Source organism: Acidocella sp. (assembly GCF_036489515.1).
GTDB lineage: Bacteria > Pseudomonadota > Alphaproteobacteria > Acetobacterales > Acetobacteraceae > Acidocella.
Genome location: NZ_DASXFO010000056.1, coordinates 1 through 55,368, shown reverse-complemented (window position 1 = coordinate 55,368; position 55,368 = coordinate 1). Strand labels below are relative to the sequence as shown.

Annotated in this window: 54 protein-coding genes and 1 tRNA gene (1 of these 55 only partly in view); 29 read left to right on the top strand and 26 right to left on the bottom strand. The window is 64.1% G+C overall.

Annotated elements, in window-relative coordinates; genetic code table 11:
• Nucleotides 1-185 carry the final stretch of a LysR family transcriptional regulator gene (locus VGG47_RS08785; protein ID WP_331537549.1) on the top strand. The gene continues 748 nt to the left of window position 1, outside the view, so the window shows 185 of its 933 coding nt (coding positions 749-933); its start codon lies off the left edge, out of view; it ends in the stop codon at nucleotides 183-185.
• Nucleotides 186-310: 125 nt separating this feature from the next.
• Here VGG47_RS08785 and VGG47_RS08780 read toward each other — a convergent pair whose 3' ends face one another.
• From VGG47_RS08780 to VGG47_RS08760, 5 genes are all read right to left on the bottom strand, one after another.
• On the bottom strand, nucleotides 311-634 hold the full coding sequence (locus VGG47_RS08780; protein ID WP_331537547.1) for a hypothetical protein: 324 nt from the start codon (nucleotides 632-634) through the stop codon (nucleotides 311-313).
• A gap of 37 nt (nucleotides 635-671) precedes the next feature.
• Nucleotides 672-1,214, bottom strand: a complete 543-nt coding sequence (locus VGG47_RS08775) for an NUDIX hydrolase (protein WP_331537545.1) — start codon at nucleotides 1,212-1,214, stop codon at nucleotides 672-674.
• Between the two features lie 36 nt (nucleotides 1,215-1,250).
• Nucleotides 1,251-2,672, bottom strand: a complete 1,422-nt coding sequence (locus VGG47_RS08770; RefSeq protein ID WP_331537543.1) for an exopolysaccharide biosynthesis polyprenyl glycosylphosphotransferase — start codon at nucleotides 2,670-2,672, stop codon at nucleotides 1,251-1,253.
• A gap of 378 nt (nucleotides 2,673-3,050) precedes the next feature.
• Nucleotides 3,051-3,596, bottom strand: coding sequence for a nucleoside 2-deoxyribosyltransferase (locus VGG47_RS08765; RefSeq protein ID WP_331537541.1), 546 nt, complete (start codon nucleotides 3,594-3,596; stop codon nucleotides 3,051-3,053).
• Between the two features lie 4 nt (nucleotides 3,597-3,600).
• The gene (locus VGG47_RS08760; protein ID WP_331537539.1) at nucleotides 3,601-4,518 is read right to left on the bottom strand and encodes a helix-turn-helix transcriptional regulator; all 918 of its coding nucleotides are present in this window, start codon (nucleotides 4,516-4,518) and stop codon (nucleotides 3,601-3,603) included.
• 163 nt (nucleotides 4,519-4,681) lie between these two features.
• Here VGG47_RS08760 and hslV point away from each other — a divergent pair, with 163 nt between their 5' ends.
• The 5 genes from hslV to VGG47_RS08735 all read left to right on the top strand — a co-directional run bounded on the left by hslV (nucleotide 4,682) and on the right by VGG47_RS08735 (nucleotide 9,211).
• The gene (gene hslV / locus VGG47_RS08755) at nucleotides 4,682-5,233 is read left to right on the top strand and encodes an ATP-dependent protease subunit HslV (protein ID WP_331537537.1); all 552 of its coding nucleotides are present in this window, start codon (nucleotides 4,682-4,684) and stop codon (nucleotides 5,231-5,233) included.
• The gene (gene hslU / locus VGG47_RS08750) at nucleotides 5,233-6,549 is read left to right on the top strand and encodes an ATP-dependent protease ATPase subunit HslU (RefSeq protein WP_331537536.1); all 1,317 of its coding nucleotides are present in this window, start codon (nucleotides 5,233-5,235) and stop codon (nucleotides 6,547-6,549) included. Before hslV ends, hslU begins: the two co-directional genes overlap by 1 nt.
• On the top strand, nucleotides 6,546-7,097 hold the full coding sequence (locus VGG47_RS08745) for a disulfide bond formation protein B (protein ID WP_331537534.1): 552 nt from the start codon (nucleotides 6,546-6,548) through the stop codon (nucleotides 7,095-7,097). Before hslU ends, VGG47_RS08745 begins: the two co-directional genes overlap by 4 nt.
• Nucleotides 7,097-7,606: a demethoxyubiquinone hydroxylase family protein gene (locus tag VGG47_RS08740; protein WP_331537532.1), complete on the top strand. Its 510-nt coding sequence runs from the start codon at nucleotides 7,097-7,099 to the stop codon at nucleotides 7,604-7,606. Before VGG47_RS08745 ends, VGG47_RS08740 begins: the two co-directional genes overlap by 1 nt.
• A gap of 222 nt (nucleotides 7,607-7,828) precedes the next feature.
• Nucleotides 7,829-9,211 (top strand): MFS transporter, encoded by a 1,383-nt coding sequence (locus VGG47_RS08735; RefSeq protein ID WP_408841767.1) that lies wholly within the window; start codon nucleotides 7,829-7,831, stop codon nucleotides 9,209-9,211.
• A 136-nt stretch (nucleotides 9,212-9,347) separates the two neighbouring features.
• Here the strand turns inward: VGG47_RS08735 and VGG47_RS08730 are convergent, their stop codons facing one another.
• From VGG47_RS08730 to fabI, 3 genes are all read right to left on the bottom strand, one after another.
• Nucleotides 9,348-10,511, bottom strand: a complete 1,164-nt coding sequence (locus tag VGG47_RS08730) for a hypothetical protein (protein ID WP_331537528.1) — start codon at nucleotides 10,509-10,511, stop codon at nucleotides 9,348-9,350.
• Between the two features lie 20 nt (nucleotides 10,512-10,531).
• Nucleotides 10,532-11,623: a chorismate synthase gene (aroC, locus tag VGG47_RS08725; protein WP_331537526.1), complete on the bottom strand. Its 1,092-nt coding sequence runs from the start codon at nucleotides 11,621-11,623 to the stop codon at nucleotides 10,532-10,534.
• Between the two features lie 181 nt (nucleotides 11,624-11,804).
• Nucleotides 11,805-12,647 (bottom strand): enoyl-ACP reductase FabI, encoded by an 843-nt coding sequence (gene fabI, locus VGG47_RS08720; protein ID WP_331537524.1) that lies wholly within the window; start codon nucleotides 12,645-12,647, stop codon nucleotides 11,805-11,807.
• Between fabI and pdxH the strand changes: the two genes are divergently transcribed.
• Nucleotides 12,541-13,320 carry a pyridoxamine 5'-phosphate oxidase gene (gene pdxH, locus VGG47_RS08715; protein ID WP_331537522.1) on the top strand — a complete coding sequence of 260 codons (780 nt, stop codon included), beginning with the start codon at nucleotides 12,541-12,543 and terminating at the stop codon, nucleotides 13,318-13,320. The genes fabI and pdxH overlap by 107 nt on opposite strands.
• A gap of 146 nt (nucleotides 13,321-13,466) precedes the next feature.
• Here the strand turns inward: pdxH and rsmI are convergent, their stop codons facing one another.
• Nucleotides 13,467-14,372, bottom strand: coding sequence for a 16S rRNA (cytidine(1402)-2'-O)-methyltransferase (gene rsmI, locus VGG47_RS08710; protein WP_408841765.1), 906 nt, complete (start codon nucleotides 14,370-14,372; stop codon nucleotides 13,467-13,469).
• On the opposite strand from rsmI, the gene VGG47_RS08705 reads away from it, so the two are divergent.
• Nucleotides 14,345-15,649: a penicillin-binding protein activator gene (locus VGG47_RS08705; protein ID WP_331537520.1), complete on the top strand. Its 1,305-nt coding sequence runs from the start codon at nucleotides 14,345-14,347 to the stop codon at nucleotides 15,647-15,649. The two genes, rsmI and VGG47_RS08705, sit on opposite strands and share 28 nt — an antisense overlap.
• On the top strand, nucleotides 15,649-17,037 hold the full coding sequence (locus VGG47_RS08700) for an ATP-binding protein (protein ID WP_331537518.1): 1,389 nt from the start codon (nucleotides 15,649-15,651) through the stop codon (nucleotides 17,035-17,037). Before VGG47_RS08705 ends, VGG47_RS08700 begins: the two co-directional genes overlap by 1 nt.
• Nucleotides 17,038-17,191: 154 nt before the next feature.
• Here the strand turns inward: VGG47_RS08700 and VGG47_RS08695 are convergent, their stop codons facing one another.
• From VGG47_RS08695 to VGG47_RS08685, 3 genes are all read right to left on the bottom strand, one after another.
• Nucleotides 17,192-18,223, bottom strand: a complete 1,032-nt coding sequence (locus VGG47_RS08695; RefSeq protein ID WP_331537516.1) for an aldo/keto reductase — start codon at nucleotides 18,221-18,223, stop codon at nucleotides 17,192-17,194.
• Between the two features lie 252 nt (nucleotides 18,224-18,475).
• The gene (locus VGG47_RS08690; protein WP_331537514.1) at nucleotides 18,476-19,774 is read right to left on the bottom strand and encodes a c-type cytochrome; all 1,299 of its coding nucleotides are present in this window, start codon (nucleotides 19,772-19,774) and stop codon (nucleotides 18,476-18,478) included.
• Between the two features lie 13 nt (nucleotides 19,775-19,787).
• Entirely contained in the window at nucleotides 19,788-21,467 is a 1,680-nt protein-coding gene (locus tag VGG47_RS08685; RefSeq protein WP_331537512.1) for a pyrroloquinoline quinone-dependent dehydrogenase, read from the bottom strand.
• A gap of 448 nt (nucleotides 21,468-21,915) precedes the next feature.
• On the opposite strand from VGG47_RS08685, the gene VGG47_RS08680 reads away from it, so the two are divergent.
• Together VGG47_RS08680 and VGG47_RS08675 are read left to right on the top strand one after the other, a co-directional pair.
• A complete protein-coding gene (locus tag VGG47_RS08680; RefSeq protein ID WP_331537510.1) occupies nucleotides 21,916-23,544 on the top strand; it encodes an acyl-CoA dehydrogenase family protein in 1,629 nt (542 codons plus the stop codon).
• Between the two features lie 234 nt (nucleotides 23,545-23,778).
• Nucleotides 23,779-24,852 (top strand): tartrate dehydrogenase, encoded by a 1,074-nt coding sequence (locus VGG47_RS08675; protein WP_331537508.1) that lies wholly within the window; start codon nucleotides 23,779-23,781, stop codon nucleotides 24,850-24,852.
• Between the two features lie 144 nt (nucleotides 24,853-24,996).
• Here the strand turns inward: VGG47_RS08675 and VGG47_RS08670 are convergent, their stop codons facing one another.
• The gene (locus VGG47_RS08670) at nucleotides 24,997-25,743 is read right to left on the bottom strand and encodes an SDR family oxidoreductase (protein ID WP_331537507.1); all 747 of its coding nucleotides are present in this window, start codon (nucleotides 25,741-25,743) and stop codon (nucleotides 24,997-24,999) included.
• Nucleotides 25,744-25,978: 235 nt separating this feature from the next.
• On the opposite strand from VGG47_RS08670, the gene VGG47_RS08665 reads away from it, so the two are divergent.
• Nucleotides 25,979-26,476: a DUF2147 domain-containing protein gene (locus VGG47_RS08665; protein WP_331537505.1), complete on the top strand. Its 498-nt coding sequence runs from the start codon at nucleotides 25,979-25,981 to the stop codon at nucleotides 26,474-26,476.
• Between the two features lie 66 nt (nucleotides 26,477-26,542).
• On the opposite strand, the gene VGG47_RS08660 is transcribed toward VGG47_RS08665, so the two are convergent.
• Nucleotides 26,543-26,806 (bottom strand): hypothetical protein, encoded by a 264-nt coding sequence (locus VGG47_RS08660; protein WP_331537503.1) that lies wholly within the window; start codon nucleotides 26,804-26,806, stop codon nucleotides 26,543-26,545.
• Here VGG47_RS08660 and VGG47_RS08655 point away from each other — a divergent pair.
• The gene (locus tag VGG47_RS08655) at nucleotides 26,790-27,974 is read left to right on the top strand and encodes a fumarylacetoacetate hydrolase family protein (protein WP_331537501.1); all 1,185 of its coding nucleotides are present in this window, start codon (nucleotides 26,790-26,792) and stop codon (nucleotides 27,972-27,974) included. The two genes, VGG47_RS08660 and VGG47_RS08655, sit on opposite strands and share 17 nt — an antisense overlap.
• 48 nt (nucleotides 27,975-28,022) lie before the next feature.
• Nucleotides 28,023-28,841, top strand: coding sequence for an aldolase/citrate lyase family protein (locus VGG47_RS08650; protein ID WP_331537499.1), 819 nt, complete (start codon nucleotides 28,023-28,025; stop codon nucleotides 28,839-28,841).
• Between the two features lie 143 nt (nucleotides 28,842-28,984).
• On the opposite strand, the gene VGG47_RS08645 is transcribed toward VGG47_RS08650, so the two are convergent.
• Nucleotides 28,985-29,920, bottom strand: a complete 936-nt coding sequence (locus tag VGG47_RS08645; protein ID WP_331537498.1) for an SMP-30/gluconolactonase/LRE family protein — start codon at nucleotides 29,918-29,920, stop codon at nucleotides 28,985-28,987.
• A gap of 281 nt (nucleotides 29,921-30,201) precedes the next feature.
• Between VGG47_RS08645 and araD the strand changes: the two genes are divergently transcribed.
• The 3 genes from araD (at nucleotide 30,202) to VGG47_RS08630 (ending at nucleotide 34,667) form a co-directional block, all read left to right on the top strand.
• Nucleotides 30,202-31,950, top strand: coding sequence for an L-arabinonate dehydratase (gene araD, locus VGG47_RS08640; protein WP_331537497.1), 1,749 nt, complete (start codon nucleotides 30,202-30,204; stop codon nucleotides 31,948-31,950).
• 156 nt (nucleotides 31,951-32,106) lie between these two features.
• Nucleotides 32,107-32,823, top strand: coding sequence for a ribonuclease activity regulator RraA (locus VGG47_RS08635; protein WP_331537495.1), 717 nt, complete (start codon nucleotides 32,107-32,109; stop codon nucleotides 32,821-32,823).
• A gap of 161 nt (nucleotides 32,824-32,984) precedes the next feature.
• The gene (locus VGG47_RS08630) at nucleotides 32,985-34,667 is read left to right on the top strand and encodes a thiamine pyrophosphate-binding protein (RefSeq protein WP_331537493.1); all 1,683 of its coding nucleotides are present in this window, start codon (nucleotides 32,985-32,987) and stop codon (nucleotides 34,665-34,667) included.
• A 198-nt stretch (nucleotides 34,668-34,865) separates the two neighbouring features.
• On the opposite strand, the gene VGG47_RS08625 is transcribed toward VGG47_RS08630, so the two are convergent.
• Nucleotides 34,866-34,940 (bottom strand) — tRNA-Gly (locus VGG47_RS08625).
• 120 nt (nucleotides 34,941-35,060) lie between these two features.
• On the opposite strand from VGG47_RS08625, the gene VGG47_RS08620 reads away from it, so the two are divergent.
• The 5 genes from VGG47_RS08620 to VGG47_RS08600 are packed head-to-tail and all read left to right on the top strand — an operon-like array spanning nucleotide 35,061 to nucleotide 38,690.
• On the top strand, nucleotides 35,061-35,999 hold the full coding sequence (locus VGG47_RS08620; protein ID WP_331537491.1) for a co-chaperone YbbN: 939 nt from the start codon (nucleotides 35,061-35,063) through the stop codon (nucleotides 35,997-35,999).
• A gap of 4 nt (nucleotides 36,000-36,003) precedes the next feature.
• Complete coding sequence (locus VGG47_RS08615; RefSeq protein WP_331537489.1) at nucleotides 36,004-36,678, top strand: LON peptidase substrate-binding domain-containing protein; 675 nt, start codon at nucleotides 36,004-36,006, stop codon at nucleotides 36,676-36,678.
• Nucleotide 36,679: 1 nt separating this feature from the next.
• Nucleotides 36,680-36,886, top strand: a complete 207-nt coding sequence (locus VGG47_RS08610) for a Trm112 family protein (RefSeq protein ID WP_331537487.1) — start codon at nucleotides 36,680-36,682, stop codon at nucleotides 36,884-36,886.
• The gene (locus VGG47_RS08605) at nucleotides 36,883-37,233 is read left to right on the top strand and encodes a DUF971 domain-containing protein (protein ID WP_331537485.1); all 351 of its coding nucleotides are present in this window, start codon (nucleotides 36,883-36,885) and stop codon (nucleotides 37,231-37,233) included. Before VGG47_RS08610 ends, VGG47_RS08605 begins: the two co-directional genes overlap by 4 nt.
• 2 nt (nucleotides 37,234-37,235) lie before the next feature.
• Nucleotides 37,236-38,690: a DHA2 family efflux MFS transporter permease subunit gene (locus VGG47_RS08600; RefSeq protein ID WP_331537483.1), complete on the top strand. Its 1,455-nt coding sequence runs from the start codon at nucleotides 37,236-37,238 to the stop codon at nucleotides 38,688-38,690.
• Between the two features lie 42 nt (nucleotides 38,691-38,732).
• Here VGG47_RS08600 and VGG47_RS08595 read toward each other — a convergent pair whose 3' ends face one another.
• The 7 genes from VGG47_RS08595 to VGG47_RS08565 form a co-directional block, all read right to left on the bottom strand.
• On the bottom strand, nucleotides 38,733-40,397 hold the full coding sequence (locus VGG47_RS08595; RefSeq protein ID WP_331537481.1) for an NADPH-dependent assimilatory sulfite reductase hemoprotein subunit: 1,665 nt from the start codon (nucleotides 40,395-40,397) through the stop codon (nucleotides 38,733-38,735).
• Between the two features lie 24 nt (nucleotides 40,398-40,421).
• Nucleotides 40,422-41,108: a phosphoadenylyl-sulfate reductase gene (locus VGG47_RS08590; RefSeq protein WP_331537479.1), complete on the bottom strand. Its 687-nt coding sequence runs from the start codon at nucleotides 41,106-41,108 to the stop codon at nucleotides 40,422-40,424.
• The gene (locus tag VGG47_RS08585) at nucleotides 41,108-42,856 is read right to left on the bottom strand and encodes a diflavin oxidoreductase (protein ID WP_331537477.1); all 1,749 of its coding nucleotides are present in this window, start codon (nucleotides 42,854-42,856) and stop codon (nucleotides 41,108-41,110) included. The genes VGG47_RS08590 and VGG47_RS08585 overlap by 1 nt, the downstream gene beginning before the upstream one ends.
• 31 nt (nucleotides 42,857-42,887) lie before the next feature.
• Complete coding sequence (locus tag VGG47_RS08580) at nucleotides 42,888-43,487, bottom strand: precorrin-2 dehydrogenase/sirohydrochlorin ferrochelatase family protein (RefSeq protein ID WP_331537475.1); 600 nt, start codon at nucleotides 43,485-43,487, stop codon at nucleotides 42,888-42,890.
• A gap of 174 nt (nucleotides 43,488-43,661) precedes the next feature.
• On the bottom strand, nucleotides 43,662-45,071 hold the full coding sequence (locus tag VGG47_RS08575; protein WP_331537473.1) for a sensor histidine kinase: 1,410 nt from the start codon (nucleotides 45,069-45,071) through the stop codon (nucleotides 43,662-43,664).
• 12 nt (nucleotides 45,072-45,083) lie between these two features.
• Nucleotides 45,084-45,995: a patatin-like phospholipase family protein gene (locus VGG47_RS08570; protein WP_331537471.1), complete on the bottom strand. Its 912-nt coding sequence runs from the start codon at nucleotides 45,993-45,995 to the stop codon at nucleotides 45,084-45,086.
• Between the two features lie 120 nt (nucleotides 45,996-46,115).
• Nucleotides 46,116-46,844, bottom strand: coding sequence for a TVP38/TMEM64 family protein (locus VGG47_RS08565; protein WP_331537469.1), 729 nt, complete (start codon nucleotides 46,842-46,844; stop codon nucleotides 46,116-46,118).
• A 343-nt stretch (nucleotides 46,845-47,187) separates the two neighbouring features.
• Here VGG47_RS08565 and rpmH point away from each other — a divergent pair, with 343 nt between their 5' ends.
• From rpmH to argB, 6 genes are read left to right on the top strand one after another with little or no spacing between them, the layout of a single operon-like run.
• Nucleotides 47,188-47,322, top strand: coding sequence for a 50S ribosomal protein L34 (gene rpmH, locus VGG47_RS08560; RefSeq protein ID WP_284259385.1), 135 nt, complete (start codon nucleotides 47,188-47,190; stop codon nucleotides 47,320-47,322).
• 31 nt (nucleotides 47,323-47,353) lie between these two features.
• Nucleotides 47,354-47,698 carry a ribonuclease P protein component gene (rnpA, locus tag VGG47_RS08555; protein WP_331537461.1) on the top strand — a complete coding sequence of 115 codons (345 nt, stop codon included), beginning with the start codon at nucleotides 47,354-47,356 and terminating at the stop codon, nucleotides 47,696-47,698.
• Nucleotides 47,695-47,928 (top strand): membrane protein insertion efficiency factor YidD, encoded by a 234-nt coding sequence (gene yidD / locus VGG47_RS08550; protein WP_331537459.1) that lies wholly within the window; start codon nucleotides 47,695-47,697, stop codon nucleotides 47,926-47,928. Before rnpA ends, yidD begins: the two co-directional genes overlap by 4 nt.
• 6 nt (nucleotides 47,929-47,934) lie before the next feature.
• Nucleotides 47,935-49,674 (top strand): membrane protein insertase YidC, encoded by a 1,740-nt coding sequence (gene yidC / locus VGG47_RS08545; protein WP_331537457.1) that lies wholly within the window; start codon nucleotides 47,935-47,937, stop codon nucleotides 49,672-49,674.
• Nucleotides 49,611-50,315, top strand: a complete 705-nt coding sequence (gene yihA, locus VGG47_RS08540; protein ID WP_331537455.1) for a ribosome biogenesis GTP-binding protein YihA/YsxC — start codon at nucleotides 49,611-49,613, stop codon at nucleotides 50,313-50,315. Before yidC ends, yihA begins: the two co-directional genes overlap by 64 nt.
• 31 nt (nucleotides 50,316-50,346) lie before the next feature.
• Nucleotides 50,347-51,237: an acetylglutamate kinase gene (gene argB / locus VGG47_RS08535; protein ID WP_331537453.1), complete on the top strand. Its 891-nt coding sequence runs from the start codon at nucleotides 50,347-50,349 to the stop codon at nucleotides 51,235-51,237.
• Between the two features lie 147 nt (nucleotides 51,238-51,384).
• Here argB and VGG47_RS08530 read toward each other — a convergent pair whose 3' ends face one another.
• Nucleotides 51,385-52,485, bottom strand: coding sequence for a PA0069 family radical SAM protein (locus tag VGG47_RS08530; protein WP_331537451.1), 1,101 nt, complete (start codon nucleotides 52,483-52,485; stop codon nucleotides 51,385-51,387).
• 36 nt (nucleotides 52,486-52,521) lie between these two features.
• Between VGG47_RS08530 and VGG47_RS08525 the strand changes: the two genes are divergently transcribed.
• Complete coding sequence (locus VGG47_RS08525) at nucleotides 52,522-52,743, top strand: hypothetical protein (protein WP_331537449.1); 222 nt, start codon at nucleotides 52,522-52,524, stop codon at nucleotides 52,741-52,743.
• 209 nt (nucleotides 52,744-52,952) lie between these two features.
• On the opposite strand, the gene moaB is transcribed toward VGG47_RS08525, so the two are convergent.
• Both moaB and VGG47_RS08515 read right to left on the bottom strand, forming a co-directional pair.
• Nucleotides 52,953-53,492: a molybdenum cofactor biosynthesis protein B gene (gene moaB / locus VGG47_RS08520; protein WP_331537447.1), complete on the bottom strand. Its 540-nt coding sequence runs from the start codon at nucleotides 53,490-53,492 to the stop codon at nucleotides 52,953-52,955.
• A gap of 5 nt (nucleotides 53,493-53,497) precedes the next feature.
• The gene (locus tag VGG47_RS08515; protein WP_331537445.1) at nucleotides 53,498-55,129 is read right to left on the bottom strand and encodes a lytic transglycosylase domain-containing protein; all 1,632 of its coding nucleotides are present in this window, start codon (nucleotides 55,127-55,129) and stop codon (nucleotides 53,498-53,500) included.
• Between the last annotated feature and the right edge of the window lie 239 nt (nucleotides 55,130-55,368).

Sequence of the window (55,368 nt, the reverse complement as noted above, 5' to 3'; positions counted from 1 at the left end):
CCGGGCGGCTGGTCCGCTTGCTGCCCGGCTTTGAGGCGATGTTCGCCCCGGGCGAGCGCTTCATCTGGGCGATCTATCCGCCGAAGCGTGTGGTCGCGCCGAAAGTCCGCGTGTTCATCGATGATTTTGCGGCGCATATCGGGGCGCCGCCTTACTGGGAGCAAAAGAAAGAAGCCGCTTTTTGAAAAAAGCGGCGCAAAAACTTTTGTTATGCTGGGTCATGGGCGTTGGCGCCGTTACCGCCCATGGCCCAAGGAGCAAAGTTTTTTTGCTACTTTTTGTTCACAAAAAGTAGTTCTTGCTTCTCTCTCTATTGGCTGGTGGCAGCCTGTCCGTTGATGGTGGGAATGGCATAGCCGTGCAGCAAGCCTCTGATGGGGGGAGGCTCGACGCTGCCGCCGGCAATGCCGGGGGTCATCGTGCTGTTGCCGGCGCCGTTGGTCATCGAGGCGCCGGGCGAGACCTGGCGCGGTGTGCCGTTGGGGTTGGTGCCGAGCACGCGGTTGATCGTGGCCCCGTACATTGCCCCGCCATCGGAATTCAGTCCGCCGTTGACTTCAGCGCCGACCTGTTGCGCGGCGGCGCTGCCGGCCATGCCAAGGCTGAGAAAAACGGCGAGGAACCAGCGGGGCATGAACAACCTCCGGAAAATATTTTGTTATCGTCAAAGCCTATGTGGTCGGTTGGCGGCCGGAGGGGAAGGCGGAGGGAAAAACATTTTTATGACTGTCATATGCGTTGGTGAAGCGTTCCAGATAGGCCGCCACCGGGCCGGTTGCCGTGATCTGGCGCAGTTCGGAAAGCGGCACCAGCTTGGCCGCGACGATCTCCCGGTTGTCGAGGCGCAGGGGCGGCAACTCATCCGGGTGCCATTCGAAAAAATGCACGGTCTCCTGTCGGTTGAGCCAGACGCCGGAAAGGCACGGCGCCGGAACCAGCAAGCCGGCCGAGAGCCCGGTCTCTTCGAACAGCTCCCGCCGTGCCGCCGCTTCCGGACTTTCGCCTCTTTTCACCCCGCCGCCGGGGAAATTCCAGGCTGTGCGATAGGAGGCGCGCAGGAATAAAAGATTTTGCGCCACATGCACGGCCACCAGCGCCCCCTCATGGCGTGGCCGACGGAGCCGCCACCATAGTTTGGCGACAGCGAAGGCCAGGCGATAGGCCGCCCGCCAGGCGCGGTCCGTCAGTGAGGGCGGAGGCGGAGTTATAGCCATGCTGTTTTAGCGCCACAGGCCCAGAGAAGCGTGGCGTTAGACATTGTCCTGCGGCGGGAACAAAGCGGAGGGGACGGTCATCACCAGAATCTGCAGGTCGCGCAGGAACGACCAGTTCTTGATATATTCGAAGTCGAATTCCACGCGTTTGCGCAGTTTCTCTTCCGTATCGGTATTGCCACGCCAGCCATTCACCTGCGCCCAGCCGGTCATGCCCGGCTTCACCCGGTAGCGCAGCATGTAATCGGCCATCACCTCGGCATAGATGCGGCGGTCCGCCTTGGCACGGGGCGCGTGCGGCCGGGGGCCGACCAGCGACATGTCGCCGAGCAGCACGTTGATGAGCTGCGGCAGCTCGTCGATCGAGTATTTCCGCAAATATTTGCCGACGCGGGTGACGCGGGCATCACTCTTGGAGACCAGGGATTCCGCGCCGCTGTCGGCGCGCGCCTCATGCAGGCTGCGGAATTTGTAAATGTTGAAGCTGCGGCCGAACTGCCCGGTGCGCCGCTGCAGGAAAAACACCGGCCCCGGGCTGTCGAGGCGGATCGCCGCGGCGACCAGCAAAAAGAACAGTGACAGGGGGATCAGCAGCCCCAGAGAGACGATCAGGTCGAGCGAGCGTTTGGCGCAGGCGCCGGCGAACGAGAAGGGCGGCACCATCAGCGTCGGCATCACCACGCCCTGGCTCTGATTGGCATAGCCCAGCTGCAGCGCCGGCGGCGTCGCGTCGGGCACCAGCCGCACCGTGAGCGGCAGGAAGCGCAACCGGTCGATCAGCACGGAAATCCGCTCGCCCGCAGCCCAGGGCAGGGCCATGTAGACGTCCGACAGTTCCTGATCGTGGATATAGCTGACCAGCCCGTCGATCGTGCCGAGATAGGGCAGACGCTCGTGCAAGGGCCCGAGCCGCGCGGCGCGGTCGTCGAAGAAGCCCACCGGCTGGATGTTCTGCCGCCGGTCTGTTTCCAATTCGCTCAGCAGGCGTGCCGCCGCCGCGCTGTTGCCGATGAAGGCGACGCGCCGCGCCGGCCAGGCATCAGGCGGTATCGTTTGCGAGAGGCGCAGGGAAAACCAGCGCCAGGCGCTGATGGCACTGGCCGCGATCAGGGCCCACACAGCCAGCCCCGGCGCGCCGGCGAAAATGTGCCCGGAGAGCAGCAGCGCCACCACGAACACCGCGCCGAGAATGCGCAAAGCCTCGCCGCGGCGGCGGCGGATCGGCGGCCGCGCCGTCGCATCGCCGGCGACCACGAGAAAGACATAGGCAGCAGCCATCGCGATCGGGTTAGGCAAATCCGCGACGGCATGCGTCATGAGGGCCTTGGCGATGGCGCCGCTGGCCAGCACCATCATGGCCTCAGCCAAAAGGATGCCGGCTTCCAGCAGGCGCACGAAGATGCCAGTGGTCCAGGTGGCGCGGCGGGCGATGGAGGCGGATGCGGTGATTTGCAGCATGATCTGTCTTATTTTTCGTTAATACGTTCGTTTCTAATTCGTATGGTATTTCTTATCTTAATTAAGAGCTGATTTCCACTCACTTATACGCGCGTTGCTCGCACGTTGTAATTTTCACTAACGCTTGCTGGCAGATGCGCGCTTGTCCCTGCGGGGTCAAGGCGTTCTTGTTGCGTAATGTTTTGGGTTGTAGTCGATATCACCCGCTCCTGGCGAGTGCAGGAGAGGGGTTTCGTTTTAAACGTGTAACACTGTGGCGGCTTGTGCCGCGGAGCTTGGGAACGCGTCCGGAGGTTGATCGAGCGTTATTTTAACGCAATGTTTTTGTTTGTTTTTGATGTCACACGCTGTGGGCGAGCGCGGGCGAAGAATTTCTTTTCAGGCGTGTAACGAGGTGGCGGCTTGTGCCACGCAGCTTTCGAACACGTCCAGCGCATCGAAGCGGCGGGAGAGGCCGTCGGGCGGCAGCACGATCGGCAGACCGCCGCCATATTCCACCGCGCCGGGAACCATCAGATTGTCAGACAGGCCAAAATTTTCCTCCATCAGACCCGGCAATGGGTCGGGCAGGGCGCGACGTTGCTCTATGCTGCGGGCCGGAAAGGGCACGGCGGAATTGGAATAGCCAAACACCTTGCGGCCCCGGCCGAGAAACCAGCCGAGTTCGACCAGCGTGCCGGCATCGGCCGAGGGACCGCGGAACGGCGTGAGATTGGCGATGACGATGTCGCATTCTTCCATCATGCGCAGATCGGCGAGGAAAATCCCCCGCCAGGGGTCTTCGTTGGGCAGCGCTGCGGCTTCGGCCGGCGCACGGCCGACCAGCCCATAGCGGGCGCAGATGGCGATTTTGGCGCGTGCATGCGCAGCGGCGTCGGGCAGGAACACGTCCGGCCCGGCCAGGTAGACCTGAATTTGCGTCAAGGTTTCAGGTGAAGAGCAGCGGCTGATGCGCTGAAATCGCTGACATCAGTCCGGCGAACGCCTCTTCCAGCGTCTTGCCGCTGGTGTTGTAGGAGAAATCCGCCTTGGCGTAGAAGGCCGCGCGGCTTTCCAGGATCAGCCGCAGATCGTCGATGGCCTCGCGCCGGCCGAGTTTATGCGGCGTGGCACCCTGCGCGATCACGCGGTTCATGTGGTCCTCCGGCTCGGCCTGGAGCCAGACCGTCAGGCAGTGGCGCAGCAGCAGGTCCAGCGTGCCGGCATCGGAAACTAGCCCGCCGGCGGTGGCGATCACACAGCTTTTGTGATTTTGCAGGGTCTCCTCCAGCGCCTGGCGCTCGTAGCGGTGGTAGGCGTTGGAGCCATACAGCGCCTGGATCTCCATCGGCCCGCAGCCGGCAAGGCGGGTGATTTCCGCGCGCAATTCGACGAACGGGCGGTTCAGCCGCGCCGCGACCATCTGGCCGAGGGTGGATTTGCCGGCGCCGCGCAGGCCGATGAAGGCGATGTGCTCGTTGCGCTGCCCGGCATGGGGCATGTCCAGAAAAATATCCGCGAGTGCGCGATGCGCCGTCTGCAGATCCGCCTGGCCGCGGCCCTGCAGCAGCTTGCGGATCATCAGCCATTCCGGCGAGTTGGTCGTCTCATCGCCCAGCAACTCGGCCAGCGCGCAGTCGAGCGCCTGCGCCACCTGCTGCAACACCAGCACCGAGACGTTGCCGATGCCTGATTCCAAGTTGGCGAGATGCCGCTCCGACACGTCCGCCGCCTCCGCCAGGACGCGGCGGGGAATGCCCCGCCGGGCCCGCAGCAGTTTGACGCGCTGACCCAGCCCAACCAGAAGCGGGTCTTTGTCTGCCGCGTCGGTCGCTTTGTTCGTTCCGTCTATAATCATAGTTGACATTTATCATTCGCGGTTGCAGCGCAAAAGGGTTTAGACATCAAAAAACGCAATATATTTCATATGCGCGAAATCGATTGCCGGTTTTGCGTGCGCGGCAGGCAAAGGCGTGGCGCAAGGCTGGACGATCTTGTGGGCTCGCCGGGCGAGTGCCATGTCTCACCGCATGACAAATTCGAATGATCCGGTCGGCTGGCACGGCACGACCATTTTATGTGTCCGCCGCGACAGCGCGGTGGCCCTGGCCGGTGACGGCCAAGTGAGTCTCGGCAACACCGTGGTGAAGGGCAATGCCCGCAAGGTGCGGCGCATCGGCAATGGCAGTGTCCTGGCCGGGTTCGCCGGCGCCACCGCGGACGCCTTTACGCTGCTGGAGCGGCTGGAAGCCAAGCTCGAGCGCTTCCCCAACCAACTCGAGCGCGCCTGCGTGGAGCTGGCCAAGGATTGGCGCATGGACCGTTACCTACGCCGCCTCGAAGCCATGCTGATCGTCGCCGACAAGGACCATGGCTACACGCTCACCGGCAACGGCGACGTGCTGGAGCCGGCGGACGGCATCATCGCCATCGGCTCCGGCGGCAATTACGCCCTGGCCGCGGCACGGGCGCTGATGACGGTGCCCGATCTCGGCGCCGAGGACATTGCCCGCCGCGCCATGAAGATCGCCGCTGACATCTGCATCTACACCAACGAAAACCTGGTGGTTGAAACACTGTAATGGATATTCCCGTTTACTCGCCCCGCGAGATCGTCTCCGAACTTGACCGCTTCATCATCGGCCAGAACGACGCCAAGCGCGCCGTCGCCATCGCGCTGCGCAACCGCTGGCGCCGGCTGCAACTGCCCGAGGAGATGCGCGAAGAGGTTGTGCCGAAAAACATCCTGATGATCGGCCCGACCGGCTGCGGCAAGACCGAGATCGCCCGCCGTCTGGCCAAGCTCGCCCAGGCCCCCTTCATCAAGGTCGAGGCGACGAAATTCACCGAGGTCGGCTATGTCGGCCGGGATGTGGAGAGCATCGTGCGCGACCTGGTGGAAGCCGCCATCACCATGCTGCGCGAGCAGAACCGCAAGGGCGTGGAGGCGAAGGCCGAACTCGCCGCCGAGGAGCGTTTGATTTCCGCGCTGGTGGGCGAGGGCGCTTCCGCCGATACGCGGGTCAAATTCCGCCGCATGCTGCGCTCCGGCGAGCTTGAGGACAAGGAGATCGAGGTCGCGGTGGGCGAGACCCAAGGTACGCCGATCGGCATGATGGACATGCCCGGCATGCCGCAGGGCGGCGCGATCAATCTCGGTGACATGATGAAGGGCATGTTCGGCCGCCCGGCGCAGAAGCGCAAAATGCTGGTGCCCGACGCCCGCCGCGCCCTGGAGCGTGAGGAGGCCGACCGCCTGCTCGATACGGAAGCGCTTACGAAGGACGCGTTACGGCATGCCGAGAATAACGGCATCGTCTTCCTCGACGAGATCGACAAGATCTGCGCCAAGACCGAAGGCGGCTTTCGTGGCGGCGACGTGTCGCGCGAGGGTGTGCAGCGCGATCTGCTGCCGCTGATCGAGGGCACCACGGTCTCGACGAAATACGGCCCGATCAAGACCGATTTCATCCTGTTCATTGCCTCCGGCGCGTTCCACGTCGCCAAGCCGGCCGATCTGCTGCCCGAGTTGCAGGGGCGCCTGCCGATCCGCGTCGAGCTGAGTTCCCTGTCCCGCGAGGATTTCAAACGCATCCTGACCGAGCCCGAGCACTCGCTGCTGAAACAATACGTGGCGTTGCTCGCGACCGAAGGAGTGACGCTCAACTTCGCCGATGACGCGGTGGACGCGCTCGCCTCGCTGGCCTTTGACATCAATGACCGGGTGGAGAATATCGGCGCCAGGAGGCTCGCCACCGTGATTGAGAAGCTATTGGAAGAAATCAGTTTTTCGGCCACCGACCGCTCCGGCGAGGCAGTGACCGTGGATGCTGCGTATGTCAACGAGCGGGTCGCACCGCTCGCCGCCAAGGGCGATCTCAGCCGGTTCATCCTGTGAGCGGGGCGCGCAGCAAACCGGGCCGCAAGCCGCAGCAGGCCCGCCAGATCCAGCGTATCGAACGGATCGGCACCGGCGTCAGGCCGCACCGCATCGTCGCCTTGCTGGTGGTGCTGGCCGGGCTGGTCGCCCTGGGCATCGCCTATTTCGCGCAGGACGTGATGCTGCTGGTGCCGTGCGAGCTCTGCCTGTGGGAGCGTTGGCCTTACCGGGTCGTGATCGCGCTCGGCATCATCGCCGCCCTGCTGCCCCGCCGGGCGGGGCAGGCGGTGTTGGGCCTCGCGGCGCTGGCCTTCCTGTCCGATGTCGGCATTGCCTTCCTGCATGTCGGCGTCGAATTCCACTGGTGGCTCTCGCCGCTGCCTGAGTGCAACGGCATCATCACCCCCGGCGCGCCGTTGCCGTTGACGCCGGACCATCCCTGCGACGCGCCGGTCTATCTGATCCCGCATCTGCCGATTTCCATGTCGGCCATGGATTTCCTGGCGTCGCTGGTTCTTTTTGTGCTTCTGACGACCTATCTGGTGAGAAAACCAAAACGGTGCTGATGAACGACAAGGTCAAACGCTTCATCCGGGTTGATCATGCCGGCGAGTACGGCGCGGAACGGATCTATTCCGGCCAGCTCGCCGTGCTCGGGCGTGGCCCGCACGCGGCGACGCTGCACCATATGCGGGATCAGGAGGTGCATCACCTGGAGACCTTCTCCCAGATGATCGCCGCGCGCCGGGTGCGGCCGACGGCGATGCTGCCGATCTGGCATGTCGCCGGTTTCGCCTTGGGCGCCGTCACCGCCGCGATGGGGGTCAAAGCGGCGATGGCCTGCACCGTGGCGGTCGAGGAGACGATCGACGCGCACTACGCCGCGCAGCAGGCCGAACTGGGTGAGGACGAGGCACCGCTGAACGAGACCATCGAGCGTTTCCGGCTCGAGGAACTGGAGCACCGTGATATCGGCATCGAGAACGGCGCGCTGCAGGCGCCGGCCTATCGGCTGCTGACCAGCGTTATCAAGGCCGGCTGCAGAGCCGCGATCAGGATCAGCGAGCGGGTTTAGAAAAAGCAAGGAAGGCTTCTTTTTGTGAACAAAAAGAAGCAAAAAAACTTTGTTATGCTGGGCCAGGGGCGTTGTCGGCGACACCGCCCATGGCCCGGCATAATAAAAGTTTTTGCGCAGCTTTTTTCAAAAAGCGGCCGCTTTGCTCATAACAGCAATTCGGAATTTCCTTGGCCCTGGGGCCGCAGCGCCATATTCTTGCGCTGCGTCGCGACATAGGAAGTGCCCATGTCAGCCACCTTAGCCTCTCCTGCTACTCATGATGGTCTTTTCGGCGCCGCGCGCTACCGCGCGATGTTCGCGGTGGCCTTGTCGGTGCTGCTCTCGGTGCTCGATTATGCCGTCGTGAACGTGGCGCTGCCGAGCATCGCGCAGGATGTGCATACCAGCGCCTCCTCCGCCATCTGGGTGGTCAACGCCTACCAGCTCTCCAGCCTGATCTCGCTGCTGCCGCTGGCGGCGATGGGTGACCGGGTCGGCCATGCGCGCATGTGCCGCATCGGGCTGGCGTTGTTCGTGGTTGCCTCGGTGCTGTGCGCCGTCTCCCGCACGCTGCCGGAACTGGCGGCGGCGCGTGTCCTTCAGGGCTTTGGCGGCGCCTGCATCATGAGCGTGAACGTCGCTCTGGTGCGCTTCATTTATCCCAGCAGCGAGCTCGGCCGCGGCATCGCGCTGAACGGGCTGGTCGTGGCGCTGGGCGTGGCGCTCGGGCCGACGGTGGCGGCCGCTGTGCTCTCGCTTGCCAGCTGGCAATGGCTGTTCCTCATCAACCTGCCGCTGGGCGGGCTGGCGTTTTATTTTGCGCTGACCGCGCTGCCCGTCACGCCGCTCATTCGCGGCGAGTTTGACTTCATCAGCACCGCGCTGCTGGCCGCCGGGCTCGGCGCGCTGATCATCGGCCTGGACAGTTTCGCGCATAACAGCGGCGTGGCGCTCGCGCTGTTCCTGCTGATCGTCGGCGGTGGCAGCATGGTGTTGCTGGTGCGCATCCAGCTTGGCCGCACCGACCCGCTGCTGCCGGTGGATCTGTTGGCCGTGCCCGGCTTCCGGACCGCGTTCCTCGTCGGCTTTCTCGGCTTTGTCGCGTCCAATTTTTTCATCATTTCCATGCCCTTCCAGCTGATGAACGTGCTGCATCGCGGTCCGGTGGTGACCGGCCTGCTGATGACGCCGTGGGCCGCCACCATGGTGCTGGTGGCGCCCGTGGTCGGCCGGTTGAGCGACCGCTACCCGGCTTCCGTGCTGTCCACGATCGGGCTCTCCATCACCGGGCTGGGCTTTCTGTTCCTCCGCCTGGTGCCGTCCCACCCCAGCGATTTCGACATCGCCTGGCCCATCGCCCTGGCCGGGATGGGCTTCGGCCTGTTCCAGCCGCCGAACAACAAGGCGATGGTCACCACCGCGCCGAAAATGCGCACCGGCAGCGCCAGCGGCATGATCTCCGTGGCGCGGCTGTTCGGCCAGACGGTCGGCGGCATGCTGGTCGCGCTAATCCTCGGGCTGGTGGCCCATGGCGCCGTGTTTGCCTGCCTAAGCTTGGGCTCGCTCACCGCCTTCGCCGCCGCCGCCATGAGCGGCACGCGGATCCGTCTGCGTCAGGATTGAAGAAAGACTACTTTTTGTGAACAAAAAGTAGCAAAAAAACTTTATTATGCTGGGCCATGGGCGTTGTCGGCGACAATGCCCATAGCCCAGCGGAGCAAAAATTTTTGCGCCGCTTTTTTAAAAGCGGCTGCTTTCTTTAAACTGTGGACAGCACCGCCGGGGCGAGGGCGGCGGACTTTGCTTCGGGATGCATGGGGTTGCGGAAGCGCAGATCGCCTTCCGGTGCGCCGGCTTTCGCCAGCTCGTAACGGGAGGCGAAGGTCACCGCCACCACCGGCTTGGCTTCGGGGAAGGTGAGGAACTGCCGCGCCTCGCCCTCCAGCCGCAGCTGGTCGCGCAGGCTTTGCCATTCCAGCTGGTCGGTGTCGGCGATGCATATCGCCAGAATGCCGGGGCGCGTGCCGGTGAGGCGGGCCGGGGCGATGGCGGCGAGACGCCGGCGCACCAAAGCGGCGACGTCATTTTCCATGCCGCCGCGGGCGGCCATGACGAACAGGCTGGTCCCGGCCTCGGTGGCGGCGAAATGCGCCTCCGGGCCGAAGTCGCGGCGCAGTTTGGCGAGGATGCCGCCGGTCTTGTCGCTGGCCTGGGCGCCGGCCAGCAGCAGCGGGTCGAGGCGCAGGATCGCCGCCTCGTCGTAGTCGGCGCGCTTGGCGGCGGTGAGAAAATCACGGATTTTTCCGTGCAGCGCCGGCAGGTTTTCGGCGTCGTTTTTCAACCCTTTCGGCAGCGTCATTTTCAGCAGATAGCGGCCGGGATGTGCGGCGAGCCACGTCTGCAGGTCCGGGTCGACCCGGTCCATCAGCTGCGTCCAGCTGCTTCGGTGCACGGCATGGCCGTCCTCGGCGGAGACACTGTCGCAGGCGATCTCGGCTTGCTCGCCGTCGCGGCTGATCAGCAGGTCGAACGGCGTCGCCTCTTCGAAGCCGGTATAGGCCACGGTGAAGCCGCGCTCTTCCTGCAGGCGCGCGGTGTGCAGCAGATGCAGCACCGGCAGCAGTGTTACCTCGCCGACCAAAGCTGCCTCCACCATCTCGCGCAGCCGCGCCTGGCCGGCGGCGGTAAGCTGCCAGTGCAGGGCTGGAATGCGTGACGTGAGCTCAACCAGCGTGCTCTCGGCGGCGGAGAGCGCGTGGCCGCGGCGCGATTTCTCGAGCGCCGATTCGACCAGAAAGCGCTGTGCGGCCAGCTTGCCGTTGCGCGCCCCCGCCTGCACGCGGGCGCGAATCCACGCCACGCGCTCGTCCCAGCACGCGGTGCCGAGCCAGGAGGTGAAATCGCGCGAAAATTTCCTGTTCATATAAATATGTTAACTCAGAATTACGGTTTGTCGCCACACACTCTCGTGATTACCGCCCGGTCACGAAGCAGATGGTCGGCAAGAACGCATGCCAGCATCGCTTCCCCCACAGGCACGGCGCGGATGCCGACGCATGGGTCGTGCCGGCCCTTGGTGAAAATCTCGACATCCTCGCCGGCGGCGCTGACGCTGCGCACCGGGGTGAGGATCGAGCTGGTCGGCTTCACCGCGAAACGGGCGACGATCGGCTGGCCGGTCGCGATCCCGCCGAGAATGCCGCCGGCATGGTTGGCGAGAAACGTTATTTTGCCGCCCTGCATGCGCATCTCGTCGGCATTCTGCTCGCCGCGCAGGGCGGCGGCGGCGAAACCGTCACCGATTTCCACGCCTTTCACGGCGTTGATGCTCATCAGCGCGCCGGCGATCTCGGCGTCCAGCTTGCCATAGATCGGTGCGCCGAGGCCGGGCGGCACGCCCTCAGCCACGACCTCCACCACGGCGCCGAGCGAGGAGCCGGATTTGCGGATGTCGTCGAGAATCACCGCCCATTCCGTCGCGGCCTGCGGGTCGGGGCAGAAGAACGGGTTCTGGTCGATGGCGGCCCAGTCCCAGCGGGCGCGGTCGATGCCGTGCGCCCCCAGCGCCACCATGGCGCCGCGGATTTTGACGCCTTCGCCCAGAACCTTGCGGGCGATCGCCCCGGCGGCGACGCGCATTGCGGTTTCGCGGGCCGAGGACCGGCCGCCGCCGCGCGGGTCGCGATGGCCGTATTTCATGTCATACGCCACATCCGCGTGGCCGGGCCGGTATTGCGCGGCGATGTTGGCGTAATCCTTGGAACGCTGGTCGGTATTCTCGATCAGGAGGGAAATGGGCGTGCCGGTGGTCTTGCCCTCATACACGCCGGACAGGATTTTCACCTGGTCCGCCTCCTGGCGCTGGGTGGTGAATTTCGACTGGCCAGGCCGACGCTTGTCGAGAAAGGGCTGGATGTCAGCTTCCGACAGAGCGATGCCCGGCGGCGTGCCGTCGACGACGCAGCCGATGGCGGGGCCATGGCTCTCGCCCCAGGTGGTGACACGGAACAGATGACCGAAAGTATTGTGCGACATGAGCAAGGCGTAACGCCTCGCCGTGGGAAATTCCAGAGGAGAAGTAAGAAGCCGCTTTTTGAAAAAAGCGGCGCAAAAACTTTTATCTACGCTGGGCCATGGGCATTGTCGCCGACACGCCCATGGCCCGGCATCGCCGAAAATTTTGGTGCCGCTTTTTTAAAAGCGGCTGCTTTCTTTCTTAGTCCCCGGCGACGGTGATGTCCGGGGCGTTCGGGTTCTTCATGCCGACCGTGTGATAGCCGCAATCGACGTGGTGGATTTCGCCGGTCACGCCGCGCGACAGGTCGGAGAGCATATAGAGCCCGGCGCCGCCGACCTCCTCCAGCTCCACGTTGCGCTCCAGCGGGGAATTATAGCGGTTCCATTTCAGAATGTAGGAGAAATCGCCGATGCCGGAGGCGGCGAGGGTCTTGATGGGGCCGGCGGAGATGCCGTTGACGCGGATCCGGTCGGGGCCGAGATCCGCCGCCATGTAACGGACGGACGCTTCCAGTGCCGCCTTGGCGACGCCCATCACATTGTAGTGCGGCATCACGCGCTCGGCGCCTAGGTAAGAGAGAGTGAGCAGCGCGCCGCCGTCGGGCATCATCGCCGCGGCGCGCTGGCCGACCGCGGTGAAGGAGTAGCAGGAAATGTCCAGCGCCTGCAGGAAGGCGGAACGCGGCGTGTCGACATAGCGGCCACGCAGGAAATTCTTGTCGGCGAAGCCGATCGCATGGACCAGGAAGTCGATCTTGCTCCACTTTTTGGCCAACTGGTCGAAGGCGTTGTCCATCGCCGCATCGTCGGTGACGTCGCAGGGGACCAGGAAATCCGCGTCGATTGAATTGGCGAGCGGGCGCACCCGCTTCTCCAGCGCCTCGCCCTGATAGGTGAAGGCCAGTTCGCCGCCTTGCGCCGCCACGGCCTGGGCGATGGCCCAGGCGATCGAGCGGTTGTTGGCGACGCCCATGATCAACCCGCGCTTGCCCTGCATGAGCGTGCCCTTCGGCGGCGCGATCTCGGGGGCGGAATCAGGCATGAGCGGTATCTCCGTAGGGGACTTCGGGCAAGGGCCGGTTGGTGGCATAGAGTATAGCAAGCATCAAGTGCGGCAACATGACGGAGGCTTCAAATTGGCAGACGACCCGTTCGAGATTTTTGGGGAGTGGTTCGCGCAGGCGGCGGAGAGTGAGCCGTCCGACCCGAACGCCATGACCTTGGCGACCGCCGACGAGTCCGGCCGGCCCGCCGCGCGCACGGTGCTGCTGAAGGCCTGGGATCGGGACGGTTTCGTGTTCTACGGCAATCTCGGCTCGCGCAAGGGGCGCCATCTCGGCGGAAACGCGCAGGCGGCGCTACTGTTCTATTGGAAGTCGCAGTACCGGCAGATCCGCATCGAAGGGGCAGTGACCCCGGTTTCGGAGACCCAGGCGGACGCGTATTTCGCCTCCCGGCCGCGCGGCTCGCAGCTTGGGGCCTGGGCCTCGGATCAGTCCCAAGAGCTGGCTTCGCGCGAATTGTTCGAAGCAAAAGTGAGTGAGGCGGAGGCGCGCTTTCAGGGCCCCCAAATCCCGCGGCCGGAATTCTGGTCCGGTTGGCGCGTGACGCCGGACTATTTCGAGTTCTGGCAGGGCCAGAATTTCCGTCTGCACGACCGTCTGACCTTTACCAAGGCGGCGACGGGGTGGGTGCCGGGGCGGCTTTATCCTTAAAGGAAGGAAGTAGCCGCTTTTTAAAAAAAGCGGCGCAAAAACTTTTGTTATGCTGGGCCAGGGGCTGTGTCGGCGACAACGCCTATGGCCCAGATTCATAAAGTTTTTTTGCTACTTTTTGTTCACAAAAAGTAGCCTTTCCTTCCTTAATTCGCCTTGCGGCCGAGTTCGAGAGCGCGGGCGTAGACCTGTTTTTTCGGCAGGCCGGTGGCGGTGGCCACGGCCGCCGCGGCGTCTTTCAGGCTCATCTGGCCGAGCGCCAGTTCGAGCGCCTGGTCCAGTGTTTGCGCCGTGGTTGGCTCCGCCGTGGCGGGGCCGATCACCAGCGTGATTTCGCCGCGCGGCGCTGTGGCGTCGTAATGCGCGGCGAGGGTGGGGAGCGTGTCGCGGCGCACCTCCTCATAATGTTTCGAGAGCTCGCGGCACACCGCGGCCGGGCGCGGTCCAAAAACTTCCGTAGCGTCGGCCAGGGTTTCGGCCAGGCGGTGCGGCGCTTCGTAGAAGACCAGGGTCGCCGACAGGCCGGCGGCCTCGGCGTTGCGCAAGCGCTCCAACGCGGCCCGGCGCGGCCCGGATTTTGGCGGCAGAAAGCCGACGAACAGAAAAGGCTGGGGCGGCAGGCCGGAAAGGGTGAGGGCGAGGACCGCGGCGTTCGGGCCGGGAATGCCGCTGACCGACAGTCCGGCCTCGATGGCGGCGCGCACTAGGCGGTAGCCGGGGTCGGAGACCAGCGGCGTGCCGGCATCGGAGATCAGCGCGTAACGCGCGCCCTCCTGCATGGAAGCCAGCAGCTGCGGGATGCGCGCTTCCTCGTTATGCTCATGTAGCGCGATCAGTTTCGTGCGAATGTCATACGCGCGTAACAGAATGCTACTAGTCCTTGTATCTTCACATAAAACCGCATCCGCGGCGGCCAAGGCCTCTTGCGCGCGCGGCGAAAAATCTTTGAGGTTGCCGATTGGGGTGGAAACCAGCACAAGGGCTGCCGCCGCCAATTGTGACCCGGCAGAGGAGGGCCCCATCGTTGATTCGTCAGTGTTCGGTTCGTTCATCGTATCTTCGGCCAGCCTGGATTGTTCTCGGCACGCTGGCGCTCGCCGGCTGCGCCGGTCAAGGCCCGGGGCAAATTTTCGGCGCCGCCGCGCCGACGCCGCTCGGCGGCACGTCAGCGCTGCCGGGGGCTGGTCCGGCGATCGGCAAGAGCGCCGGCAATGTGGCATTGCTGGTGCCGTTGACCGGCCCTCTGGCGCCGGTTGGCCAGTCTCTGGAAAACGCGGCGAAACTTGTTTTTCCCGCGGGGTCGTCGCCTGAACTGGACGTGCGTGACACCGGCGGCACGCCGCAAGGCGCTGCGGCCGCGGCGCAGGCGGCCATCGCGGCGGGGGATGGCATCATCCTCGGGCCGTTGACCTCGCCCGAGGCGCATGCGGTGGCGCCTATTGCCCAGGCCGCCGGGGTAAACGTGTTGAGCTTCACCAATGACTCGACCGTGGCCGCGCCCGGCATCTGGCCGATGGGCATTTCGCCGAGGCAGCAGGTGGAACGGGTGATGCAGGTGGCGGCGGGCAAAGGCCGCACGCAGGTGGCGGCCTTGCTGCCGGACAGCGATTTTGGCCGGCAGCTGTCCAATGATATCAGCGACGAAAGCGCCAGGCTGAGCGAGCCGAGCCCGCAAATCGTTTTTTACGATGATGATTTCAACAGCGTGAATCGCGCGGTGGAGCAAATTTCCGACTTCTCCGGGCGCGGCCAGATGATTGAAAGCGAGATCAGGCAGGCGCGCGATCTGGACACCAATGCCGGGCGGGAGCAGGCGCGCGAACTGGAGCACCAGCAGATCCCGCCGCCGTCGTTCAACGCGTTGTTCATCGGCGCGATCCGTGGCGACACGCTGGCGGAGTTTGCGACGTTTCTGCCGTATTATGATGTGAACCAGCCCCAGGTGCAGTTTCTGGGGCCGGCTAATTGGGCGCCCTTGGCGCCCGCGATGGCGCATCAACCCGTGCTGCTGGGTGCGATGTATGCGGCGCCGGACCCGGCCTCGGCTTCCGCCTTCGACACGAAATACCAGGCGACCTATGGCGCGCCGCCGCCTTCCATCGCCGACATCGCATTCGACGCGGCGGCGATCGCCAAGCTGGCGGGATCCAATGGCGGCTACACATCTTCCGTGTTGACCGCGCCGGCCGGCTTTACCGGCACCGACGGCACGCTGGTGCTGCAGCCGGACGGCCAGGTGCAGCGCGGGCTGGCGGTGTTTGGGGTCGCGTCCGGGGCGCCGATCACCGTTGAACCCGCGCCGACGCAGCTGGCCCAGCCGACCAGCTGATGGATGAGGGGCAGCTCTCCGAGCCGGCCTGGCCCGCGACCTTCGCCAGCTTTCTGGCGCTGGGCGCGTTGCCGACGCTCGTGTTTGGGCTGCTGGTCGCGTTCGGGGAACTCCACTGGCTGCCCGGGCTGATCGGCTGGGCTTTGTGCACCGTGGTGGCGGCGGGGTTCGGCGCGTTGCTGGGACGCGAAGTGCTGACGCTGACCCGCCTGGTTCGCGCCTTGCGTGGCAATGCCGACGATGTGCCGACGGCGGATACCGCGCTGCTGGTGCCGGGGATCCGCGCGCTTGGCGAAGAGGCGGTCCGTCTGGTGCATGCCGAACATGCCGCGCGGGCGCGCATCATCGGCAGTGCGGCGGAAGACCGGGCGCTGGTGGAACGACTGCCGGACCCGCTGTTGAAGCTGGACGCGGATGGCAACCTGGTGTGGCGCAATGCCAGCGCGATTGCCGCGTTCGGCATGGAGACCGCGGCCTTGCTGCGGCATCCGGCGCTGCGCGCGGCGCTGACGGAGGCGCGCGGCGGCCTGCCGGTGCGCAGCAAGATCGCCGTGTCGGTGCCGGTGCCGCGCGAACTGGACGCGACGGTGATCCCGGTCGGCGGCCCGCTCTATGTGCTGATCAGCGACCGCACGCGCGAGCGCAGCCTGGAGAAGATGCGCGCGGATTTCGTCGCCAATTCCAGCCATGAGCTGCGCACGCCGCTGGCCAGCCTGATCGGCTTCATCGAGACGCTGCGCGGGCCGGCGGCCGATGACCCGGAGGCGCAAAAGCGCTTTTTGGGCATCATGGCCGAGCAGGCGGCGCGGATGCAGCGCATGATCGACGATCTGCTCAACCTGTCGAAGATCGAGATTTCCGAGCACCAGCCGCCGGCGGAATTGCTGGACCTGCGGCCGCTGCTGGAGCGGATCGTCGCCGGGATGGAGCCGCTGCTCAAGGCGAGTTCCACGCGCATGGAAGTGGCCATCCCGCCGGGTCTGCCGCAGGTGCCGGCCGATGCCGACCAACTGGCGCAGGTTTTCTCCAACTTGCTCGACAACGCCCTCAAATACGGCAAGCGCGGCGGTTGCATCCGGCTCGTCGCCGCGCATGCCGTGAGCGATGCGCGCTTCGAGAGCGGCGGCGTTCTGGTCAGCGTCACCGATGACGGCATGGGCATCGCGCGCGAGCATATTCCCCGCCTGACCGAGCGTTTCTACCGCGTGGATAAAGGCCGCTCGCGCGCCGTGGGCGGCACCGGGCTCGGCCTTGCCATCGTCAAGCACGTGGTCAGCCGGCATCGCGGCCGGCTGGTGATCGACAGTGTGGAGGGCAAGGGCACGACCTTCACGGTGTGGCTGCCGTCGCGTAGCGCCAAGGTGACCGCAATGACGCCTGCCGTCTGACAGCGAGAAGAAAGTAAGTAGCCGCTTTTTTAAAAAAGCGGCGCAAAAATTTTTGGCTATGCTGGGCCATGGGCTTTGTCGCCGACAACGCCCATGGCCCAGATTAATAAAGTTTTTTTGCTACTTTTTGTTCACAAAAAGTAGGCTCTTACTTCTACTTCTGTTGCCCGGCCTCGTTCAGCTGCGGAAAGCCGCGTTGGTGCCAGACGGGATAGGCCGGCGACACATCACTCGCCGCATCGAGCCGCGCTATCTGGTCAGCCGTCAGGGTCCAGCCGATCGCGCCGATATTCTGTACCAGCTGTGCCTCGTCGCGCGCGCCGATGATGACATTGCTCACGGTCGGGCGCTGCAGCAGCCAGTTGAGGGCGATCTGCGGAATCGTCTTGCCGGTTTCGCGCGCGACCTCGTCCAGCGCGTCGACGATCTTGAAGAGCCGCTCTTCCTCGTAATGCGGGCCGGTGCCGGCGATGTCATGCGCGCGCGTGCCGGGCTGTGCGGGCTGGCCGCGGCGGATCTTGCCGGTGAGCTTGCCCCAGCCGAGCGGGCTCCAGATCAGCGCGCCGATGCCCTGGTCGCGCCCGAGCGGCATCAGCTCCCACTCATAGTCGCGGTTCAGCAGCGAGTAATACACCTGATGCGCGACATGGCGCGGATAGCCGTAGCGGTCCGCGGCGGCGAGGGATTTCATCATGTGCCAGCCGGAGAAATTCGAGCCGCCGATATAGCGTAGCTTGCCCGCGCGCACGAGCTGGTCGAGCGTCGACATCGTCTCTTCCACCGGCGTGTTGTAGTCCTGGCCATGCAGCTGCAGCAGGTCGATCGTTTCCACCTGCAGACGCTTGAGGCTCTTTTCCACGGCTTCGATGAGGTGCTGGCGCGACGAGCCGAAATCATTCGGGCCGTCTCCGGTGGGGAAGGTGACTTTCGTGGAAATAAGCAGCTTTTCGCGTTTGCCCTTGATCGCCTGGCCGAGAATCTCCTCCGCCAGGCCGTTGGAGTAGCCATCCGCGGTGTCGAACAGGGAGACGCCGTGGTCGAGGCAGACGTCGATCAGGCGTTCCGCGCCCTTCACATCGGTTGATCCCCAGGCCTTGAAAAAATCGTTCGCGCCGCCGAAAGTCGCGGTGCCGTAGCTCAATACCGGCACGCGCAGGCCGGAGTGACCAAGTCTGCGATATTCCATTTTTTGCTCCTTAAGGGTGCTTGAACCTGCGACATGTGGTGATTCGCGCAGGTTTCCAGAGCCAAGACGGAATTTTATCTGACGGAATGTTAGGCAAACAACAGGAAGAGGCCGCTTTTTGAAAAAAGCGGCGCAAAAACCTTTATGAATGCTGGGCCATGGGCGTTGTCGGCGCCAACGCCCATGGCCCAGGTTAGCAAAGTTTTTTTGCTACTTTTTGTTCACAAAAAGTAGTCTTCCCCTTCGCTTTCCTTAATGCACGGCGCAGACGCCGTTGGCATCGGGCGTGCCGCTGGGGGCGCTGGGCGGGCCCATAGTGACCTTCTGCAAGGAGGGCTCATCCTGCGTCGGGAATGGTTTCGCGCCGGCCGGATAGCAATTGGCGGCCAGCAGATAGGCCAGCACATTGGCGTATTGCGTATCCGACAGCGAGCCGGGATTGCTGAGCGGCATATTCTGCGTCGCGATCGTGCGGATGATCGACACGGTGTATTTGTCGCTGACGGCGGTTGTTTGGAAATCCTTGCCGGCGAGGGCCGGGGCGGCGACGCCCTGCAGGTTCGCGCCATGGCAGCTGGCGCAGTTCTGGGCATAGACTGCCGCGCCCGCGCTGGCCTGAGCGGCGGTGTAGAGTGCCGGAGTGCCGGACGATTCATCGGCGGTTTCGATCAGCAGTGGCGACGGGGCGTTGCTGGTGAAGTCAGCATGGAAAATGCCCGCCTCCGGCGCGGCCAACTGCGCCTCGGCATGGGTGGACGAGCACATCTGCACCACCTGCGGCGCTGCGGCGGTGTAAAAAACCAGGAGGCCGCCATGGAGACGGATTTTTGCCCCGCCCGGATTGTCGATGCCGGCACTGCCGATGCTGGAGAGCGGCACCGCCCGATACGAGAGATAACCCTGATACACGCCGAACCCGGCGCGCTGCGGCGCCGTGCAGCCATTCTCCACGGCGGCCCCATCGGTGACGGCAAGGGCGGTGTTGGCGAGCGCGCCGGACAGGCCGCCGAGTGAATCATAGCCGCCGGCGTGGCCTTCAGCGACCACGAGATCGGTCAGCGCCTGCGAGGACGAGAGCTCATACCCGTCGAGGTCATCGGCCTTGCCGGCGTCCTGCAGCGCGCTGACGGCGGCCTGGGCGTTGACCAGAACGCCGTGCAGGCCCGGCACCCAGGGCGGGCTGCTGACACGGTCCAGCAACTGGTTCACATGGCCGATCGCCCCCGCTGCATCGCCGGGATTGGGCGCCTGGGCATTGAAGGCGGCATCCTGGCTGCCGACCAGGGCGTTGATCGCGCTGGCCGCCGCGGTTTTGTAAGACCCCGGGCCGGAGCTGGTGGCCTCTTCCGCGTGCATGATCGTGGTGATCGCGGCCTGCAGGTCGGTGAGCGCCGCGACGGCCTGGGCATGATCGGCTTCATAGGGACCAGAATGATTTTCCGCCTGGGCCGGAACCGGCATCATCACCGACGCGGCGGTGAACCCGATCGCGGTGAGGAGAACATGAAAGCCGGTGCGGGGCGCCCTGATCTTCGCGTGCAGTCTCATCATTCTGGTCCTTGTGTCAGTGTGAAACGGCAAACATCGTCAGCATGGTGCCGGCATTACTGGTCGACATCTCCGGCAGCTGCTGGTTGCCGGCCGGGCCGGAGGCCACCGCCACATAGTCGGTGCCGTCCTCAGTGAACAAAACCGGCGGCGCGATGATCGGCGAGCCGGTGTTGTAGCTCCACAGTTTTTGGCCGGTCTTGGCATCGAACGCCGCGAAATCATTGTTCAGCAGCCCGGTGAAGACCACGCCGCTACCGGTGCTCAGCGCCCCGGCCGCCATCGGCAGCTTGTCATGGTAGCGCCAGGCGAACACGCCGGTATCGACGTTGATCGCGTTCAGCTGCCCGGTGCTCGGGCCGACGAAGGTGGGGAACGCACCGCCGAGATAGAACTGCCCGGCGATGTAGACGACGTTCTTGGTGGCGTGCCAGTAGCCGCATTCATTGCTGCTGGGCAGGTACACCATGTTCGTCTGCGGATCGTAGCTGCCGCCGTTGAACTCGACGCCGCCATTGGTGTTCGGGCAGGCGGTGTTGCCTTTCAGCGAGGGCTCGGAATTCTGGTTGTATTGCATGCTGACCTGCAGATGGTTGACCAGTTGGCCGGTGGCTGAATTGAGCAGCCAGAAATTGCCGGCCTTGTCGCCATCGGCCACCAGCTGCATGCTCTGGCCGTGCACAGTGCCGGTGAACAGCAGTGGCGGCATCGTCGGATCCCAGTCATGCGTGTCATGCGCGATGAACTGATGGTACCAGACCAGTTTCGGCGTGGCGCCGGAAATGTTCAGCGCGAGCAGAGAATTGGAATAGAGGTTGGCGCCGAGGCGCGCCGGACCGTTGAAATCGGGCTGCGGGTTGCCGGCATTGGCGTAGAGCATGCCGGTCTGCGGATCGATGCCCATCTGTGTCCACACTGCCGCGCCGCCCTGTTTCCAGGAATCGCCGGACCAGGTGTTGTGGCCTTTCTCGCCGGGGCCGGGCACGGTGTTGAACTGCCAGATGCGCCGGCCGGTTTGCGGATCAAAGGCGGAGATATTGCCCAGCCCGCCCCAGTCGCCGTTGGCGACGCCGAGCAGCAATTCATCCTTGCCGGTGGTGGGGTTATGATACGGGATCGGTGCCATGGTGTAGAACGAGTTCGTGGTGTCCGCCACGTCGACCACGTCGAAAACCGTCTTTCCGGTCTCGGCGTCGAGCGCCACCAGACGCCCGTCCAGCGTGGCGATATAAACCTTGCCGTCGAGCAAAGCGACGCCGCGATTGGCGGCGAAGGCGATGACATGCGGGTTGTCCTGGAATTCCCATTTCAGTTGGCCGGTCTTGGCGTCGATCGCATAGACATGGTCGTGCGCGGAGGTGACGTAAACAGTGCCGTGCCAGACCATCGGCGTCGCTTCGATCGGCCCGTTATCGCTGATCTTGAACGTCCAGACCGGCTTCAGGCCTTTGACATTGTCGGGCGTGATCGTGCTGTCGGCGACGTAACGGTTGTTATCGTAGCCTTTGCCGGTGAGGATCCAGCTGCTGTTATCGCTATGCGCCTTAACAAAATCCTGGATGGTTGGCGTCGCGCCGGAATTTTGCGGAGCGCCCGCGGGAAGGGCGAACGCTTGCCCTGCCGTGAGGGCCAGGACGGCCGCGCCGGACAAAATTTTCATGCGGAAGCCGAGGTCAGATCGCTTCGTGTTCGCCACGGTTGTTGCTCCTGATCGTTGATTGTCGTTGATGGTTTTTGATTTTTATTGACGGATCAGCCGTGTTGGAAACGCGCCGCCATTTTGCGGTGGCCGATCATTCGAGGGGGAATTAAATTGCGGCTAGTCTCTGTGTTTTTTCTAACGCGGACGGTGTTTTTATAAGAGTCCGATAGAGCGGAGCGTTTTCAGAGTCAAGCGAGGAGACACGGATACACTGCTTCGAAAGGCTTATAATCAAAGCGCGAAAAACCGCATACGGTTGGGTAAAAGCGTGACGGGCCGAAAAGCGGAAAACATGAAACGGAAGCGTTCGTTCAATACAGTGAACCTGCGGACGAAAGGAGGTTTATTTGTTTTAGGTAGCGTTGTGAATAGAAAATTATTTATGGTGAGATTGCAAGTTCGGTTCATTCGCGCGTAAACTTTTTTTATAAAGGAAACGCCGATGTCTGGTTATGCGACAGATGAGGCTTACGCGACGCATGAGGTGCGCAATCAGCCGCCCGAGCGGGTGGGCTTCAATGCGTTCAGGACCGATCCGGCGTTAGGCGCGGCCGTGGAGGTTTTTGGTGCCGGCTGGGCGCGGGAGCGGCTGCATGAGGCGGGCGGTTTGGTGGGCTCGGCGCAGGTGCAGACATTGGCGCGGGATGCCAATCGTTTCACGCCGGAACTGCAAACGCATGACCGCTTCGGCCATCGCATCGACTGGGTGGAATTTCATCCGGCCTGGCATGAGCTGATGGGCATGGTGCGTCGCACCGGGCTGCATGCGCTGGGCTGGACCGAGACGCGGCCCGGCGCGCATGTCGCGCGGGCCGCTTTGGCCTATCTCTGGGCGCAGGGTGAGGCCGGGGTGGGGTGCCCGGCGGTGATGACGTTCGCCTCGCTCGCGGCTTTGCGACATGCGCCGGCCCTTCTGGCGGCATATGAGGCGAAGATCCTGTCGCCGGACTACGATCCCCGGCCGCTGCCGCCGGCGCAGAAACAGGCGCTCGGCGTCGCCATGGCGATGACCGAGAAGCAGGGCGGCTCGGATTTGCGGCAGACCGAGACGGTGGCCGTGGCGGCGGCGGACGGCTATCGGCTGACCGGGCATAAATGGTTTTTCTCGGTCCCCACCAGCGACCTGTTCCTGACCCTGGCGCGGACGCAGGGAGGCATCTCGTGCTTTTTGGCGCAGGGCTGGCGCGATGATGGCAGCCGGAATTTTCTGCAGCTGCAGCGCCTGAAGGACAAATGCGGCAACCGTTCCAACGCCTCGTCAGAAGTCGAGTTCCGCGGCCTGGAAGCGCAGCTCGTGGGCGCGGAGGGCAGGGGGATCGCGACGATCCTGGAAATGGCGCATCTGACGCGCATCGAATGCGCCGTGGCCTCGGCGGGATTGATCCGCCAGGCGGTGGCCGAGGCCATGCATCACGCCCGCCATCGCGTTGCCTTCCAACGGCGGCTGATCGAGCAGCCTTTGATGCGCAACGTGCTCGCGGACCTGGTGCTGGAATCGGAGGCGGCGCTGTGGCTTTCGCTGCGCGCCGCCGCGGCGCTGGATGCCAGCGCGCGCGATGAAAAAGAACGCGTGCTAAGCCGGATTCTCGCGCCGGTCGCCAAATACTGGGTTTGCAAGCGGGCCCCTGCGGTGGCGGCGGAGGCGCTGGAATGCCTCGGCGGCAATGGCTATGTCGAAGAGCACGTGCTGGCGCGGCTGTATCGTGACGCACCGCTGAACGGGCTTTGGGAAGGCTCCGGCAATGTCATCTGCCTGGATGTGCTGCGGGCGTTGCAGCGGACGCCGGAGGCGGTGTCTCTGCTCCGGCAGGAGCTTGGCCGCGTGCATCCGCTGATCGATGCGTGGCTGCTGCGGATGCCGGCACCGACGGAACAGAATGCGCGCGGCCTCACCGAGGCGCTGGCACAGGCCTGCGCCGCTTCGCTGCTGTGCCGCCACGCGCCGTCGCCGATCGCGGAAGCCTTCGTGCAGACGCGACTGGCCGGCGGTGGACGGCATTTTGGCGCCTTGCCCGCGGAGTTACCGTTTGAGGATATTTTGTGCCGCTTTTCCGGCGCTGCGGCCGCGTGAATTCACACGCAGAGGAAGCGAAGGGAAGGCTTCTTTTTGTGAACAAAAAGAAGCAAAAAAACTTTATTAATCTGGGCCATGGGCTTTGTCGCCGACACAGCCCATGGCCCAGCGGAGCCAAAAGTTTTTGCGCCGCTTTTTTCAAAAAGCGGCTGCTTTCTTCCTGGCGGGGCTGGAAATCCCGTGGCTGCCGAGTATGATCACGGGACCAGAATAACCGATCAGGGACGTCACATGCGCCAATATAATATCGCCACGATTCCCGCCGACGGCATTGGCCCGGAAGTTATTTCCGCCGGTGTCGCGGTGCTGACAAGCCTGCAGGAGCGTGTGGGCGATATCTCTCTGCAGTTCACGAATTTCGACTGGGGATCGGATTACTACAAAAAGCACGGCGTGATGATGCCCGCGGATGGTCTCGCCACCTTGAAGAAATTCGACGCGATTTTCTTTGGCGCGGTGGGCGCACCGGATGTTCCGGACCATGTGACGCTCTGGGGCTTGCGGCTGCCGATCTGCCAGGGCTTTGACCAATACGCGAATGTGCGGCCGACGAAAATTCTGCCGGGTATCTTGTCGCCGCTGCGCGATGTCGGGCCCAATGATCTCGACTGGGTGATCGTGCGCGAAAATTCCGAAGGTGAATATGCCGGCAATGGCGGCAGGACACATCGCGGCATGCCGGAGGAAGTGGGCACCGAAGTGGCCATTTTCACGCGCGTCGGCGTCACCCGCATCATGCGCTATGCGTTCCGGCTGGCGCAGTCGCGGCCACGCAAGTTCCTCACCGTGGTGACCAAATCAAACGCGCAGCGCCATGGCATGGTGATGTGGGACGAGATCGCCGCTGAAGTGGCCACGGAGTTCCCGGATGTGACCTGGGATAAGATGCTGGTCGATGCGATGACCGTGCGCATGACGCTGAAGCCGCAGAGCCTCGACACCATCGTCGCGACCAATCTGCATGCCGACATTCTCTCCGACCTCGCCGGCGCGCTGGCGGGCAGCATCGGCGTGGCGCCGACCGCGAATATCGACCCGGAGCGGCGCTTCCCCTCGATGTTCGAGCCGATCCACGGCTCGGCTTTCGACATCACCGGCAAGGGTATCGCCAATCCGGTCGCCACTTTCTGGACCGCGGTGCAGATGCTCGAGCATCTCGGCGAGGCGGCGGCCGCACAGCGGCTCATGCATGCCGTGGAACGCGTCACCAAAGCCGGCATTTTAACGCCGGATGTGGGCGGCTCGGCGACCACGAAAGAGGTGACCCAGGCCGTGATCGAGGCGATCCACAGCGCGAATATTTAACAAAGGAAAGCAGCCGCTTTTTGAAAAAAGCGGCGCAAAAACTTCTTTTATGCTGGGTCATGGGCGTTGGCAGCAACAACGCCCATGGCCCAGATTCATAAAGTTTTTTTGCTACTTTTTGTTCACAAAAAGTAGCCTTTCCTTTTAGCCACGGCCGATGAAGGGCATCTTCGTTGCCATGACGGTGACGAATTGCACGTTTGCGTCTGGCGGCAGGCTCGCCATGAAGAGGATTGTGCGGCCGACATCCGCTGCATCCATCCGCGGCTCCTGCATGATGCGGCCATCGGGCTGCAGCACGCCATTCGTCATGCGTTCGGTCATCGGTGTCGCGGCGTTGCCGATATCGATTTGTCCGCAGGCGATGTTGAAATTCCGGCCGTCGAGGGAGATGGATTTCGTCAACCCGGTGACCGCATGTTTCGTGGTGGTGTAGGCTGCGGCATGCGGGCGCGGCGTGTGCGCGGAGATCGAGCCGTTATTGATGATGCGCCCGCCTTGCGGTGTCTGGTCGCGCATCATCCGGAACGCGGCGTTAGCGCAAAGGAACATGCCGTCAAGATTGACGGCGGTCACATGTTTCCATTGTTCCCAGGTGAGGTCACCGAAATTCGTCGCCGGCACATTGCCGCCGGCATTGTTGAACAGCAGGTCGAGATGGCCGAAGGCCGACTGCGTGCGCTCGAACAGCAGCCTGACGGCGTCCGGGTCCGTGACGTCCGTCGGCACCACCAGGGCGGTTCCGGATTGGCTTAGCGCGGCGGTGGCTTCGAGTGCATCCTTCCGCCGTCCGGCCAGGGCCACTTGCCAGCCGGCCTCCAGCAGTGCCAGCGCCGCGGCGCGGCCCACGCCGGTTCCAGCACCGGTAACGATTGCTGTTTGTTTCGACATCTCTCTCTCCATTGATCCGCGGTTATACGGCAGCTTGGCGTGATCCGGGATCAACCGAAAGCCTGAAGCATGCAAAAAACTGCATGGGTGGATTGCAAAAACATGAAGACATGACCCGCAGGATTGTTGAGGAAAGCAGATACGAGCCATGCCGTAGCCCCGGATGCACACAGACGAAGAAAAGCTCATGTAAGTGCAATGATAAACCGGAGAGGAGTTTGTTGAAGTGAAACGCATGGGCTGGTTGGCTCTGCTCTTCTGTTTCGTATCGTTCGTGCCGCTGGCGTCGGCCAACGCTGCACCTCCCGCGGCCGATACGAGTTGGAAGATGTCGAGCGAAACACCCACGGGCCGCTGGATGACGTCCAGCCATGACGCGGTGATTCAGATCGCCCCTTGTGGTGTGGATGTGTGCGGCCAGATCGTGGGGATGGTGTTGGCGCCGACCGATCCGGTGCCGAGGGATTGGGCCGGCGCGAGCCAGTGCAATCTGACGATTATTCGCGCCGCACCGGAACGCCAAGATGACGGCCGGGTGATTTGGCGCGGGACGATCGTCGATCCGCGTGACGGTTCTGCTTATCATGCGCAGATGACCATCGGGGCGGATCACCAGTTGAAGCTGCGTGGTTATGTCGGCCTGCCGATTTTCGGCCAAACGCAAAACTGGACATCCTATACCGGACCTGCCGCCGCGGCGGATTGCCGGCTGAGCCAGACGCAACCGAGTTAGCTCAGGGGGGAAGGAAGGGCTTCTTTTTGTGAACAAAAAGAAGCAAAAAAACTTTATTAATTTGGGCTATGGGCGTGGTCTGTGACAACGCCCATAGCCCAGTGTAACAAAAATTTTTGCGCCGCTTTTTTCAAAAAGCGGCCGCTTTCTTGCATCTGAAACACGGCGCGGGAAAAAACCGCCGTGTTCGTCTTTTCTAGGCGCGGTTTTGGTGCTTTGATCGTCATGGGACGGGTCCACGAGAGAAATATCTAAAAAATCTGTCAGTGGATTGCCGCGAAACGCCATGCCGACAGCCGGAGAAAACCGCAAGATGACGACCGGAATCACCCTCGAGAGCCGTACGACACTGCCAACAGACCATGAACGCGCGACCCTGTTGGGGCGGGTCTGGCTTCCCGTGGTAGGGGGGCCGGCGGTTGTGGCATTGCGCGACGGTCAGGTCTGGGATGTGACAAAAGCCTTTCCGACCGTGCGCGATGTTTGCGAGGAGGCCAACCCGACTTTGGCCCTCGCTGCAGCGCCCGGCGAGCTGTGCGGCACGATTGCGGATATTTTACATAACACGTCGTCAGCGCAGCGGGATGTTGCCAAGCCCTGGTTCATCGCACCGGTCGATTTGCAGGCGATCAAGGCCGCAGGTGTCACGTTCGCCATCTCGATGCTCGAGCGGGTGATCGAGGAACGGGCGCGCGGCAATCAGGATGCGGCTGCCTCGATCCGCGCGGAGATCACCGCGATCGTCGGTAATGAGCTGCATAAGCTCAAACCGGGTTCGCCCGAGGCGCAGCGCCTGAAGGCGCATCTGATCGAACGCGGCGCCTGGAGCCAGTATCTGGAAGTGGGCATCGGGCCGGATGCGGAAATTTTCTCCAAGGCGCAGCCGATGGCGGCGGTCGGCACCGGCGCCGATGCCGGGCTGCACCGCATGTCGAGCTGGAACAATCCGGAGCCGGAGGTTGTGGTCGTGGTGTCTTCCGCCGGCAAAATCGTCGGCGCCACTTTGGGCAACGACGTCAATCTGCGCGATGTCGAAGGCCGCTCGGCGCTGCTGCTGTCGAAAGCGAAGGACAATAACGCCAGCTGTGCGATCGGGCCGTTCATCCGCCTGTTCGATGAGTATTTTTCGCTTGACGATGTGCGGCACATGGAAGTGACGCTGGTGGTCGAAGGCGAGGACGAATTTCGCATGGAAGGGTTTTCGAACCTCGCGCTGATCAGCCGTGATCCCGCGGATCTGGTCGGGCAGATGATCGGCCGGCATCACCAATACCCGGATGGCGCGGTGTTGTTTCTCGGAACCTTGTTCGCGCCGGTGGAAGACCGTGGCGCGCCCGGCAAGGGATTTACTCATAAGATCGGTGACATCGTGACGGTGGCTACGCCGCAACTCGGCGCGTTGGTGAATCGCATGCGCTATTCTGATGAGTGTCCGGCTTGGGATTTTGGCACGGGTCAGTTGATGCGCAACCTGGCGAGGCGCGGCGTGTTGAGGTGAGGCGCGCCGCGCTTGGCGGCTCGAGTTCATGTTTAGCAAGGAGGGAACATGTCGTTGGAACAAGAACAAAAAATGACCCCGGCGCTGGCCGGGTCGGTGCTGCCGCTGCCCAAAAATCATTTCAAGCACGCGATCGCGGCGGGGCGGCAGCAGATCGGGCTGTGGTGCTCGTTGCCGAGCGCCTACACCGCGGAAATGGTCGCGCCCACGGGCTTTGACTGGCTGCTGCTTGACACCGAGCACACCCCCAGCAGCGTCACCACGGTGATGTCGCAATTGCAGGCGGCTGCCCCGTACGCGGTCTCTCCCGCGGTCCGCGCGACGATTAACGATACCGCGCAGATCAAGCAACTTCTCGATGTTGGTGCGCAGACACTGTTCATTCCCTATGTCCAGTCTGCGGAGGAAGCACAGGCCGCGGTGCTGGCCATGCGCTATCCGCCGGAGGGCGTTCGCGGGGTCGCGGGCATGACGCGGGCCAGCCGTTTCGGCCGGGTCGAAAATTATTCTCAGACGGCGGCACAAGAACTCTGCCTCATCGTGCAGGTGGAAACGCAAGCTGCGCTCGATCAGCTCGAGGAAATCGCGAAGGTCGATGGCGTTGACGGCATTTTCATCGGCCCGTCCGATCTCTCCGCGAGCCTCGGCTATCCCGGAAACCAGGCGCACCCGGTGGTGAAGAAGACCATCGAGGACACCATCCGCCGGGTCCGTGCCTGCGGCAAGCCGGCGGGGATTCTCACCAACGACAAGGTCTTCGCGCGGCGCTGTATCGAAGTGGGAACCGTGTTCACCGCGGTCGGGGTCGATGTCGCGCTTCTCGTCCGTAGCGCCGAGGCTTTGGCGCAGGAGTTTCAGACCCGTTAGAAAGAAGAGGAGGCTACTTTTTGTGAACAAAAAGTAGCAAAAAAACTTTATTAATCTGGGCCATGGGCATTGTCGCTGACAACGCCCATGGCCCAGCGGAGCAAAAGTTTTTGCGCCGCTTTTTTCAAAAAGCGGCCGCTTTCTTAAACCGCGCCCTGGGTATTCACATAAAGCGCGTAGAGAGCATGGCCCGCGGCCATGAAAAGCCGGTTGCGCTTGGCGCCGCCGAAGCAGACGTTGGCGCTGCGTTCCGGCAAGGCGATACGGCCGATGGCGACACCAGCCGGATTGAACACCATCACGCCATCGAGCTCGGGCGTGCCCATGCCCCATCCGGCCCAGATATTGCCGTGAATGTCGCAGCGCATGCCATCCGGCGTACCCGGCCCGGCATCGACGAAGATCCGGTTGTTCGCCAGCGTCGCGCCGTTGCGCACGTCGAAGGCGCGGATTTTCCGGGTCGGATCGCCGCGCGATTCCACCACGTAGAGCAGGTTTTCATCGGGGGAAAAGCACAGCCCGTTCGGCCCGGCGACGTCATCGGCGACGATGCTCGCCGCACCGCTTTGCGGGTCGATCCGATAGACGCAGGCGGGCACTTCGGACTCGGCGATCGTGCCTTCATATTCGCTGCCCAGCCCGAAGGGCGGGTCGGTGAACCAGATGCTGCCATCGGATTTCACCACCACGTCGTTGGGCGAGTTCAGCCGCTTGCCCTGCCAGTGATCCATCAGCACGGTGATGCTGCCATCGTATTCCGTGCGGGTGACACGGCGGCTGCCGTGCTCGCAGGTGATCAGCCGCCCCTGGCGGTCGCGCGTGTTGCCGTTGGCGTTGTTGGAGGGGGCGCGGAACACGCTCGCCTGGCCGGTGGTTTCGTTCCAGCGCATGATGCGGTTGTTGGGAATGTCGCTCCACAGCAGATAACGCCCGTCGCCAAACCAGACCGGCCCTTCGCCCCAGCGCGTGCCGGTGGCGAGACGCTCGACGCTCGCATTGAACAGGCGGTATTTCAGGAAACTCGGGTCCAGAACCTCGATCGCGGGGTCGGGATAACGCGGCGGAAGATCGGAAAACATTTTTATGGTTCCCTTTCGGGGTTGATAGGGCCAACGCCGCGTCATGCGGCCATGGGCCTTCATGTAAATTCGAAAAATCACAACAAGTCCACCTGAGACCGCGAAGCCGGATCGGGCTGACCCGGCGGCACAGCCGGGGCGCTGGGCGAATGCGGACAATGTTGCGTTTTTTATATTAAATGATGCGGTTTATGGGTTGGACGCGCACAGGCGAGGTGATTAAATGTCACTCACAAAAGCCGCCTGGCATAGGCGGATGAGCGGGCAGGAACGCGACAGACATGAACGAGAGCAAACATCCGCGTAAAACCGCAGCAGAATTGCGCAGCGCGCGCTGGTTCGGCCCGGCCGATCTGCGCTCCTTCGGGCATCGTTCACGGGCCATGCAGATGGGCTACGCGCCGGAGGAATGGACCGGCAAGCCGGTGATCGCCATTCTCAACACCTGGTCCGACCTGCAGCCCTGCCACGCGCATTTCAAGCAGCGCGTGGCGGATGTGAAGCGCGGCGTGCTCATGGCCGGCGGCTTTCCCGTGGAACTGCCGGCGCTCTCGCTCTCGGAGAGCTATCTCAAGCCCACCAGCATGCTCTACCGCAACATGCTGGCCATGGAGACCGAGGAGTTGCTGCGGGCCCATCCCGTCGATGGGGTGGTGCTGATGGGCGGCTGCGACAAGACCACGCCGGGCCTGCTGCTTGGCGCCACCAGCGCGAACATTCCCGCCATCTTCCTGCCGGCGGGGCCGATGCTGCGCGGCAACTGGCAGGGCAAGGTGCTCGGCTCCGGCTCGGATTCATGGAAATACTGGGATGAGCTGCGCGCCGGCACGATCACCGAAAAAGACTGGCTCGGCGTCGAGGGCGGCATCGCCCGCTCCTACGGCACCTGCATGACCATGGGCACGGCCAGCACCATGACGGCGATCGCCGAGGCGGTGGGGATGAGCCTCTCCGGCGCCTCTTCCATCCCGGCGGCGGATGCCAACCATATCCGCATGGCCTCTTCCTGCGGCCGGCGCATCGTCGAGATGGTCTGGGAGGATCTGCTCCCAAGCCGCATCCAGGGGCGCAAGGCCTTCGAGAATGGTATCGCCGTGGCCATGGCCATGGGCTGCTCCACCAACGCCATCATCCATCTCATCGCCATGGCGCGCCGCGCGGGCGTGCCGATCGGCCTGGATGATTTCGAAAGATACAGCCGCATCGTGCCGGTGATCGGCAATATCCGCCCCAGCGGCAGCACCTATCTCATGGAAGATTTCTTTTACGCAGGCGGCCTGCGCGGGCTGATGCATAACATCCGGGACCATTTGCACCTCGACGCGCTCACCGTCTCCGGCCGCACTTTGGGGGAGGAACTGGAAGGTGCCGCCGTTTACAATGACGACGTGATCCGGCCGGTCGAGACTCCGGTCTACCGCGAAGGCGCGCTGGCGGTGCTTAAGGGCAACCTCGCGCCCGATGGCTGCGTCATCAAACCCAGTGCCTGCGACCCGCGCTTTCTGCGTCATACAGGTCCGGCTCTGGTGTTCGACAGCTATGCCGAGATGAAAGCAGCGATTGATGACGAGGCACTCGACGTCACCGCCGATCACGTCCTGGTGCTGCGCAATGCCGGGCCGCAAGGCGGGCCGGGCATGCCGGAATGGGGCATGCTGCCGATGCCGAAAAAACTGCTCAAAGAGGGGCATCGCGACATGCTGCGCCTCTCCGATGCGCGCATGTCCGGCACCAGCTACGGCGCCTGCGTGCTGCACGTGGCGCCGGAAAGCCATGTCGGCGGGCCGCTGGCCTTGCTGCGCACCGGCGATTTGATCAGCATCGATGTCGAAGCGCGGACCATCAACATGGACGTGCCGGAAGCCGAACTCGCGCGCCGCCGGGCCGCCTGGACGCCGCCGCCGCGACGCTATGAGCGGGGTTATGGCTGGATGTTCTCGCAGCACATCGCCCAGGCGCATGAAGGCTGCGACTTCGATTTTCTCACAACCGCCTTCGGCGCGCCGGTCGGCGAGCCGGAGATACATTAGGGAAGGCTACTTTTTGTGAACAAAAAGTAGCAAAAAAACTTTGTTAGTTTGGGTCTGAGGCTGTGTCGGCGACACCACCCATGGCCCAGCGTAACAAAAATTTTTGCGCCGCTTTTTTTAAAAAGCGGCCGCTTTACTAAAAAACAGGAGCGTTCGATGGCCTTGAAGGAAGAGACACGGGAAAAATTACGGCGCGTCAGCACGCCCACTTTGGCGACCGCGTTGTACAAGCGGGGCCTGCGCCAGCAATTCATCCAGGAGGTCGGGCCGCTCGGTCCGCTGACGCAGAGCATGGTCGGCGAGGCTTACACGCTGCGCTACATGCCGGCGCGCGAGGATCTGAACCCCATCACCGTGTTTCGTGACCGCGGCCATATGCAGCGCCGGGCGATCGAGGAATGCCCGCCGGGCGCGGTGCTGATGATCGACAGCCGCAAGAATGCCCGCGCCGCGTCGGCCGGCGGCATTCTGGTCACGCGGCTGATGATGCGCGGGGCTGCCGGCATCGTCACGGATGGCGGTTTTCGTGATTCCGCCGAAATCGCCGCGATGGATTTCCCCGCTTTTCACGTGCGCCCGAGCGCGCCGACCAATCTCACGCTGCATCAGGCGGTCGAGCTCAACGGCCCGATCGGCTGCGGCGACGCCCCGGTTTTTCCCGGTGACGTGATCGTCGGCGATGCCGATGGTGTCATCGTGTTGCCAGCCGAGCTGGCGGACGAACTGGCCGACGAGGCGACGGAAATGACTGCTTACGAAGATTTCGTCACCGAGACGGTGCGCGGCGGCCGCTCGATTCTCGGCCTCTATCCCGCCACCGATCCGCAGTCGTTGGAGGATTTTTCGGCTTGGCGCCGCGCTAAGGGGCGGTAGGGCGAAAGGAAGGCTACTTTTTGTGAACAAAAAGTAGCAAAAAAACTTTATTAATGCTGGGCCTGAGGCTGTGTCGGCGACAGCGCCCATGGCCCAGCATAACAAAAATTTTTGCGCCGCTTTTTTTAAAAAGCGGCCACTTTCTTAGACAAGAGGGAACCATGGAGCAGCGCGCGCGGACCGGCGGGAAAATCCTCATCGACCAGCTGGAAATCCAGGGTGTGAAGCACGTGTTTTGCGTGCCGGGCGAGAGCTATCTGGCGGCGCTGGATGCGCTGCATGATTCCGCGCTGGAGCTGACGGTATGCCGCCAGGAAGGCGGTGCGGCGATGATGGCGGAGGCGCAGGGCAAGCTCACCGGGCGTCCGGGCATCTGCTTCGTTACGCGCGGGCCGGGCGCCACCAATGCCAGCCCCGGTGTGCACATCGCCGCCCAGGATTCCACCCCGATGATCCTGTTCGTCGGCCATGTGGGGCGCACGATGCGCGGGCGCGAGGCGTTCCAGGAGCTCGACTATCGCGCCGTGTTCGGCAGCATCGCCAAATGGGTGACGGAGATCGACGAGGCCGCGCGCCTTTCCGAACTCGTCGCCCGCGCTTTCCACGTCGCCATGAGCGGCCGGCCGGGCCCGGTGGTGGTCGCTTTGCCGGAGGACATGCTGCGCGAGACCGCGCAGTGCGCCGACGCCGCACCGGTGCGGATCCACGACGCGGTCCCGGCGGCGGCGGATCTCGACGCCCTCGATGACATGCTGGCCCAGGCGCGCCGCCCGCTGGTCATCGCCGGCGGTAGCCGATGGGATGCGGAGGCGGTGCGCCAGCTCGCCGATTTCACCGAGCATTACGAACTGCCCGTCAGCGTCTCCTTCCGCCGGCAATCCCTGTTTGCGGTGACGGCGCAAAACTACGCGGGGGATATTGGCGTCGGCGCGAATCCGGCCTTGGTCGCCGCGGCGCGCGACAGTGACTTGATCATCCTGCTCGGCACCAGGCTCTCGGAGGCCGCCAGCCAGGGCTACACGCTGCTCGACATTCCCCGCCCAGCGCCGCGACTCGTGCACATCCATCCCGGCGCCGAGGAACTTGGCCGTGTTTATCAGGCTGACCTCGCGTTAAATGTGTCGCCCCGTGCCTTTGTGGCGGCGATGCAGGGCAGGGGGCCGCGCACGGCGCCGGGGCGCGCCGGGCATGTCGCCCGGCTGCACGAGGCGTATCTCGCCTGGAGCGGCCAGCCGACTGAACTGCCGGGGGCGTTCAATCTCGGCGAGGTGGTCGCCGGCTTGAGCAAAATCCTCCCCGATGACGCCATCATCACCAACGGTGCCGGCAATTACGCCACCTGGATCAATCGCTTCTACCGCTTCCGCGCCTTCGGCAGCCTGGTCGCGCCCACCTCCGGCTCGATGGGCTATGGCGTGCCCGCCGCCATCGGCGCGCTGCGCCTCGATCCGTCCCGCCCGGCCGTGGCGTTCGCTGGCGACGGCTGCTTCCTGATGAACGGCCAGGAATTCGCGACCGCCGTGCAATACGGCCTGAAGCTGATCGTGATCGTCGTTGATAACGGCATGTACGGCACGATTCGCATGCATCAGGAGCGCGACTACCCCGAACGGGTGGTTGGCACGGCGCTGAAAAACCCGGATTTTTGCGCTTATGCCCAAGCCTTTGGCGGGCATGGCGAGCGGGTGGAAAGCACCGCGGAATTCTGGCCCGCCTTTGAGAGGGCCGTGGCCGCGAACAAACCGGCGATTCTGCATTGCCTGGTCGACCCGGAGGCGCTGACGCCGGCACGCTCGCTCTCGGCGATCCGCGCTGCAGCGCAGAAGAAAGTAGCCGCTTTTTGAAAAAAGCGGCGCAAAAACTTCTGTTATGCTGGGGCATGGGCTGTGTCGGGGACAACGCCCATGGCCCAAAGTAGCAAAGTTTTTTTGCTACTTTTTGTTCACAAAAAGTAGTCTTCCCTTCGCTTAACTGCGTTCAGGAAACAGAAAATGTAATGATTTTGATACGACCAGGAACCGGTATGAAAACCGAAAGTTCGCTGGAGCGGGCGAAGGGATTCGAACCCTCGACCCCAACCTTGGCAAGGTTGTGCTCTACCCCTGAGCTACGCCCGCAAAGCGTGAGCGGGTCTTTACCCAAGCCCGAAAGAGATTGCAAGTCCCCCGCTGTCACGGGGTGTGAGGGGCGGTCACGTTGTTCTATATATTGACGGAAACTCAAACGGATCAGCGCAGATGAACAGTCTCCTTAGCTCCATGAACGACCCGATTCCGGCCGGCGACGCCGGCGTGATCATCGACGGCACCCAGGCGAATTTCATGGCCGAGGTGGTCGAGGCCTCCCGCGAGCTTCCGGTGCTGGTGGATTTTTGGGCCACCTGGTGCGGTCCCTGCAAAACCCTCACGCCGACTCTGGAGAAAGTCGTCCGTGCCCAGGGCGGGCGGGTGAAGCTGGTGAAAATCGACATCGACCAGAATCGCGAGCTGGTCGCTCAGCTCACGCGCATGGGCCTGCCGATGCAGTCGGTCCCGACCGTGGTCGCCTTCTGGCAGGGCCAGCTGGCCGACACCTTCTCGGGCGCGCTGCCGGAGAGCGAGGTGAAGCGCTTCATCGAAGCCTTGCTGAAACATGCAGGCTCCAGTGCGCCGGGCGCAGACCTTATCGCCGAGGGCAAGGCGCTGCTGGAGCAGGGCCAGGCCGAAGCGGCCGCGCAGTGCTTCGCCGCTGCCGTGCAGCAGGACCGCGAGAAGGCGGAAGCCTGGGGCGGCCTGGCCCGCGCCCTCATCGCCCTGGGTGATGAGGAGCAGGCGGAGGAGGTGCTGGCGGAAGTGCCCGCTGCGCTCGCCGAGCATGCGGAGATCGCCGGCGCCAAATCGGCCCTGGCCTTGGTGGCCGAGGGCCGCAAGGCGCAGGCGGCGCGGTCGGGGCTCGAATCGCGCCTCGCCGCCGATCCCGACGACTTCCAGGCCCGCTATGAGCTGGCCACCGCGCTCAACGCGTCCGGCGCCCGTGAGGAGGCCGCCGAGGCGTTGCTGGAGATCGTGCGCCGCAACCGCGCCTGGAACGACGATGGCGCGCGGCTGCAGCTGCTGAAATTCTTCGAGGCCTGGGGCTTTGACGACGAGGCGACGATGGCGGCCCGCCGCAAGCTTTCGGCCCTGCTGTTCCGCTGACGCGATGCGCGGTTTCCACCCCCAGCTCGCCGACCTGCCCGAGGACTTCCCGGTCTTTCCGTTGAACGGCGCGCTTCTGCTGCCCGGTGGCCGGCTGCCGTTGAACGTGTTCGAGCCGCGCTATCTGGCGCTGGTGCAGGATGCCCTCGGCGCCGGCCGGATGTTCGGGATGGTGCAGCCGGACAAGCGCCTGGCGCGGGGCGATACCGGCCCCGGCCTGTTCCGCACCGGCTGCCTCGGCCGCATCTCTTCGTTCAGCGAGACCGATGACGGGCGCTTCCTGATCACCCTGAGCGGGTTGATCCGTTTCACCATCATCGAGGAAATCGAGCCCGTGCGCGGCTATCGCCGGGTGCGGGCGGCGCTGGCCGGCTATGCGGCGGATCTGCATGAGTCGGGCGCTGCTTCTTTGCCGTTCGCGCGGGATGAGCTGCTCAAGGCGTTGCGCCGCTATTTCGCCAATGCCGGGGTGGATGCCAATTGGGAGGCGATCGCCGCCATGCCCGATGCGGCCCTCATCGTCTCGCTGTGCATGGCCTGCCCCTTCGCACCGGAGGAAAAACAGGCTTTGCTGGAAGCCAAGGACGAAGCCGACCGGGCCCGCGCGCTGCTGACCCTCCTGGAAATCAATGCCTTCGACGATGGGCATGACGAAGACGACGAACCGAAAGCAAGCTGAGATGAACACCGAACAAGACATTCCGGAGCCGAGCGTCCCGCTCGACCCGCGCCTTCTGGAAATACTGGTCTGCCCGCTCACCCGCGGCCCGCTCACCTATGACCGTGCCCATAACGAGCTGATCAGCCCGAAAGCAGGCCTGGCGTACCCGATCCGCAACGGCATCCCGATCATGCTCGCGGATGAGGCGCGCCGTCTCGAATCGTGAGCACTCCCACCGACATCAAGCTGCGCCGGGCTGAAAACCTGCTGGAGGTCAGCTTCACCGACGGCGCGGTCTTCGGGCTGACGGCGGAATATCTGCGCACGCAAAGCCCCAGCGCCGAGGTGCAGGGGCATGGGCCGGGCGAGGGGGTGCTGGTCTTCGGCAAAAAAAATGTCGGCATTACCGGCATCGTGCCGACCGGCAATTACGCGGTGCGGCTGGTGTTCAGCGACGGGCACGATACCGGCATCTTCACCTGGGATTATCTCTACGCCCTGGGCCAGGAGTTCAGTGTCCGTTGGCCTGACTATCTGCAAAAACTGGAGGCCGCGGGACGCCGCCGGGAATAAGCATGGACAAAGCAGTCGCTCTGGAGCTTGCCCACAGAGACGCCGAGCCGGAGATTTCCACGGGCCGGATGCGGCTCATTGCGGTCATCGTCGCGACGGCCTTGTTCATGCAGAATCTCGACTCGACGATCATCGCCACGGCGCTCCCGGCCATGGCGCGCAGCTTCCACGCCGACCCTCTGCATATGAGCGTGGCGCTCACCTCGTACCTCATCAGCCTGTCGGTGTTCATCCCCGCCAGCGGCTGGGTGGCGGACCATTTCGGCGCGCGCAAAGTGTTCCGCGCCGCCATCATCGTCTTCACCCTGGGCTCGGTGCTGTGCGGCATTGCCCCCAGCCTGCTCACTTTGGTGCTGGCGCGCATCCTGCAGGGGATCGGCGGCGCCATGATGCTCCCGGTCGGACGGCTGGTGCTGCTGCGCTCGGTCTCGCGGGCGCAGATGATCGCGGCGATGTCCTGGCTCACCATGCCGGCGCTCATCGGCCCGATCCTGGGGCCGCCGCTCGGCGGCTTCATTGTTACTTATCTCTCCTGGCGCTGGGTGTTCGACATCAACGTGCCGATCGGCGTGCTGGGCGTCATCGCGGTCAGCCTGTTCATCACCGATGTGCGTGAGGATGATCGCGGCGGCCGGCTCGATCTCACGGGCCTGCTCCTCACCGGCTTTGCCATGGCCGCGCTGATGGCCGGGTTCGAGACGCTGGGCCGGCACCTCGTGCCTTTGGGCTGGACCCTCGCCAGCCTCGTCGCGGGCGCGCTCGCCCTGATCCTCTATGTGCTGCATGCGCGCCGGGCCGCGCACCCGATTCTCGATTTGACGCTGCTGCGTATTCCCACCTTCACCAGCTCCGTGATCGCCGGCAGCCTGTTCCGCATCGCCGTCGGCGCCGTGCCGTTTCTGCTGCCGCTGATGCTGCAGCTCAGCTTCGGCTATTCGCCCTTGCAGAGCGGACTCGTCACCTTCGCCTCGGCCGCCGGCGCGTTGGCCATGAAACCCGCCGCCCAGCCGCTGCTGCGCCGTTATGGCTTCCGCACGGTGCTCATCATCAACGGCGTTGTGGCCTCGGGCTTCATGATCGCCTGCGCCGCGTTCCAGGCGAACTGGCCGTCGCTGCTGCTGGACGTGATCCTGCTGGTCGGCGGATTTTTCCGCTCGCTGCAATTCACCGCCTTCAACACCATCGCCTACGGGGACATTTCGCGCGCCCGCATGTCGGCGGCGACGTCGCTCTACACCACCATTCAGCAACTCACGCTCACGCTCGGCATCGTCGTCGGCGCGGCGGTGCTGGAGATCTCCACCGAGCTGTCGCACCAGGCGACGGCCTCACAGTCGGATTACGCCCTGGCCTTCATCGTCGTCGGCGGCATCGCCATGCTGGCGGTGCCGTTCTGCGCCCGGCTCCATCCCAGCGCGGGTGAGGAACTTAGCGGCCATCACGCCAGCATTAGATGAGGAAGAGAAGGCTACTTTTTTAAAAGCGGCCGCTTTCTTCCTTCAAACGATTCCTTGGCGGATCACAAAGTCGCCGAAGCCTTCGCCGTTCTGCCGGGTTTGTGCGTAATCGGCGAAGAGCGGCGCCAGTGTGGCCAGGATTGTCTCTTCGTCGGCGTCTTCTCGATAGAGACGGTTCAGCCGCGAGCCGTCGACATTGCCGCCCAGATGCAGGTTGTAGCGGCCCGGATTGCGGCCGACGAAGCCGATCTCGGCGAGATAGGGGCGGGCGCAGCCGTTCGGGCAGCCGGTCATGCGCACCGTGATCGGCTGTTGGTCCAGCCCGTGTTCCGCCAGCAGCGCGTCGAGCTTGGTGATAAGGCTCGGCAGGTAGCGCTCGGCATCGGTCAAAGCCAGGGCGCAGGTCGGCAATGCCACGCAGGCGATCGCCGCCTCGCGCAGCACCGAGCCGCGCAGGGTCACGCCGTGGTCGGCGAGAATTTTCTCGATTTTTGCGCGCGCCGCGTCATCGGCCTTGGCGACGATGATGTTCTGGTTCGGCGTGAGAATGAAGGCCACGTCGAGCGTCTCGGCGATCTGCTTGAGCGCCGCCTTCAGCTGCCAGGCACCGACATTCGCGACGCGCCCGTTTTCCACGAACAGGGTCAGATGGTGCCGCCCGTCCTCGCTGGTATGCCAGCCCATGCGGTCGCCATTGCCGGCGAATTTGTAGTCCCGCGCCGGCTCCAGTTTCACCTTCAGGCGGGCGTTCACTTCGCGCACGATAAAATCCAGGCCGAGATCGGCGATGGTGTATTTCAGCCGGGCGCGGCGGCGGTTCATGCGGTTGCCGTAATCGCGCTGCGTCGTCACCACCGCCTCGGCCACGGCGACGGCGCTTTCCTTCGTGCAGAAGCCGATCACTTCGCCGACGCGCGGGAAGGTTTCCGCATCGCCATGGGTCGCGCCCATGCCGCCGCCGATCAGCACGTTATAGCCGACCACGTCGCCGTTCTCGACGATGGCGATGTAGCTGAGGTCATGGGCGAACACGTCGACGTCGTTCTGCGGCGGCACCGCTACGGCGATCTTGAATTTGCGCGGCAGATAGGTGGCGCCGTAGATCGGCTCGGCTTCCAGCGCCTCCGTCACCTTCTCGTTGTTGATGAAAATCTCGCGCCAGGCGCCGCTTTGCGGCAGCAGATGGGTGGAGATGTCGCGCGCGGTCTGCTCCGCCTGGGCATAGGCGCGGCCTGCGAACTCGTTCGGCGTGCACATCACGTTGCGGTTCACGTCGCCGCAGGCGGCGATGGTGTCCAGCAGCACGCTGTCGATCTGCCGCAAGGCCGGGCGCAGATTGGTTTTGATGACGCCATGGAACTGGATCGACTGGCGCGTGGTGATGCGCAGCGTCTGGTTGCCGCGGTCATCCGATAATTTGTCCATCGCCAGATATTGCTCGCGGCTCAGCACGCCGCCGGGCACGCGCAGCCGCGCCATGAAGCTGTAGGCCTTGTCCAGCTTGCGCTTGGCGCGCTCCGGCCGCAGGTCGCGGTCATCCTGCAGATAGATGCCGTGAAACTTGATCAGCTGCTGGTCGTCTTCGGAAATCGCCCCACTCGCGACCTCGCCGAGCCCCTCGGCGAGGGTGCCGCGCAAAAAGCGGCTGTTGGTTTTGATGGTCTCGTTATGCGAGAGTTTTGGCGTCTCGTTGGTCTTGTCAGTCATTGGTTTGTTCCCAAAAGGAGCGCGTCAGGCCGCGGAGGCCGCTGCCAGGCGCGGCATGTGGATGCCGCATTCGGTCTTGTCCTGCCCGGCCCAGCGGCCCGAGCGTTTGTCTTCGCCGGCGCGTGGGCGCGCGGTGCAGGTGGCGCAGCCGATCGAGCTGTAGCCCTCCGCCTGCAGAGGGTGGCGCGGCAGGTCGTGCAGCTGGAAATAGGTCTCGATCATGTCGTCATCCCAATGCGCCAGCGGGTTCACTGTGATGCGCCCGTCCGGCCCGGTCTCCATCAGGTTCAGATGGCTCCGCGCGCCGCCCTGGGCGCGCTTGCGCCCGGTGATCCAGGCCTCAAAGCCTGCCAGCGCCGTGTCGAGCGGGTTGGTCTTGCGGATCGCGCAGCACAGATCGACGTCCTTTTCCCAGAGCCGTCCGTCCGGGTCCCAGGCGGCCAGCTGCGCGCCGCTGGGCCGTACGCTGCGCACGTCGGTCAGGCCCAGGCGGGCGACCAGCTCGTCACGATAGGCCAGAGTTTCGGGGAACAGCTTGCCGGTGTCGAGAAAAATGATCGGCAGCGTTTTGTCGATGCCCGAGATCATGTGGAGCAGAATCGCGGATTCGGCGCCGAAGGACGACACCAGAGCGATCTTGCCCTGGAATCGGTCAGTCACGGCCCGCGCCAGCACGCTCTCGGCCGACGCGGATTCGATCATATCCAGCATCAATACACATCCTTCTTGTAGCGTCCGGCGCTGATCAGCGCATCGAGGGCGGCCTGGCCCGCGCTCTCGTCCCGGCCATCGGCCAGGATGCGGGTCAGCGTGGCGTCGACATCGCGCGCCATGTGCTTGGCGTCGCCACACAGATAGAGGGTCGCCCCGTCATCGAGCCGGCGGCGCAGTTCCTGGCGCTGCTCCCACAGCACGTGCTGCACGTAGCGTTTCTCGGGCTGGTCGCGCGACGAGGCGAGGTCGAGCCGCCCCAGCACGCCGGATTTCAGCCAGTCCTGGATCTCCAGCTGATAGAGGAAGTCGTACAGGAAGTGGCGATGGCCGAAGATCGCCCAAGCGCTGGTGCCGGCCCCGGTCGCCTCCAGCTCCTGCAGGAAGCCGCGATAGGGCGCCACACCGGTGCCGGCGCCGATCATGATGACCGGCGTCGCGGCGCTTTGCGGCAGGCGGAAATGCGGGTTCGGGCGCACGAAGATTTTGGCGCTGCCCCCTTCGCGCAGGCGGTCGGTGATCATGCCGGAGGCGACACCCAGCCGCGCCCGTCCGGCCGAGGAATAGGCCAGCCGCGCCACCGTCAGATGCGCTTCCTCGCCCACCAGTTTCTGGGACGAGGCGACGGAGTAGTAGCGCGGCGCCAGCGGCCGCAGCAGCGCCGTAAATTCTGCGCCCCCCAATTGGTGGGGGAAGGTTTCCAGCAGGTCGGTCCACTGCCGGCCGGCGAGGAACTCCGTGCGCTTGGCCTCGTCCTCGGCCAGGGCCGCCAGCTGCGCGTCGCCGGTCAGCGCGGCGTAATTTAGCAGCTGTTTCGCCGTCAGGGTGGAGATGTCGTAGCTGGTGGTCAGCGTTTCGCGGAGTGCTGCGTCATCGCCGAGGCCAGCTTCACGCATCACCGCCGCCACGAGCGCCGGGTCGTTCTCAGGCACCAGGCCGATCGCATCGCCGGGCTCGTAGGTGATGCCCGAACCGGCGAGCGAGAGTTCGACATGCACCGTCTCGGACTCCGCGCGCTCCGAGGTCAGCTTGTGATGCGCGGTGATCTCGGCGGCGAAGGGCGCGGATTTCGACGCCGCTTCCGTCGCCGGCTTATGGAAATCGACATGAATCACCGAGCCCGCATCCGCCGGCGCCAGCGTCTCCAGCGTCGTGGTCAGCCAGGTTTTGGCGCCCGCCTCGTAATCGAGGTCGAGGTCGATCCGCGCCGCGGCGCGTGTGGCCCCCAGGGCCTCAAAGCGCGCATCCACTTGGCGGCCGCTCTCGCAGAACTGCGCATAGGAGGAATCGCCCAGCGCCAGGACAGCGAATTTCACGCCGTCGAGACGCGGCGCCGCCTCGCCCATCAGCGCGCGGAAGAACGGTGCGGCGCGTTGCGGAGGCTCGCCGTCTCCCCAGGTGGCGATGATGGCGATGATGGTGCCGGCGTCCTTCAGGCTCTGCACGTCGATATCGGCCACATCCTGCACGCGCACGGCAAAGCCGAGCTTTGCCGCCTCCTGCTTCGCTTTGGCGGCCAGGGCTTCGGAATTGCCGGACTCGGTCGCGTACAGCACCAGCAGTTTCGGCTTGGGGCCGGTGGCGGCGGGCACGGAAGGCTGCTTGCCCTCTGCCGCATCCAGTCCGGCGAGGAAGCCGGCGAGCCAGGCGCGCTGCACCACCGAGGCGGCGCCGATGACCTGGTCGAGGGCGGCGATCTGCTCGGGGGCGAACGGCGCCGTGTGGGGAAGCGCGATCAGCTTGGACATATCGGAATAACCTTGGGCAGGGGGAAAGGGATCAGTTTTGTTTCTGGCCGGGGAGCCAACAGCGCTCCGCGACGGGGAGCCAATGTCGCTCCGCGACGAGGGCCTCGATGCGCTGGGCCGCTTCCGGCATGCTCACGCCCTCGGCGCGCCAGCTTTGCCGCAGCGCCGCGACTTCGCTCACGCGCTCGCCCCATTCGGGACCGAAACTGTCTTCGAGCGTGCGGCGGATGGTTCCGGCCAAGCCCGGCGCCTGACCGTTGGTGGAAACGGTCAGCAGCAGGTCGCCGCGCCGCACCTCGGCCACCGAATGGAAATCGCAATAATCCGGCACGTCCTCGACATTTACCAGCACGCGCAGGCGGCGGGCGAGGGTGGCGAGTTCAGCTGCCTGTGCCGGTGCGACATCGACGATCCAGAGCATGTGCAGCGCCTGCAGCGCGGCCTCGTCCGGCAGAGCGGGGCGCAGGAAAGGGCCGGCCTCGTCGGCGAGCTCGGGCTCCGGCGCGTCGGCGAACAACAAAGCCTCGGTCGCGCCGGCGCGGCGCAGGGCGCGCAGCCGACGCAGCGCCAGGGGGCCATTCCCGGCGACGGCGAGGTTTACGAAACGGGGATCGAGAGCCAAGGGAATCATGCTAGTGTAGAAAAGGATTTTTCCTGAACGATCAATATTGTTCAGAAAATAAACATTTTTTACTGTTTTTCTTGTTTCAGAAGAAAACTCATCCCTCTTTTGCGCTTTCAGTCAAAAGCGCAAACCAACCGTATTCCGATGGTTTTAGTGGAGTTTTCGGCGCGACGCCAAAAGTCAGGCGGCGAATTCCGTCGGCAGTTCCATGACGAACAGAGTGCCGTCCGGCCCGGTGTGAGCTAGCTGCAGCTCGCCGCCATGCGCCCGCACCAGGTCGCGGGCGATGGTCAGGCCAAGTCCGGTGCTGCCATGGCGCCCGGAACCGGTGAAAGGCCTGAACAGGTTCTCTTGCACGCGCGCCGGCAGGCCCGACCCGTTATCCCTGATGTTCAGCCGCGTCATGCCGTTGTCCCCGGTGACGGCGATGGTGATGTGGTTCGCCCCGGCCTCCACCGCATTGCGCATCAGATTGACCAGCACGCGGTAGATCTGCTCCCGGTCCAGCGCCATCACCAGCGTGCCGGGCACGTTGTTTTCGATGGTAACACCGGTCGCGTCGGGGCGGAGCGCCGATGCGGTCTCGTCGATCAGGTCGCGCAAGCCCACCGAGGAGCGGATGATCGCGGGCGGGCCCTCGCGGGCGAAGTCCACGGTGCGGCTGACCAGCTGGGCGGCGCGCTCCACCGCCGGGATCAGCGTCTGGGCGGCGCGCTTGATGGTGGGATCGTCGCTCTCCTGCAGGCGGTCCGCCACCAGCAGCGCCGAGGTGAGAATGTTGCGCAGGTCATGGCTGATCTTGGCCACGGCGGTGCCCACCGCGGCGAGCCGCGCGTTCCGCCACAAGGCTGCGCGCATTTCGTCCTGCAGCAGTTTCAACTCGGAAGCGGCGCGGGAAATTTCATCCTCCCGCCGACTCGCCAGCCAAATAAGGTCGCTTTGTCCGTCCTGTTCCGGAGCGTGCCGGAAGCCGACGATGCTCGCGGTGAGGATCCGCATCGGCCGCACCAGCAGTTGGTCGAGTGCGGCGAACACCAGTGAGCCGGTCACCAGCGAGATGATCACCGCGAGGACCAGGATATGCGCGGCATAGCCGCGCAAGTGCCGCGCCAGTTCTGTGCCGCTCACGATAATGTCGAGCATCGCATTGTTCTGCAGCGGGCTCGGCGCGGTGACCTCCAGCCATTTCGGCCCCAGCCCCATCACCTGCTGCTCGGCCCGCCAGATGCTGGTAAGCAGCGGCTCGTGCGCCAGGTGGATGGTCTGGTCCGGCGGCGGCAATAGCCGATCCGGGCGCATCACCACAATCAGCCGCCCCGGCTCGGCCAGCCTGATGGACATCGTGTCCGAGAGTTTCAGCAGGGCGTCCTCGGTCTGCAGGTCCAGCGCGCCGGCGCTCACCGCCGCGGGAAACGCCGCGAGATGCGCCTGCGTCACATGCTGCCACAGCCAGGCCTGGCGCTCCCGGCCCAGGCTCGGCATGAGAATCACCACTTCCACCAGCAGGATGATGCTGACGGTGAGCCACAGCACCCGGGCGGACAGGCTACGGCCGAAAAGCTTGCGTTGAACGTTGTGGAGAGGGCTCATGCTTAAGGGCCGTTAAGCCACCGTGACGGAAGCGGCGGCCTCCCGGCCGGCGGCGAACAGATTGTCGAGAAAGGCGCGTTCAACGTTCATTTTCGAGGCCAAGGGATGCTGGGCTAAAGCCGCGTCGGCGGAAATCTCGAGCAGGCGCGTGTGCCGCGGCAGCAGCGCCAGCTCGGCGTCGAGCGGCGCCTGGAAGGCGATCTCATGCAGCCGGTGCAGAATATCCGCGGTGCTGCTCGGCACGCCCCGGCGCGCTCGCGGCTGCGCGCGGATCAGCACCAGCCGGTCGGGCGCCGGGGCGAGCACGGGCGCCAAAGGCGGGTTGCAGGAATAGCCGCCATCCCAATAGGCGCGGCCGTCGATGGTCACCGTCGGAAACATCATGGGAATGCAGGCCGAGGCCAGCAGCACATCGACGCTGATCTCGGCATTGTCGAACACCCGTGCCTGTCCGGATTCGACATCGGTCGCGCCGATGTAAAGTCGCGGCGCCGAGGCGTCGCGGATCGCGTCGAGATCGAGCAGATCGGCCAGCAAGGGTTCGAGAGGATTTTGCCCGAACGGGTTGAGCTGGCCGGGGTTGAACAGACGCAGCGCGTTGGTGATGCCCGCCCATGCCATGTCGTTACCCAGCCCGCCCCACATCCAGTCGAGTGCGCTGTTCAGATTGCTGAAAACATGCGCGTCGGAGACCCGTTCCCATAACCGCGTCACCGCCGCGCGCGCGCCGTTCTGGCCGTTATGGACATAGCCCTGCACCGCCATGGCCGCGATCATCCCGCCGGACGAAACCCCGGTGACCGCCGAGAAGGTGAAGCCGCTTTCCAGCAGCCGGTCGAGCGCGCCCCAGGTGAACGCACCGTGCGCGCCGCCGCCCTGGAGGGCGAGAACGTTGCGTGGCCGAGTCGTTGGGGAAAACAGCATAGGTTCAGGCTGCACGCTACGGTGAGGCAGAGCAATATGCTGTGAGCCCTTCCGGCCCACTATCTCGGACGCCTGTCCGAATTTACATATGAATTGACCGGGACGGAAGACGGTTCAACCTTACGCCTGATCGGGAGTGGAAGTCGTCCTGGTCTGCCATTGCCGCCAGAGTGCCGGCATCAGCGAGAGCACGGCCAGGGCCAGCAGCGGCAGCAGAATATCGGGGGATAGCAGCTGCGCCGGGCCGGGTGCTGCCCCACGGCCCAGAGTCGCCCGCAACCCGGCACCGACCGTGCTGAGCACGAAGGCGGTCGGGATCATGCCCAGCACTGTCGCCAGCGCGTAGGGGCCGAGCCGCATGCCCACCACAGCCGGGGCCAGATTGACCAGCCAGAACGGAAACACCGGCATCAGCCGCAACGCCAGCAGGTAATACACGCCGTTGCGCTCGAGCCCGGGGCGGAGCCAGTCGATTTTTTTGTCCAGACGCGGCCGCAGCAGCGGCGCGAGCAGGCTGCGTGCCACGAGAAACACCGCCATCGCCCCCAGATTGGCGCCGATGGCGGTGAAAATGTCGCCCGGCACGGCACCGAACAGCAGGCCGGAAATCAGGCCGAGCCACAGCCCGATCGGCAAAGAGAGCGTCACAGCCACGGCATAGAGGGCGATGAAGGCCAGCGGCGCGTATGTGTGGTGCAACTCGGCCCAGTGAGCCCAGGCGGATTCGTGGGCGGCGAGGGAGGACCAGTCCAGACTCCGCAGCGCGCCGCTGCGCCAGGCCAGCGCGAGCAGCGCCACCACCGTGATCAGCCCCGCCAGGCGCAGCCAGGCCGCCTTCCTTCCGTCCATAGATGCACCTTATTCGTCGCGCCGCGCAGTCAAGCCGGAAACGGCCGTCGCTGCAAACTGGGGTGCGGTTAAGAAAGTGGCCGCTTTTTGAAAAAAGCGGCGCAAAAACTTTTGTTATGCTGGGCCATAGGCTGTGTCGCCGACAAAGCCCATGGCCCAGATTAGCAAAGTTTTTTTGCTACTTTTTGTTTACAAAAAGTAGCCTTCCTTTCGCTTCTGCTCCGCTATCATTGCTTTGCATTGACGGCTGGGGGCGGGCGCTTCTATATGCGCCCCTCAGTAGGCTGAATCGGGGACGGTTCGGCGCGTTACGTTTTTATTGCTTTTCGCCGGAGATCATATCGTGAAACGGACCTATCAACCTTCCAAACTCGTCCGCAAGCGCCGGCATGGCTTTCGCGCCCGCATGGCGACGGTCGGCGGCCGCAAGGTCATCGCCAACCGCCGCGCCAAGGGCCGCGCCAAACTTTCTGCCTGATCCTGACGTCCTCGCGGTTCGAGGCACCGTCATGGCCGCAAAAACTCCCCCGGAAACCTTTCGGGTCCGTGCGGAGTTCTTGCGGCTCGCGGCGCGGGGCCGGAAACTCAGCCGGCCGGGGTTTTTGATGCAGGCGCTCGTCCAGCCGGGCGATGCGCCTGTGCGCGTCGGCTATACCGCGACCAAGAAGATCGGCAACGCGGTGGTGCGCAACCGTGCCCGCCGCCGCCTGCGCGAGGCGGTCCGGCTCACTTTGGCCGAGCGGCCGGTCTGCGGCGTCGAGCTGGTTCTGGTCTGCCGCAAAGAGACCGTGACCCTGCCATTCGCCACGCTGTGCGCCAGCCTTGATTCGGCGCTGAGCGAATTGCGCAAATGAGCCCGGCCGCTACCGTCCTGTCCGGCGCGGTTCGCGTCTACCAGCTGACGCTGCGGCCCCTCATCGGCGCCAATTGCCGTTTCTATCCGTCTTGCAGCGCCTATGCGCGCGAAGCCATTTGCACGCACGGCGCCGGGCGCGGCACGGTGCTTGCCGGCAGACGGATTTTACGCTGCCATCCCTGGCATCCGGGCGGTTTCGACCCGGTGCCCCCGCTCAAGGATTCGTAAAGCCCCATGGACCAAAAGCGCCTGATGCTCGCCATCGCCCTGTCACTCGGCATCTTGCTGGTGTTTCAGTTCGCGGTCGAACGTTTCCTGCCCCATCCGCCGCCCAGCCCGACGCAGACCGTGCAGCAGGCGGGCAACGCCGGCACGCCGCAGGGGGTGGGGGCCTCTCCCGCCGGCGCGCCGACGGCGCCCGTCGGCCCGCGTTTGGCCATCAATGCGCCGAGAATCTCCGGCAGCATCGGCCTGACCGGCGCGGTGTTCGACGATGTCGTGCTCAAGGACTATCACGAAACCATCGCCAAGGATTCGCCCCTGGTGCAGCTGCTTGGCCGCCCCGGCAGCGCCAAGCCTTCCTACGCGCAGTTCGGCTGGACGGCGGTCGGTAACATCAAGGTGCCCACCGATGCGACCGTCTGGACCCCGTCGGGCAACACGCTCACCCCGCAAAGCCCGGTCACGCTGAGCTGGGATAACGGCGCCGGCCTGACCTTCCAGCTGATGCTTTCGGTCGACGACAATTACATGTTCACGGTGAGCCAGCTTGTGATCAACCACACCGGCGCGCCGGTGCAGCTGTTCCCCTGGTCCCGCGTGGTGCGCGACTACAAGCCGGTGGAGCAGAGCTCCTATATCCTGTATGATGGCCCGCTCGGCGTGTTCAACAACACGCTGCACCAGCAATCCTATAATTCGATCAAGTCCGGCGGCGAGCACAGCGCCGGCGGCCAGGCCTACTCCGAGACCAGCCCGGGCGGTTGGATCGGCATCACCGACAAATACTGGCTGACCGCGCTGGCTCCGGCGCAGAGCGCGAAGCTGACCGGCTCGATGAGCTACGGCACCGTCACGGACGGCGACGGCAGCGCTTATCAGACCTCGTTCATCACCGCCGCCCCGCTCACCATCGCGGCCGGCGCCACCGGCAGCCTGCAGACGCATCTGTTCACCGGCGCCAAAGTGGTGCGGCTGCTGGATGCGTATGGGCGCGAATACGGCATCCCGAGCTTCGATAAGTCGGTGGATTTCGGCTACCTGTACTTCATCACCAAGCCGATCTTCTTCTGCCTCGACTGGCTGAACTCGCTCACCGGCAATTTCGGCCTGGCGATTCTCATCTTCACCGTCGGCGTGAAACTGCTGTTCTTCCCGCTCGCCAGCTATTCCTACCGTTCGATGGGGCGGATGAAGCTGGTGCAGCCGAAGATCCAGGCGATCCGCGAGCGGCTGAAGGACGAGCCGGCCAAGCAGCAGCAGGAGATCATGGCGCTGTACAAGAGCGAGAAGATCAACCCGGCTTCCGGCTGCCTGCCGATGGTGGTGCAGATCCCGGTCTTCTTCTCGCTCTATAAGGTGATCTACACGACCATCGAGATGCGCCAGGCGCCGTTCTACGGCTGGATCCACGATCTGTCGGTGCCGGACCCGACCAACCTGTTCAACCTGTTCGGGCTCATCCCCTTCGACCCGACGACGATCAGCCCACTGCTGCATCTCGGCGGTCTGCCGATCATCATGGGCATTACGATGTTCCTGCAGCAGCGGCTGAATCCGGCGCCGCCGGACCCGGTGCAGGCGCGCATGTTCCAGTTCATGCCGATCATCTTCACTTTCGTGCTGGCGCGTTCGCCGGCGGGCCTGGTGCTGTACTGGGCCTGGAACAACCTTCTTTCGGTAGGACAACAATGGCTGATCATGCGCCAGGCGGGAACCCCGCGGCGGACGGCACTGGCCAAGGCCAAGGGCTGAATTTCCGGGCTGACGCGTTCAGCCCGGAACAACTCGAAGCCGGCCGGAAACTTTTCGCGTCATCCTGCGACTTTTTCTACGCCGCCCAGGCTCTGGATCATCTTCCAGAGCCGCGTGGTGAGGAGTTTGCCTTCGCGGGGCGCTCCAATGTCGGCAAATCCTCGCTGCTGAACGCGCTTACCGGCCGCAAGGCGCTGGCGCGCGTCTCGCACCAGCCGGGGCGCACGCGGCAGCTGAATTTCTTTCAGCTCGAAGCGGCCCCGCTCGTGCTCGTGGACATGCCGGGCTACGGCTATGCCGAGGCGCCGCAGGCCATCAAGCGCGACTGGCAGGGGCTGATGCTGGATTATCTGCGTGGCCGCCCGAATCTGCGCCGCGTTCTGCTGCTGCTCGACGCGCGCGTGGAGATCAAAACCTCCGACGAGACGGTGCTGGAACTGCTCGACCAGTCGGCGGTTTCCTATCAGATCGTGCTGACCAAGGCCGATGCGGTGAAAAAGACCGCCTTGACGCGCAAGCAGGAGGAGGTAAGGGCTCTCGCGGCCGCTCATCCGGCCGCGCTGCCCGAGGTTATCACCACCTCCAGCGAAACCGGGTTCGGCATTGACGAGTTGCGCGCCAGCATCGCCGCCTTCGCGTGAGGGCGGGGCGCTAGAAGAAAGGGTCAGGTTCGTGAGCAGCACCATTACCGCCGCGCAGGAAGCGCATATCGTCGCCCGCGCGCTGCCTTATCTACGCCGCTATGCCGGCGCCACGATCGTGGTGAAATATGGCGGCCACGCCATGGGGCAGGAGTTGCTGGCCTGCGAATTCGGCCGCGACATCGCGCTGCTCAAGCAGGTCGGCATCAATCCGGTGGTGGTGCATGGCGGCGGGCCGCAGATCAACGCCATGCTGGAGCGCCTGGCGATCAAATCCAACTTCATCGACGGGTTGCGCGTCACAGACGCCGCCATGGTCGAGGTGGTGGAGATGGTCCTGGCGGGCACCGTGAACAAGCAGGTGGCGGCGCTGATCAACCGCGCCGGCGCCCTGGCCGTGGGCATTTCCGGCAAGGATGGCGGCTTGATTCGCGCCCGTAAACTGCGCCGGACCAGGAAAGACCCGGGCTCGAACATCGAGAAGGTGCTCGATCTCGGCTTCGTCGGCGAACCCGGCTTCATCGACACCCGCGTGATCAACGCCCTGACCGGCGCCGGGCTGATCCCCGTGATCGCCCCGGTTGGCACTGGCGAGGATGGCGAGACCTATAACATCAACGCCGACACCGCCGCCGGCGCCATCGCCGGGGCGCTGAACGCGACGCGCCTGCTGATGCTGACCGACGTGCCCGGCGTGCTGAACCCGCAGAAGCAACTGATGACCGACCTATCCCTGACGCAGATCCATGAACTGATTGCCGACGGCACAATCTCCGGCGGCATGATCCCGAAAGTGGAAACCTGCATGGAAGCCGTCACCCTAGGGGTGAAGGGCGCCACCATTCTCGACGGCCGCGTGCCGCACGCGCTGCTGCTGGAATTGTTCACCGAGGGCGGTATCGGAACGATGATTCATAAGTGAAGGAAAGCGGCCGCTTTTTAAAAAAAGCGGCGCAAAAATTTTTGGCTATGCTGGGTCATGGGCGGTGTCGCTGACAACGCCCATGACCCAGGTTAATAAAGTTTTTTTGCTACTTTTTGTTCACAAAAAGTAGCCTTTCTTTTTGCCTTAAAACAGCGACAACTGTGTCGTCGGCGCGGCCTGGGGCACGCGGAACTGCGTGGTGTCGAGCGGTTTTTGCACACCGTCGAGCCGGAACTGCCGGACCGCGCGCGCAAAGCGCTGGTGCAGCAGGTCCGCGAGGGGGCCGGTGCCGGTGAAGCGCGAGCCGAATTCGGGATCGTTCAGCCGGCCGGCGCGGCTCTGGCGGATCAGGCTCAGCACATGGCTTGCGCGCTCCGGCAGATGCGTGTGCAGCCAGTCCGTGAATAACGGGCCGAGTTCCGAGGGTAGGCGCAACAGCTGCATATGCGCGTCCACCGCCCCGGCCTGGGCAGCTTCCTCCAGAATGCTTTCCAGCTCCGCGTCGTTCACGCCTGGGATCATCGGCGCGGCCATCACCCCGGTGGGGATCCCGGCATTCTGCAGCGCCGCGATCGCCGCCAGGCGGCGGGCAGGGGAGGCGGCGCGTGGTTCCATCGTCCGCGCCAGAGCCGGGTCGAGCGTGGTGATGGACAGATGCACCCGCGCCAGGTTTTTCGCCGCCATGCGAGCGAGCAGGTCGAGGTCGCGCAGCACCCCGGCGGATTTGGTGACGATGCTGACTGGATGGTTGAAGCGTTCCAGCACTTCCAAAATGCCGCGCGTCAGGCCCAGCGTGCGTTCCACCGGCTGGTATGGGTCGGTGTTGGTGCCCAGCGCCAGCACTTCGGGCTTATAGCGGGGCTTCGACAATTCCGCCTCCAGCAGCCGCGCCGCTTCCGGCTTGAAGACGATCTTCGTCTCGAAATCGAGGCCCGGCGAGAGGCCGAGATAGGCATGGGTCGGCCGCGCGAAGCAGTAGATGCAGCCGTGCTCGCAGCCGCGATAGGGGTTGATGCTGCGGTCGAAGCCGAGATCGGGACTGTCATTGCGGGCGATGATGCTGCGCGTCGCATCGCGGATCAGGCTGGTTTGCGGGCGCTCCGGCGCCTCCGTGTGGTCCCAGCCATCGTCGAAGGCTTCGACCTGTTCCCGTTCAAAGCGGCAGCCCGGATTCTGTGCCGTGCCGCGGCCTTTCCATGCGTTTGGCGGGGCGTCGGCGAGATGCAGGCGGCTGATCAACCCCATGACACGGCTCCGATGTTTTGGCTCTGTTCCCTGAACATGAAAATCATTTCACCTTCCGTTATGTCGCGGCCGATGAGAACAAACAAAGAACAAAACGCCGTCAGAAGCAAGCTTTATTTTGTTGCCGGCAGGATAAATCGCGGCGTAATCGGCCCGGACCGGAGCTGCGCCAAGCGCTTGAATGATGCTTTTTCAGGGGGGGATGACATCGGCGTGACTCGTGACGCGGGCATTCCGATGTTCGTCCTTCGTTCATAAAAAATTAAAATCGTTTCACTTTCGCAATTAGTGAAGGGCCAAAAACCCGCGGTGTGATTGCTCGGGAGAGAAGCGGCCGCTTTTTAAAAAAAGCGGCGCAAAAAAACTCTTGCTATGCTGGGCCATGGGCGTTGTCGCTGACAACGCCCATGGCCCAGCATAAAAAAGTTTTTTTGCTACTTTTTGTTCACAAAAAGTAGTCTTCCTTTTCAGGCCTTCAGATGTTCCTGCAGGCGCGGCATCAGCTCGACCAGGTTGCAGGGCTTGTGCCGCGAATCCAGCTGATGGAGCAGGATGCCGTCCCAGCCATCCTTCACCGCCCCGGTGCTGCCGGGCAGGGCGAACAGATAGGTGCCCTTCGCGACCCCGCCAAGGGCACGGGATTGCATCGTCGAGGTGCCGATCTTCGCGTAGGAGAGCATGCGGAACAGCTCGCCGAAGCCTTCGATGGTCTTGTCCAGCACGCGGCCGAACGCTTCGGGCGTGACGTCGCGCCCGGTCACGCCGGTCCCGCCCGTGGTGATCACCACGTCGATATCTGGCGCCGCGATCCAGTTGCGGAGCTGCGCTTCAATGGCGTCGGCGTCGTCACGGACGATGGCCCTCGCTATCAGCCGATGCCCGGCTCCGGCGACGCGTTCGGCGAGCGCGTCGCCGGAGGTGTCATTGGCTTCGGTGCGGGTGTCGGAAATGGTCGCCACCGCGATGTTCACCGGCAGGAATTTTGCCGTCTCGTCGATCCTGTGCATCGCCCCTAATTGGCAGAGGCGGTGTCGATGTTCAAGGTGAGGCGCGGGAAGTTGCCCGCGGCGAGGGCGTCCAGGCTCGCCGGCTTCAGCCCGATCTCCTCGGCATAGAGCCAGCTATCGGCCAGAACCTGCTTCACGAAGCGGCGCGTCTGATCGGTGGGGATGTCTTCGATGAACATCAGCGGGTCGCTGCCGGAGGTGAGGTTCTGATACCAGGCCGCGGCCGCGCCCGGGCCGGCATTGTAGCTTGCCAAGACCGCCAGAAGATTGTCGTCGATCTCCGGCTGCTCGCCGAGATAACGGATATAGGCCTGGCCCAGGGCGAGATTGTCCGAGGGGTCGTAGATGGAACCGCCAATATCCTGCGCGCGGCGCATGGAGAGCGCGGTTTGCGGCATCAGCTGCATCAGCCCGCGCGCGCCGACCGGCGACACGGCAGAGGCGTCGAAACCGGATTCGGTGCGGGTCAGGGCGTAGACCAGCGCCGGATCGATGGTGAAGCCGTTGGCCGGGTGCAGGGCCGGCAGCGGCAGGCTCGCCCCGGCGATCTCGTCCACCGGGTTCGGGAGGGCACCGGCGAGGGCGACGGTGACGTCGACCAGCCCCGCCCGCGCTGCCACGGCCATCACCGAGCGCCCGAAATCCGGGTCGTGCCGGATCTGCGGCCAGAGCGCGCGCAGCGCCAAGGCGGCTTGCGTCCTGTCGCCCACCTGCAGCAAGGCGAACGCGAGATGGCCCTGCGACGTGGCGTCGACGGCGATGACATCGGCTTCCGTCAGCGTCGCGGAAATGCCGGTCGGGCCAAAGCCCTGGCCCAGCAGGCGTCCGGCCAGCATGCCATAAAACGTGCCCCCGGTGCTCGCTGCCTGCTGCAGCCAGTTCAGGTAAGCGTCCGGCTGCTGCTGCCGCAACGCCGCGCGGGCCGCCCAGAACGCGCTGGCGGCGCGGTCGTCGTCGGAGATGTCGGTCATGGCGGCGGTGTTATCGAACACGCCGGCGGCTTCGCTCAGCGCACCGGCCTTCCAGTCGGCCAGCCCGCTCTCGAAGCGCTGCCGCCAGCGCTCGTCATGCGGCTCGAGGACGGGCGGTGCGGCCGCCCCGGCGGTCATGGTCTGCTCCGGCAGAAGCGCCAGATGCGGCGCCAGCGGCAGGTCGCGCCGGCTCAGCTTGCGGCGCATCAGCGCATAAATCGCGGGTGCTTCGGGCTGGTTGCTGTAGTGCGCATACCAATGCTGCAGCTCCGCAGGCGAGCTGATGTAGTTGTTGCTCAGATAGCGCGCCGCCAGCACCGGACCGATCAGGGCCGCATCGTCAAGCCGGCTGATCAGCCTATCGGCTTCCGCATAGCTTCCGGCATTTTGCAAAATAAAAATTCGTTTATACGTAGCTACGGCACTAGGCGGCAGCGGTTCAGGCAGCACGACTTCCACGTCGGGCGACGGTGCATTGCGGGGAACCGCATAGGCAAACTGGTCCCCGTTCGCGGCGCTAGGCGGCGTTGAGGGGGGTGGTGTGAATCCCGGGCCTCGTCCCGTGTCGGGGGACTTCGCCATGGCGCTCGTGCTGTCGACGAGGCCAAAAGCGAAAACGGACACCGTGGCCAAAGCCAAGACGGTGCCGTTCAGGCGGGAGAGCATTGGATGAGCTCCTCGCATGGATCAAGTCCGTACACAGCAGGACTATGAGATGCAAGGCTTATCGGCGAGACGAATCTATTTAATAAAACAAATTTGGCGCATTTCCTCAGTCATTAAGGAGGCGTATTATCACAAAGCTGTGATATTCGACGCGTCATCCATGCTTTCGAGCCATTCCCGCAGCGCCAGAAGGTCCCGCCAGGCCTGGGCTTTGGCGGTAGGCATGCGCAGCAAATAGG

Bases quoted from the DNA above. Each gene is read 5' to 3' on its own strand.
- VGG47_RS08740 (WP_331537532.1), top strand. From the start codon at position 7,097: ATGAACGACAAGGTCAAACGCTTCATCCGGGTTGATCATGCCGGCGAG.
- VGG47_RS08590 (WP_331537479.1), bottom strand. From the start codon at position 41,108: ATGCTGGATATGATCGAATCCGCGTCGGCCGAGAGCGTGCTGGCGCGG.
- VGG47_RS08580 (WP_331537475.1), bottom strand. From the start codon at position 43,487: ATGATTCCCTTGGCTCTCGATCCCCGTTTCGTAAACCTCGCCGTCGCC.
- VGG47_RS08695 (WP_331537516.1), bottom strand. From the start codon at position 18,223: ATGGAATATCGCAGACTTGGTCACTCCGGCCTGCGCGTGCCGGTATTG.
- aroC (WP_331537526.1), bottom strand. From the start codon at position 11,623: ATGTCGCACAATACTTTCGGTCATCTGTTCCGTGTCACCACCTGGGGC.
- VGG47_RS08690 (WP_331537514.1), bottom strand. From the start codon at position 19,774: ATGATGAGACTGCACGCGAAGATCAGGGCGCCCCGCACCGGCTTTCAT.
- fabI (WP_331537524.1), bottom strand. From the start codon at position 12,647: ATGCCTGATTCCGCCCCCGAGATCGCGCCGCCGAAGGGCACGCTCATG.
- rnpA (WP_331537461.1), top strand. From the start codon at position 47,354: ATGGCCGCAAAAACTCCCCCGGAAACCTTTCGGGTCCGTGCGGAGTTC.
- pdxH (WP_331537522.1), top strand. From the start codon at position 12,541: ATGGCCCAGGCGATCGAGCGGTTGTTGGCGACGCCCATGATCAACCCG.
- araD (WP_331537497.1), top strand. From the start codon at position 30,202: ATGAACGAGAGCAAACATCCGCGTAAAACCGCAGCAGAATTGCGCAGC.
- VGG47_RS08585 (WP_331537477.1), bottom strand. From the start codon at position 42,856: ATGTCCAAGCTGATCGCGCTTCCCCACACGGCGCCGTTCGCCCCCGAG.
- VGG47_RS08780 (WP_331537547.1), bottom strand. From the start codon at position 634: ATGCCCCGCTGGTTCCTCGCCGTTTTTCTCAGCCTTGGCATGGCCGGC.
- VGG47_RS08675 (WP_331537508.1), top strand. From the start codon at position 23,779: ATGCGCCAATATAATATCGCCACGATTCCCGCCGACGGCATTGGCCCG.
- hslV (WP_331537537.1), top strand. From the start codon at position 4,682: ATGACAAATTCGAATGATCCGGTCGGCTGGCACGGCACGACCATTTTA.
- VGG47_RS08530 (WP_331537451.1), bottom strand. From the start codon at position 52,485: ATGGGGTTGATCAGCCGCCTGCATCTCGCCGACGCCCCGCCAAACGCA.
- moaB (WP_331537447.1), bottom strand. From the start codon at position 53,492: ATGCACAGGATCGACGAGACGGCAAAATTCCTGCCGGTGAACATCGCG.
- VGG47_RS08770 (WP_331537543.1), bottom strand. From the start codon at position 2,672: ATGCTGCAAATCACCGCATCCGCCTCCATCGCCCGCCGCGCCACCTGG.
- VGG47_RS08670 (WP_331537507.1), bottom strand. From the start codon at position 25,743: ATGTCGAAACAAACAGCAATCGTTACCGGTGCTGGAACCGGCGTGGGC.
- VGG47_RS08635 (WP_331537495.1), top strand. From the start codon at position 32,107: ATGGCCTTGAAGGAAGAGACACGGGAAAAATTACGGCGCGTCAGCACG.
- VGG47_RS08620 (WP_331537491.1), top strand. From the start codon at position 35,061: ATGAACAGTCTCCTTAGCTCCATGAACGACCCGATTCCGGCCGGCGAC.
- VGG47_RS08600 (WP_331537483.1), top strand. From the start codon at position 37,236: ATGGACAAAGCAGTCGCTCTGGAGCTTGCCCACAGAGACGCCGAGCCG.
- VGG47_RS08565 (WP_331537469.1), bottom strand. From the start codon at position 46,844: ATGGACGGAAGGAAGGCGGCCTGGCTGCGCCTGGCGGGGCTGATCACG.
- VGG47_RS08665 (WP_331537505.1), top strand. From the start codon at position 25,979: ATGGGCTGGTTGGCTCTGCTCTTCTGTTTCGTATCGTTCGTGCCGCTG.
- rsmI (WP_408841765.1), bottom strand. From the start codon at position 14,372: ATGAACGAACCGAACACTGACGAATCAACGATGGGGCCCTCCTCTGCC.
- VGG47_RS08595 (WP_331537481.1), bottom strand. From the start codon at position 40,397: ATGACTGACAAGACCAACGAGACGCCAAAACTCTCGCATAACGAGACC.
- VGG47_RS08700 (WP_331537518.1), top strand. From the start codon at position 15,649: ATGGATGAGGGGCAGCTCTCCGAGCCGGCCTGGCCCGCGACCTTCGCC.
- yidC (WP_331537457.1), top strand. From the start codon at position 47,935: ATGGACCAAAAGCGCCTGATGCTCGCCATCGCCCTGTCACTCGGCATC.
- VGG47_RS08655 (WP_331537501.1), top strand. From the start codon at position 26,790: ATGACGACCGGAATCACCCTCGAGAGCCGTACGACACTGCCAACAGAC.
- VGG47_RS08615 (WP_331537489.1), top strand. From the start codon at position 36,004: ATGCGCGGTTTCCACCCCCAGCTCGCCGACCTGCCCGAGGACTTCCCG.
- yihA (WP_331537455.1), top strand. From the start codon at position 49,611: ATGGCTGATCATGCGCCAGGCGGGAACCCCGCGGCGGACGGCACTGGC.
- VGG47_RS08650 (WP_331537499.1), top strand. From the start codon at position 28,023: ATGTCGTTGGAACAAGAACAAAAAATGACCCCGGCGCTGGCCGGGTCG.
- VGG47_RS08645 (WP_331537498.1), bottom strand. From the start codon at position 29,920: ATGTTTTCCGATCTTCCGCCGCGTTATCCCGACCCCGCGATCGAGGTT.
- VGG47_RS08515 (WP_331537445.1), bottom strand. From the start codon at position 55,129: ATGCTCTCCCGCCTGAACGGCACCGTCTTGGCTTTGGCCACGGTGTCC.
- VGG47_RS08680 (WP_331537510.1), top strand. From the start codon at position 21,916: ATGTCTGGTTATGCGACAGATGAGGCTTACGCGACGCATGAGGTGCGC.
- VGG47_RS08760 (WP_331537539.1), bottom strand. From the start codon at position 4,518: ATGTCAACTATGATTATAGACGGAACGAACAAAGCGACCGACGCGGCA.
- yidD (WP_331537459.1), top strand. From the start codon at position 47,695: ATGAGCCCGGCCGCTACCGTCCTGTCCGGCGCGGTTCGCGTCTACCAG.
- VGG47_RS08610 (WP_331537487.1), top strand. From the start codon at position 36,680: ATGAACACCGAACAAGACATTCCGGAGCCGAGCGTCCCGCTCGACCCG.
- VGG47_RS08525 (WP_331537449.1), top strand. From the start codon at position 52,522: ATGAAAATCATTTCACCTTCCGTTATGTCGCGGCCGATGAGAACAAAC.
- hslU (WP_331537536.1), top strand. From the start codon at position 5,233: ATGGATATTCCCGTTTACTCGCCCCGCGAGATCGTCTCCGAACTTGAC.
- VGG47_RS08630 (WP_331537493.1), top strand. From the start codon at position 32,985: ATGGAGCAGCGCGCGCGGACCGGCGGGAAAATCCTCATCGACCAGCTG.
- VGG47_RS08730 (WP_331537528.1), bottom strand. From the start codon at position 10,511: ATGAACAGGAAATTTTCGCGCGATTTCACCTCCTGGCTCGGCACCGCG.
- VGG47_RS08570 (WP_331537471.1), bottom strand. From the start codon at position 45,995: ATGCTGTTTTCCCCAACGACTCGGCCACGCAACGTTCTCGCCCTCCAG.
- VGG47_RS08775 (WP_331537545.1), bottom strand. From the start codon at position 1,214: ATGGCTATAACTCCGCCTCCGCCCTCACTGACGGACCGCGCCTGGCGG.
- VGG47_RS08575 (WP_331537473.1), bottom strand. From the start codon at position 45,071: ATGAGCCCTCTCCACAACGTTCAACGCAAGCTTTTCGGCCGTAGCCTG.